Origin of the sequence: Tepidimonas ignava, assembly GCF_004342625.1 — a bacterium.
Classification (GTDB): Bacteria; Pseudomonadota; Gammaproteobacteria; order Burkholderiales; family Burkholderiaceae_C; genus Tepidimonas; species Tepidimonas ignava.
In genome coordinates this window covers 164,493-208,069 of the sequence record NZ_SMAH01000004.1, presented here as the reverse complement: position 1 = coordinate 208,069, position 43,577 = coordinate 164,493, and the positions used below count along the sequence as shown (strand labels likewise).

Below are 43,577 nucleotides of genomic sequence, written 5' to 3'. Positions count from 1 at the left end.
CGGCGCATCAGACATCAGATCTGGGGGAAATTGTACTCGCAAACAGACAATAACACAAGAAAAATCATGATGTTATGAATATTTCAGGGGCGACTACATCGACGGCGCTGCGGGTGATGATACCATCAAAGGTGGAGATGGTGACGATATCCTGCTCGGTGGCTCTGGTAACGATAAAATCTACGGTGATGCGGGCTCGGACTATATTGACGGCGGGCTCGGTGCTGATATGTTGTATGTCGGGATATACGGATGGGATGGCGAGGTGGTTGCTAACCTTGCCCGAGGTGGTGGCGGGGCTGACAGCATATACGGCGCCGCCGGTCCGGATCGATTATTTGGTGATGATGGTGAAGATTATATAGATGGCTGGCGTGGCGATGACGTCCTTGACGGCGGGGCTGGCAAGGATAGTCTTTATGGAGGCACGGGGGCGAACATTATTTACGGGGGCGATGGTGATGACCACATTGATGACGAGGGTTACGGGAGCTACATTGAGGGCGGGTCGGGTAATGATCGCGTAGCAGTTTATCTGGGCTCGCAAGTGTTTGGTGGTGGTGGTGATGATTCAATATATTTAGAACGATCGTACTCGGCGTACAATGGTAATATTTTGGTAACGGGTATTGAGCCGGGCGAAGGGAAAGATTATGTGGTAATCTATGATCAGCGAGGGCCCGTAGTGATTAACTTGAGGGAGGATGTCCAGGTTTCTGATAAGATAAGCATTGGCATTGTTGACGGCGAAGTCCCGAGGGTGGTTGTCAATGATTTCAAATTTGGTGTTGATGCTTTTAGCATAGATCTATTTCAATCTTATGGATCATCTTCGTATTATTATGGTTGGTCGGATGTTCCGAGCCAGAATGATTGGTGGACCGGTGCAGTGATCATAAGTTACATCCAGTTTTTGAGCTCGCCATCGCAGGCTTACCTCACACCGGCTCAGACCCCCCGGACAAAAGACGACTACGGTAAGGGCATTTTCGTCATTACGGGTGGTTCGGTCGCCCAGTCCGATACCGCCACTGTTGCGGCGTTTCTTGATGCGTACGGCAACAATGCAACCTACGGCAACAAGGCAGTGCATTATTTCTTCGTCAACGTTGGGACGCAGGATATGGCGCTGTATCGCTTTCAGGACGATACCGGCGCCGACAACCGTGTCGTCGCTGACGAGTTGCAGCCGGTGGCGATTTTTGCGGGCGTGCGCACCGAATCGCTCACGGAGCTTGACTTGATCAAAAGCTTGTACTAGAGGCAAGGCGCTACTGTGCAGGGCTTACAATTGACCTATGTTTGGAGCCCTGCGCCTTGTTCTTGCCGCCATGGTGGCGCTTAGCCACGTTGGTGTCAGCATGCGCGGCTACCACCTCGGCGTACCGGCCGTGGTGGTTTTTTTGTTGCTGAGCGGTTACGTGGTGGCCGCCATGCTGCACACCCATCCGGGCGGTTGGTCATCGCCACGCCTGTTTTATGCCGAGCGCGCCGTTAGGCTGCTACCGCCGTACTACGTGGCGTGGCTGCTGGGGTTGGCCGCTTTTTACACGGCCGGAATGTCGAGTCCCTTCGTCAGTGGGTGGCAGCAGCCCGCGTTGTGGTTGGCGTCGCTGCTTGTGGTGCCGCTCAATTTCGCCGCCGTCGCGCCGGTGTTGGACACGTTCACGCCTGTGCCGCCCGCATGGTCGTTGGGGTTGGAGCTGCAGTTCTACCTCCTGGCGCCGTGGCTGCTGGCCAGCACCCGCCGCATGCTTGGGGCCCTGGTTTTGACCTGGGTTGTGGGGGCTACGGCGCAGCTTGGCCTGTTGCCCAGCGATGCCTGGGGTTACCGCTTGTTGCCGGGGAACTTGTGGATATTCCTGCTGGGGTCGTGTCTGTTTCACGCGCTGCAGCGCTCCAACGGGTGTTGTGCCCGTGCCTTGCGGCTTGTGTGGTTGGTCACGCTGGCGTTGTGGCTGTGGACCGCTGCTGTAGGTCGGTGGGGGCAGCCCTTTGTCGCGGAGGTATTGGGTGGGGTGGTGTTGGGGCTGCCCGCCGTGGCTGTGTTGGCGCGCCTGCCCCGGCGGGCATGGGATGATCGCATGGCGGATTGGGCCTATCCCGTCTTCCTGGTCCACTTCGCTGTCATTGCCACCGCCTGGCCAACGCTGCAACAACTTCCACACGCCACGGGCTGGGTGGTTTACTTGGCCTTGGTGTGGGTGCTCGCGTGGTGGCTGGATCGCGTAGCCCAACGCCCCGTGGCGCGCTGGCGGCGCCACCTCCGCGCGCGTCAGTCGGCCATCCTTGGCCAGCCAGCAACGCCGTAGGCGCTGCGGGTGCCTGGCCCCCGTCACCCTCAGGCGCCGGTGTTGGTCGCCACGCCAGCCAGGCCTGTGTGTGCGTAGAACAGGGTTGGTTGCTTGCCGCGTGTCAGCCGGCGAGCACGCCATGGCGCTGCAAATCCCGCTGCACCATCATGCGGCACAACGCTTCCAGCGGCGTCGTGGCTTGCCAGCCTAAGTGTTCCTTGGCCCGCGTGGCGTCACCGATCAGCAAGTCCACCTCGGCGGGCCGGAAAAACGCCGGATTCACCCTCACCAACACCTTGCCGCTGCTTGCCTCGCGCCCCACCTCATCAACGCCCGTGCCCTCAAACGCCAACTGGTAGCCCGCGGCGGCAAAGGCCAGTCGAACAAAATCACGCACGGTGTGGCAAGTTCCGGTGGCCAGCACGTAACTATCCGGCTGTGGGGCCTGCAACATCTTCCACATGCCTACCACATACTCGGCCGCGTAGCCCCAGTCGCGCTTGGCATCCAAGTTGCCAAGCTCCAGGCAGTCCAGCTTGCCGGCACGGATGCGCGCCACACCGTCGGTGATTTTGCGCGTCACAAACTCCAGGCCGCGCAGCGGGCTTTCATGGTTGAACAAAATGCCGCTGCAGGCAAAAATATCGTAACTCTCGCGGTAATTGATTGTGGCCCAGTGTGCAAATAATTTAGAAACGCCGTACGGGCTGCGTGGATAAAAAGGTGTGCTCTCGCTTTGGGGTATCTGTTGTACTTTACCAAACATTTCGGAGGTGCTGGCCTGATAAAAGCGTGTCTTGGGGTTGATGACTCGTATCGCTTCCAGCAGATTCAGCGCCCCCATTCCGTTGATCTGCGCAGTTAGCAGGGGCTGTCCGAATGACGTGCCGACAAAACTTTGGGCGGCCAGGTTGTAGATTTCGTCCGGCTGCGCCTGCTCGACCAGACGCAGCGCGGAACTTAGATCCAGCAGGTCAAACTCCGTCAGCGTCAGGTGCGGATGCTGCTCGATGCCCAGCTCCTGCAGCCGCCACAAACTGCTGGAGGCGCTGCGGCGCATCGCGCCCCACACCCGGTAGCCCTGGTTCAGCAACCACTGGGCCAGGTAGGCGCCATCCTGTCCGGTGATGCCTGTTACAATTGCCCGTTTCATTTTGGGATATCCAATGTTGGTGTCAATCGGTAAAACGCCGATGCTAGCACAGGCCTGCTGGGGGGCCGTTCGGCGCGAGCACGTCGTTGGCGGCTGCGCAGCGGGTGCGCGGCCAGCCGGCGTCGTGGGCGGGGTGTGACGTGGCGCGCGGCTGGGCTGCGATCGGTTTGGCCGGGCCTGCCTTGCGGCGGATGCAGGTAAGCTGGCGCTTTGCTCGCTTGCTGGTGGCGCAAGGGCTGCTGCAGGGCTACCGGCAGTTCCGTCTGGGCGCCTGGTGGGCGGTGCTGCCCAACTACGTTCAGCTGGGTGTGCTGGCAGTCGTCATGGGGGGGGTGCTGTCGCACAAGCTGCCGGCTGCGGCTTCAGGGCAGGGCACGGTGCCCTACATCCTGTACTTTTTGCCCGGTGTGGTGCTGTGGCAGGCGTTTCAAAACACGGTATTGCAGGCCAGCGAGGTGCTGGTTGCGCAGCGGCTCATCATCAAAAAAAACCAAGTCGATATCCCGACCTTGGGTCTGTACGTGCCCATTGTGCAGTGGGTGCACATGGCGCTGGCCGTGGCGTTGGTGTGGGTGGCGGCGGCCGTGTTGTACGGGCCGCCGGGCTTGGGTACAGTGCTGCTGACGTTGGGGCTGGGCGCGGTGTGCATCGTTTTCGGCTACGTATCGGGCTTGGCCTGGGGGTTGCTTGCAGTGGCCCTGCCGGACATCCGGCAGGCACTGCCACCGCTGCTCAACGTGGGCTTTTGGCTTACGCCCATTGTTTACCCGGCGTCGCTGGTGCCTGCGGCGTGGCAGGGCGCGTTGGCGCAATGGCACCCGTGGTACGCGCTGATGGCGCCCGTGCAGTCTGCGTGGTCTGGTGTGCCGCCGCTGCCGGTGCCGCCATGGGCGGCGCCCATGCCCTGGCTGATGGCGGTGCTGCATGTGTGGTTGGTGCTGCGTGTGCTGCGCCATGGCCGCCGTCAGGTGTTGGATGCACTGTAAACCGCAATGACCACCCAGCCGCACAAGCAGCCCGTTTTGGCCCTGCACGGGGTGCGCAAAACCTTTGCCACCCAGCCGTCCGTGCGGGGGCAACTGGCGCGCTTACTGGGTTTCTCGGCGGGGCGGGGCGGCCCTGCCGCGGGCGACAAGGTGGTGCTCGACGGCGTGTCGTTGCAGGTTCACCCGGGCGAGGCGGTTGGCATCATTGGCCGCAACGGCAGCGGCAAGTCGACGTTGCTCAAGCTCATTGCCGGCGTGCTGGTGCCCGATGCTGGCGTTGTGCACGCGCCCGAGCGCGTCTGTGCCATCCTGGAGCTGGGGGCTGGGTTTGACCCCCATGCCACAGGGCGGGAGAACTTGCGTATGCAAGCCGCGCTGTGGGGGATGGACGAGCAGACCCTCCGTGTCAACTGGCAGCGGATTGTGGACTTTGCTGAACTCGGCCCAGCCATCGACGAGCCTGTGCGTGCGTACTCCAGTGGCATGTTGCTGCGCCTGGCCTTTGCCATCGCCATCCACACACCCGCCCCGCTGCTCATCATCGACGAAGCGCTGGCCGTGGGCGACCTGGCCTTTCAGGCCAAATGCCTGGCTGCGCTGCGCGAGCGGCTCAGCCAAGGGGATGCCCTGCTGTTTGTCTCGCACGACCTCAACAGCGTCAAAAGCTTGTGCCAGCGGGCCATTGTGTTGCAGCGGGGCCGCGTTTTGATCGACGCCGACCCCAAAACCGCGGCCGATGCCTACGTGGCTTCGCTGCTGCAGGGGGGCGGGGCCGTTGCGCCGGGGGACGGTGGTGTCAGTCCGGCGCACAGCGCGGCTGTGCAGATGAAGCAACTCTGCCTCAACGGGCAGCCCGTGCGTGAGTGCGTGCTCGTCAGCGGACAAACCCTGCGGCTCGACGTTGATTTGCAGTCGCAGCAAGCCGTGCACGGGCTCACGCTGGGGTTGATGGTGCACACCGCCATGGGGCTGGATCTGTTTGGCACCCACACCGCCATGCGCGGCCAGCCGTTGAACTTTCAGCCCGGCCAAACTCTTAGGGTAAGCATGGAGGTGGACTTGCTGCTGGGTGCAGGGGAATACACCCTCACTTTGGCGGTGCACGACGCGCATGACTTCACCCAAAGGGTTTTCTTATGGGCCTTTCACTGCGTGCGCATCACCGTCGTCGAGCCCGCCGCCAGCGCCGTGGGCGCCGTGCGCCTGCCTTGTCGGGTGCACGTTAGGGCAATTCACACTCCCAATTCCGAGAGCACGCTTCCATGTCCTTGACCCGACTGTTGTACGCGTTGTACGGCCGCTTGGTGCGCGTGCCGGTACTTGGCCCCATCTTCAAGCGATGGGTGGACCGCAACCGCCACTGGGTTTACCGCTTACGCGATGCGCTGCTGCGCATGGACGGCCGCATCCGCAGCTCCAACACCAAGGGCAGGCTCGACGCGATACAAGACCAACTGGACACCTTGGCGGTGATGGTCAGCGGCCTCAAGGCCGCAGTGGCCCAAACCCAAGCATGGGAACACAACACCACGGCGCTGCTTGACCAACACCGCCATGCCCTCAACCTGAAGGTGGACGCGGCCGTGGAGGCGCTCACTTCGCGCGTCGAGCGCGCGGAACGTCAACTGGCGCAAACCATCCTGACAACCCGGCAACCGGGGCTTAGCCCGCAAGTTCTCGACCCTGCCAAGCTGGCGCAGCACATGGCGCGCCCGCAAGGCCTCTGGCTGGAGGTGGGCTGCGGCGCCAAGCCCGACCCCGACCGCATCAACGTGGACATGAGGCCCTTGCCTGGCGTGGACATCGTCGCCCCGGCGCATGTGTTGCCGCTACCCGATGCCTGCGTGCAGCGCTTGCGTGCGGCCCACCTCGTGGAACACTTCACCTTGCACGATTTGCGTACCCGAGTGCTGCCTGAATGGCGTCGCGTGCTGGCCCCCGGCGCAACACTGGAGCTCATCACGCCCGACTTGCAGGCCATGCTCCAAGCGCACCTGGCCGGCGCCATGACCGAAGCCGACCTGGTGCACGTGCTCTACGGCGGTCAGGACTACGAGGGCGACTTCCACTACCACGCCTACAGCCCCGAATCCCTCATGGCGGAACTGGCCGCCAGCGGATTCAGCGCTGTGGAGTGCGTCGCCCGAGGCCGGCGCAACGGCCTGTGCTTCGAATGTGAGGTTCACGCCCGGCGCGCCCCCTAGTCCGCCCGCACCATACCCCTGGACCAAGTGCCATGTCCATGCCACGCTTTAGCGTCATCATCAACACGTACAACCGTGCCGCCAGCTTGGTGCGCACGCTGGATGCCCTGCAGCGGCTGCGCTACCCACGCTACGAAATCATCGTGGTTGCTGGCCCCTGCACCGACGACACGTTGGAGCGCCTGCGTCCTTGGTTGCCCCACATCCGCTTGGGCCACTGCGCCGAAACCAACCTCAGCCGCTCGCGCAACATAGGCCTGGCCATGGCCGCGGGCGAGTACGTAGCCTTCACCGACGACGACGGGCTGCCCGAAGCCAACTGGCTCGATACCCTGGCGCAAGCCTTTGCCGCCGACGAGCGTCTGGGTGCCGTGGGCGGCTACGTGCGCGACCACACCGGCGTGGCTTACCAGACACGGCACATCCGCTGCAACCGGTTGGGGGAGGCACGCTTCTTTGACCACCCACCCGACACCGAAGACCCGGACTGGTTCCCTAGCCTGATTGGCGTCAACAGCGCCTTTAGGCGTCAAGCGGTGCAACAAGTAGGCGGTTTTGATGAGGAGTACGCCTACTTTTTGGACGAGACAGACTTGTGCCTGCGCCTGCTGCAAGCCGGCTGGCGCATCGCCACCGTGCCTGGCGCCGAAGTCCATCACGCGTACGCTCCCAGCCACCTGCGAAGCCCCCAACGTGTGCCCACCACCTTGCTGCCCACCGCGCGCAGCAAGGTGTACTACGCCCTGCGCCACAACGCCGTGCAAAACCCCGTCCCGCTGGCGCAGCGCCAGCGGGACGACCTGCTGGCCAGTGTGGCTCACCTGCAGGCGGCGGGCAAAATCGGCGCGGAGCACGCCCAGCGCTTGCGGCACGACGTGGTGCAAGGCGCGCGTGAAGCCACATACGACGCCTTCGCCCACCCCTGCGGCAAGACCATCACGCTGCCCGACCCCGATCCCGCAGCCTTCACTGCCCACGCGCCGCTGTGGCAACGCCAGGGGCACGCTGCCGCGCTGCGTGTGGCGCTCATCAGCCGTAACTACCCGCCACAGCCACTGGGCGGCATAGGCCGGTACACCCACACCCTGGCGCGAGCGCTGGCCGAACTCGGGCACGAAGTCCACGTCATCGCCCAAAGCCCCGACCCCGAGCCGCGCACCGACTTCGAAAACGGTGTCTGGGTGCACCGCATCACGCCCTGCGCGCACGTGCCCGCGCCCCTGGCGGACCGTCCTGAGCCCCCGGCCACCCTGCGGCAGTGGACCCACGCCGTGTACCAATGCGCGCGGACGCTGGCCCAGCGGCTGGACGTACGCACTTTCGTTGCGGCGCTGTGGGACGTCGAAGGCTACGAACTCGCCGCCCAACCCGGCTGGCAGCTTTACACCTACCTCGTCACCAGCTACCAGCTCAGCCTGCCCCTGCGGACCGACTGGCAAGCCAACCCACATTACCTCCAACACCACGTGCAGCCTGCCATCCAGGCCGAAGCGTGGTTGCTGCAGCACAGCACGGCGCTGTTGGCCAGCACGCATGCCATCGCCAACGACGTGCGCACGCACTACCCGCAGGCGGCCCAGCAACTCGCGCCCTTGCACCACCTGCCCTTTGGCATCGACGACGATCCTGCCCCCACCACAGCCAACCCAGGTGGCGGCGAACCCGGCGTCGCCCAGCCCGGGCTGACCGTGCTGTACGTCGGGCGCTTTGAACACCGCAAAGGCATCGACCTCATGCTGCAAGCGGTGGCGGAACTCGCGCCCCAGTACCCCCACGTCCAATGGCGCCTGGTGGGCAACCACACGTTACCCGGCCCGGGCGGCCAGCCCTGGCCAGCGTACTTCGCTCAGCAGCACCACGGCCAGCCCTGGCTGCAGCGCGTGCACGTGGTGGGCGAGGTGGACGACACCGCGCTGCTGGACGAATACCGCCGCTGCGACATTTTTGTAGCCCCAAGCCGCTACGAATCGTTTGGCCTCATCTACCTGGAAGCCATGCGTGCGGGCAAAGCGGTCATCGCGGGCGCCAACGGCGGCGGCGCCGAAATCGTCACCAACGACGTCGGCGTGTGCATACCCACCCCGGACGCCCAACCACTCATCGGCGCACTGCGCACACTTATCGACCAACCTGCCCTGCGCTGCCGGCTCGGCCAGCAGGGCCGCCAGCGCTACCTGGACCACTACACCGCGGCGGCCTTTGCCCGGCGTGTGCAAGCGCTGCTGGGCCCAGTGCCGGAGCGTGCCGTTGCATCCGTGCAACAAGTGCCGCACGCCGGCGCTGAACGAAGCCTGTCTCAGAGCCCGCCTGTTGCGCTGCCGGATCTTACCGATATACTAGAGGCAAGCTCCTGAGAGCCGGGCATGCTGTGTGCGCGGCAACCAGTGGCCTAGCTTAACCTCACCTGTGGAGATCGTTCGATGTCGACATTCATCACGTCCGCTCAACGTACCAAGCTCATCGAGCTGTACATCGGCTACTTCAACCGTGCGCCCGAAGCCGCCGGCCTCAACTATTGGGCGGGCGAGCTGCTCACACTGCTGGGGCAGGGCAAGACCGAACAACAAGCCTTTGATAGCATCGCCAACCGCTTCTACGACGCGGGCGTGCAGTTTGGCGTCTTCTCCAACGCCATGACGGTGGAGCAATTCATTACCACGGCGTACCAAAACGTGCTCGGCCGCAGCTCGGTGGACAGCGACGGCATGACGTACTGGACGCAAAAGCTCACCAGCGGTGAAGTCTCGCGCGGCCAATTCATCCAGCAACTCATCACCGAAGCCAAAGCCGTAGCGGCCGCTGACCCGCAGTGGGCGTGGGTTGGCACATACCTGGCCAACCGCACCGCCGTGGGCGACTGGTTTGCCAACAACAGCGCGGGCCTGACCGGCCAAGATGCCATCAACGCCGGCACCGCCATCATCGCCAACAGCGTGACCCCCGCCAGTGCGCAAGCCGGCCAAACCGCTGCTGAAGCGGTCACGGCGGCGCAGGCTGCTCAGGCGGCGCAGCAAGGGCAAACGTTCATGCTCACTACGGGTTCGGACACCGGTGCTGCCTTTACCGGTGGCGCAGGCAATGACACCTTCATCGGCAACCAGGTCGCTGCAGGCGTCACCTGGACGGTAGGCGATGCGATTGACGGCGGCGGCGGTACGGATACCTTCACGGTAACGCAAACGGGCGCTATTACGATCCCGACAGGTGCCACGGTCAAGAATATCGAGAATGCGGAATTCCTGAGCGGCAGCACGGTGACGCTCAACACCACCACCTGGACCGGCCTGCAACAACTCAAATCGAACGCCACGGGCGGCACCACCTTGACCGCGGCAGCCGACGTCAACATCACCGCCACCGAAAACAGCGTGTCTGCTGTCGACGGCAATGTCACCATCAACGGCGGCAAGGATATCGCACTGACGGTCACCGGAACGACCAATGACAATGAAGCTCTGAACACGACTACCTACGCCGGCGCGGAAATCGTGGTGGGCGGCACGACCGAGCCCACGGGCGCGGTGACCATCAATAGCAAGTTCACTGGCGCGAACACGAACGACGCGCCTGACATCTTCGTCAAGGGCGGCACGACCGTCAACATCGCCCAGACGCTGGGCAACGCCGTCAACACCACCAACACCTTCGGCGAAGTGCTCGTGGTGGGCGGCGCCAACACGACCGCAGTGACCGTGACCCAAGAGGCTGCTGCGACGGCTTCGACCACCGTGGCGGGCAAGACCAACAGTGCCGTCAACGTCGTTGACAAGAATGCCTCCTCGACCACGGCGGCTGGTACCATCACCACCGTCACCCTCAACAACTACGGCAACTCCGCCATCAACTCCGGCGCGCTGTCGACCGTCAATCTGTCCGGCACGGGCGGCACCTTGGGCATCACCCCGGGCGCGCTGACCACTCCGGCCGTCACCACCCTGAACCTGAACGTCAAGAACCTGAGCGCGCCGTCGGACAACAGCATCACTGTCAACACTTACAAGACGCTCAACATCACGGGTACCGAGAAGGCATCTACGATCACCAACGTGACCGGTGCGGCCGTGGAGACCCTCAACATCGCCGGGGATGCCAAGGTTGTCCTGAGCAACAACACCTTTACGGCCCTCAAGTCTGTCGTGTCCACCAACACGGCTGGCGTGACCTTGGGCACAACCGCGCTGGGTGCCGGCGTCTCCTTCACCGGCGGCGATGGTGACGACAGCATCATCCTGTCCAACGCCTTCACCAAAGCCATTACGATGGGCAAGGGCAACGACACCGTCACCTACGGCGGTGCGGCTGGCACCGGTGGCTCGGTCAACGCCGGCGACGGCACCGACACCATCGTCATGACGGTGGGGCAGGCCGATGCCGCCGACAACGACGCCACATTCAACTCGACGTTCTCGGGCTTCGAGGTGCTGCAGCTGGATGCCTCCAGCATGGGCGGCACCAAGACCGTCAACCTGGTCGGCATCAACGGCGTCAACAAAGTCGTCACCGGCGCGGCTTCGCATGCGCTGACCCTCGACAACTTCGCCAACAATGGCACCCTCAAGCTCACGAGCAACGTTGGTGCCGGTAGTTACGTGGCCAACGTCACGAACGCGGCGTTCAACCCGAACGACACGTTCAACATCGAGCTGAGCAAGACCAGCGCACTGACTGCTGGCTCGGTGACCGTCGCCGGCGTGGAGAACATCAACATCAACGTGGCCGATGCCGACCCCAGTGGCAGCGCCGCCGTCGTGCACACCATGACGCTTGTGGCCACCAGCGCCAAGAAAGTGGTCGTCACCGGCAACAACGGCCTGACCCTGACCAACACCGGCAACACCGCCATCACCGAGTTCGACGCCTCTGGCGTTGTGGCCAACGGTACGGCGGGTCTGGACACTGCGGCCAACCTCGCGGTGACCTTTACTTCGGCCAACAACACTGCAACTGCCAACGTGACCATCATCGGCGGTGACGGTAACGACGTGCTGACGGGCGGCGCTGCCAAAGATAATATCAACGGTGGCAAGGGTAACGACGTCATCACCGGCGGTCTGGGTCAGGACACCATCCAACTTGGTCAAGGCCGTGACGTGGTCAAGATCGCTTCGAACAGTGACAGTAATGTGGCGACGTCCGACTCGCATACAGGCACCTTTGACATCATCACCGGCTTCAACCTGCTGGGTGCGATCACCACGGCAACTAACCTATCCAGTGTTGCCAATTTCCAGAGCGCAACGGCGGGCGGTGCCAATGCCAATATGTTGGTGATTGACTTCGAGCAGGATGATGGTGGTCCCGGTAATGGAACCGACCTTCCTGTTGTTATTAAAGTGAATGGCACTGGTTCGGGTCAGGCCGCAGGTGTCACTTACACGGTCACCAACGGTATCCTTACGCTATCGGGTACTGGGGCCTCGGCGGTTGATACCCTGGGTGAGTGGCTGGCCGAAGCAGCCGCTGTTGCGGCCACCAATGGCGAGGTTCTCGCCTTCGTCTTTGGCGGTGACACTTATGTGTTTGGCCAAAACGGTGCACAGGATATCCTGGTACAACTGGTTGGTGTACAGGCGTCTGCATTGGCATTAGCTGCTGCGAGCGCGACCTATGCCGCAGGCACGCTGCTGATTGGCGACAGCCTGTAATCTCCCCCGGCGAAAAGGCCGTAGCCCACCGGCTTGAGCTGAAAGCCATTGAAACCCTGTCCTTCTCACGAGGGGCAGGGTTTTTCTTTGCCCTCACCGAATCTCCACCCGCACCCCCTGGGTCAGCCTCGCCCCCGGCACTTCCTGCCCTGCCTTGAGCAGCGCCTTGATCGCCTCCTTGTTGGGCTTGGGCGGCGGCGGTGGCGGTGTCATCATCAGCTCCGGCGGAATCAGCGCCTCATCCACGATCTCCACGGCTGGCGGATTCTTCCTGATCGCGATCGCAAACCACGGACTCTCGATCTTCGAGATGCCGCAAGCCTGCATGTTGGCAAGCAGATACTGCCGCACCCGCTCGGCGCGTGATTCGATCGCCTTGCGCCGTGCCGCCATCTGCGCCTCGGCCGCCCTGATCTGCTCGGCCAGGGCCTCCAGATTGCGCACGAAGGCGGCGACGTTGGTGGCTTTGACCTCCACCTCGCCCTTCAAGGCTTCGAGCGTGTCCTGCACCACTTCCTCGGGCAGATCGAGGTCGGCAAGCGTCTCAAGCGCGCGGCGGTAGTCGGCGGCGAGTTCATAAAGCGCGGGCAGGCTCATCGCATCAGCCCTCCCGCCCAAAGATGCGCTGCCGGATCATCTCGCGCTCGCGCTTGTCCTCCTCGGAGTAGGTGGACAGCCCCCGCAGCTTGGCGATGGCCTCCACCATGCTCTCTTGCAGGATCGCGATGGCGGCTTTGGTGGTGGCAACCTGAATCTCGCGCGCCAGCGCGTGCACAAGCTGCTGGTGATCCACCTGCGCGACAGCCTCCTTGATCGCCTGCACGATCGCGCCGCTCGTGATCTCATGCGCCATCGCCTGCGCGATGGCGGACTGCACCGAATACCCCTTGAGCGCGGCGTTTACCGCGTCGTGCACCGAGTCACGGACGGCCTCGGCGATGCTCGATTCATCAATGCGGATATTCATGATCCCTCCTCAGAACGGCACGTCGTCCTGCATATCCTCAAACCCGCTGCCCTGCGCAGGCTGAGCAGCAGGGGCTTGGGCGGCGCGGCTATCCTTGTCCTTGAGGCTGGCAAGCCTTGCCGCAAGCTTCTGGGGCTCCAGCCCCGCGGCCTTCTCGCTGGCGGTCTGGCGCGTCTGCGGGTCAAACACCCCCACGATGTTGAGCCGCGAGCCCTCTTTGCCAGTCTGGGTCGTGTAGAGCTCGCGCTGCAGCAGCAACCCGATGCGCTTGTGTTTCAGCGCCGGATAGCCGTCTGCCACGGCCTCCACCTCCTCGCCGAGCTCCCGATCCCAGCGCCAGTAGCGCACCTTGCCGGGCTTGAGGCCGGACTCCACGCCCGCGCAGACGAGCAAGGCATCCAGAAGGTCATGCCCGAAGTAGCGCTTGCCATCGGCCGACAGCGTCCAAAGCGTCAGCGGATACTTCGGCTTGCGGCCATCGTCGGCGACAAAGCCCAGCTCCACCCCCCAGGCCCCCTTGGAGGACTGGATGGCGCGGGCGTAGTCGATCGTGCCGGTGTAGGCTCCGGTGTGGGCGATGTAGCGCTCGCCGCCATCGGCGGCTTCCAGATGCTCGGTGCTGTAGGCGTAGCTAGGAATGCTCATGCGGGTCTCTCCTTGTGAATCGAAGTCAAGGGCAGGGGCCGGAATTCCATTCCGACCCTTTGGATGTCATGCGCGGCTTGCCTCATGGGGCAAGGCCAGGGCGTTCTGATCGGGCTCGCCCTTGACCTCATCCATCCCCTGCGTGTAGGGCTTGGCGTCGGCCACCACCACCAGCACCGTGCTGCCGGCGCTGCTGTAGAGCTCGTGGATGTGGGGCGAAGCCTGCGACATCTTGATGACGGCCTTAACACCATCCTTGATCGTGATCTGCTCAAGCTCGCCTGCCACCACCACGCGCCCATCGGCGGCAATGGCCTTGACCGCCTCGTGCACCTGTGCGAGCACCCGGCGGCGCAGGCGCTCGATCACCTCATCCTGCTGCGCCTGCGACATCGCCGCCCAGGGCTTGGGGCAAAGACGCATCTCATCGATCAGCGCCCTGAGCAAATCCAGCCCCACGGTGGCGGCGGTTTGATTGGTCGTCGAGATGTTCATGCTGCGGCCTCCTCGGTGACGGTTTCAGACTGCAACGCGGCCTTCCTCTCGGACAAGGCCGCCTTGATGGCGTCGCGGCTTTCTGGCGGCGTCTCATGCCAGATGGCTTTGAGCTCATCGAGCGTGGAGGCGCGCGCGATGCGAGCAAGGGTCGATTCGGCATCCCAGGCAGGCTGCCCAGAGCGCAGCCACTCGATGAGCATCCTGCCCGTCTCGGCCGACAGCGGCGCGGGATCCTTGCCATCGAAGAGCCCCGTGCGGTCTTTGCTGACGGTGGACAGGTGCCCATCGAGCGAGAGCTCCAAGACGGTGGTGAACTCGTACTCGAAGCCATCGCGCTGGACAGGGGCCATGCCCACCTTGCGCGGCACGGCCTTGCCGCCCACGTCCTGGATGACGTACTCGGTCTTGCTTCTGAGCGTTGCGATGATGTGGATCGGCGCGCGCAGGATGGCGTCCAAGAGCTTGTTGTGGCGCGGGGTGACCTCGGCCCAGGCGGCGTAGGAGTTGCCGGACTTGGACGAGCGCGTGATCTTGTCGTGGATGTCGAGGATGCCGCCTTCGCCCATCCACTCATGGGTGATGGAGTCGATGATGAGAAGCTCGTAGCCGGCCTTGACCGCAGCGGCGATGGCCTCCACGAAGCGCTCGGGCGCAAAAGGAGGCCCCATCTCCATCACGTCGAAGCGGAAGCGGTCGGCGTACAGAGACGCGGAGCCGCTTTCGGTGTCGATGACGGCGATCTTGTCGGCCATGCCGCTGGCCACGGCCAGGGCCGAGTACGTCTTGCCGGAGCCGGAGGGTCCGGCGATAGCCAGGCGAAGCCGCGCATGGCGTCGGGTGGCGGGGGTGAACATGGGGGGGGCTCCTTACAGCGTGATGCGCGCCAGATGCCAGGCGCGGCGGATGGAATAGCCGTGGCGCAGGTACCACAGGAAGTCGCGGAGGAACTTGCGCATCACGCGACCCTCCCGATGGCCTCGGCTTTGAGACGACAAGGCGGCGAGGTTTGCGTGGCAAGGGCGATCTCGATGGCGTCGCACACATGGCGCGCCAGCACGTGCAGCACGCGGGCATCCGGCCCGCGGCCCAGGGTGATGCGAAAGGTCAGCAGGGTCATGCTCGTCTCCTTGGTGGGTGACGAGCGTAATTTAGCCGTATGTAAACCAAAAAGTCAAGCAGCAGCTAAACGTTCCGCGCCTGTTTAGAGTTTTTCGCCGCGGAAGACCACCACGCCGCAGATGGTGGCGTTGCCGTTGATGCGGATGATGGGCTCGGGCCAGGCGGGATTGAGCGCTTTGAGGTAGCGCTCGTTGCCCTCGACGATGAGCTTTTTGAAGGTGGCCTCGGCCGCATCGTCCAGCCGCACCACCACCAGCGACCCATGCACGGCGGGGCGGTCTGGGTCGACGAAGATCAAGTCGCCGTCCTGGAAGGACGGGCGGCCATGCGGGTTGAACATGGACTCGCCCCGCACGCGCAGCACGAAGGTGCGCGGGCCGCATTTGACGGGGCAGGGCAGCCACTCCTCGGCATCCGCAGGCGTGAGACTGCCGGCGATCTCGGCCCAGTGGCCGGCCTGCACCCAGGAGATGAGCGGCACCAGTCCCGCGATGTCGGGGCCGGGCTCGACATTGGAATCGGCGGGCCGATCCAGGTAGCCAGGCGGCATGCCGTAGTCGCGCTCGAGCCGGCGCGCGGCGCGCTCGCCGAAGGAGGCCTTGCCGTGCATGAGCTGCGACAAGTAGCTCTTCTCATGCTGCGGCAGCGTGCGGCCCTGGAACCAGCGGCGCAGCTGCTGGCGGCGGATGCTTTGGATGTCCATGACGCATTTTCTTTAGGCGCGGATAAACAATCAAATACTTGACTCTGGGTTTAGTGGTCAGTAAACTGGCCGCATGCGACTCAAGGAGTACCTCGACACCCTGCCACGCGGCGAGCGCAAGCGCCTTGCCCAGAAGCTTGGCGTGTCGCTGTCCTATCTGTGCCAGATGGCCTCTGGCGTTGCGCACATCTCTCCACTGCGCAGCGTGCAGATCGAGAAGGCGACAAGCGGCGTTGTGCCAAGGCAGCACACGCGGGCGGACTGGCGCGAGCTGTGGCCGGAGCTGTCTGAGCTCGATTCAGGCACACCCGTCACGCAAGTCAAGGAGGAGCCATGAGACCTGCACGCTCAACCGACCCCTGGACAAGCCACGAGGCGGCCGATCGCACCGCCGAGTTTGCGCCCACCCAGCGCAACCGCATTCTGGGGATGCTGCGGCTCTACGGGCCGCTGACGCCCGAGGAGATCAGCAATCTGCTGGGCTTTGAGCCCTACGCCATCAGAAAGCGCCTGCCGGAGCTGCAAAAGGCCGGGCTGGCGATGCCAACGGGCGAGGTCAAGCCCACCCGAAGCGGACGGCATCAGCGGGTGTGGAGGGCGATCTGATGCAAGCCGGCACGTTTGCCCTCATCCCCATCGAAGTGATCCAAGACCGGCGGTTGACCTACGAGCAGGTGCGCGTGCTCATGGCGCTGTTTTGCTTGCGAGGTGGCGGGTTTGGCGTCACGCCGGCCTCGGCTCACGACATCGCCAGCCTGGTCGGCATGCCAATGGACGACGTCACGCGCATTCTGCGCGACCTGGCCGGGCTGGGATGTTTGCGCAAGTATGGTTTCGCCCTCGACGAAGTGGAGGCGAAATGAGTATCGATTTGATGGCAAAAGCTTGGCAACTCAATTTGCCTGCCACACAAAAGCTGGCGCTTTTGGCCATGTGCGATTGGGCAGATCGGACTGGATGCAGTTTGCATCCGAGTGTTGCAGCCGTCGCAAGGCGGTTGTCGGTATCGGAGCGCCATGCCCAGCGAATCTTGCACCAACTAATAGAGGACGGATGGTTGCAAGTCGTCAGCAATGAAAACGGTGGAGCGCCAGGTAGTACCAGGCACTACCGGATCAATGTTCGCAAGCTCACCGACAACGCCAAGACGAGTTTTACGGGTGACATTGATGTCACGGGTGACATTGATGTCACGGGTGACATTGATGTCACGGGTGACATGGATGTCGCCAGACGGGTGACATGTGTGTCCGAGACGGGTGACATGGATGTCACCCAAACCGTCAATAAACCGTCAGTAGAACCGTCATATACCCCCCCCTACCCCCCCAAGGGGGAGGGCGGGGCCGAGGCGGCCTCATCGGGCAGTGGCAGGGCTCGATCCTGTGGCGGCCCATCCACGCGTGCCGGCCAAGAGGCCGAGCCCGAGGGATTTGCGCAGTTCTGGGCGGCCTACCCGAGAAAGGTCGCGCGCCAGGATGCCCTGCGCGCCTTTGCCAAGCTCAAGCCCGATGCCGAGCTGCTCAAGCGCCTGCTGGCCGCGCTTGAGCGCCACAAGGCCAGCCGCCAGTGGAGCCGCGACGGCGGCCAGTACATCCCCTATCCGGCCACCTGGCTCAACGGCAGGCGCTGGGAGGACGGGCAGGACGAGGAGCAGGACGAGCCGCGCTACGGCGGGCCGCCGCCAGGCCAGAAGGTCGGGCGCTGGACGCCCACCGGCACGGACCTTTCCACCGCCGACTGGCACGCGTGGGACTGGAGCAAGGGCGTGCCGCGCTACATCGACGGCGTGTGGGCTGTGTGGCCCGATGAGTACGAGCGCGACGGGAGGATCGTGTGAACGCCGCCGACATTGCGCAGGCGCTCTCGGAGCGCGCCGAAGACGTGGCCGCCTACCTGCTGCCCAAGGGCAAGCGGGCCGGGCGCGAGTGGAGGGCCGGCTCCATCAGCGGCGAGCCGGGGCAGTCGCTGGCGGTGGCCATCCACGGCAACAAGCGCGGCATTTGGCGCGACTTCGCCACCGACCAGGGCGGCGACCTGCTCGATCTGTGGATGGCCGTGCGGGCCTGCTCGGTGGCGCAGGCCATGCGCGAGGCGGCGCAGTGGCTTGGCTTGCGCGAGACGATTCCGGCTGGCGCGCCGAAGCGCGAGTACCGCCGCCCGCCAAAGCCCGCCTGCACGGCCGCCGCCGCCGAGGTGCTTTCGTGGCTGGCCTCGCGCGGCATCAAGGAGCAGACCGCGCGCGACTTTCGCATCGCGCAGCGCCAGGAAGCCGGCAAGACCTACGCCATCTTCCCCTACCTGAGGGATGGCGAGTTCATCAACGCGAAGTTCCGCAACATCGCTGAGAAGCGCGACATGCGCCAGATGAAGGAGGCAGAGCCCTGCCTCTTTGGCTGGCACCTCATCGACCCCAAGTGCCGCCGCATCGTCATCACCGAAGGCGAGCTCGATGCCATGACGCTGCACCAGGCGGGCATCGCGGCGCTGTCGGTCAACGCCGGCGCAGGCAGCTTTGCGTGGCTGGAGAGCGACTGGGAGCGGCTGGAGCGCTTCAGCGACATCGTGATCGCCTTCGATGCCGATGAGGCCGGACGCAAGGGCGCGCGGGAGCTGGCCCGAAGGCTGGGCGAGGCGCGCGCGAGGCTGTGCGAGTTCGCCCCCTACAAGGACGCCAACGAGGCGCTGCAAGCCGGCGAAAGCCCCGAGTTCTTCGCCCGAGCCATCAGCGAGGCCAAACCCATCGAGCCCGATGGCATTAGGCCGTTCGACGCGTTCCTCGAGCGCGTGCAGGCCATGTTCTGGCCCGCGCCTGGCGAGGAAGCGGCGGGCTACCCGCTTGCGATCGGCCACAAGACGCAGGACTGGCTCGTCTTCCGCCCCGGGGAAGTGTCGGTGTGGACCGGCATCAACGGGCATGGCAAGAGCCAGTTTCTGGCGCAGCTATCCGTGCAGCACGCAGCGCTGGGGGCGCGCTGGTGCGTCTACTCCGGCGAGATGCCGCCGGCGGTGCAGCTCAAGCGCCTCATCAAGATCGCCACCGGCCAGGACCGGCCGCATCCTGAGCACATCGCGCAGGCCGCGCGCTGGATCGGGCAGAGCATGTGGGTCATCGACCGGGTGGGCTCGGTGGAGCTCTCATGGCTCATCAAGGTCTTCGAGTACGCCAACCGACGGTACGGCTGCGACTGCTTCCTGATCGACAGCCTGATGATGCTCTCCGACGTGCCCGAAGACGGCAGCGGAGCCTTCTCGGCGCAAAAGCGCGCCATCCAGACGATAGCGGACTTTGCCAAGCGAAGCGGCAGCCACGTGCACGTGGTGGCCCACCCGAGGAAGGGCCGCGATGAGACGATGGCCCCGGGCAAGCTCGACGTGGGGGGCTCCAGCCGCATCACCGATGGCGCAGACAACGTGCTCTCCGTCTGGAACGCCAAGCACGACCCGACCAAGCCCGACTACAACCCGGCGCTGCCCGACGGCCACATCGCGCTGCACAAGCAGCGCCACGGCGACGTCCAAGACCGCAAGGCGCTGCTGTGGTCGATTGCGGGCTGCCGCCAGTTCAGCGCCGACTCGCTGCGCGCGCCGCGCGTCTTCGTGCCCGAGCCTGCGCGCGCGCCGCAGCCTGCGCAGGAGGACTGGCTGTGAGCTGCCCGGCCTGCGCGGCTGCGCGCGCCCATCCTGCCTGCGGCGCTTACCTCATGCGCTGCCCGTGGTGCATGGCGCGGCTCATTGCCAGCGCCCGGCCCCTGCGCCGCCTTCAGGAGGCCCACATCGAGGCTTGCCGGCGGATGCACCGCCGCGACTGGCAGCAGGTCTGGGACGGGGTGCTTGAGCGGCTCCAGCGCAACGAGCTGATCGAGCCTGCGCCACAAACATGCCCGCAAACTGGCCTAAAAGGCCCTAGGAGCGATTTTGTGGAGGGGGCAGGTAGGGTGGTAGCCGCCCACCCCAAAAAACGCCTTGCAGCCCCTCAGAACCCGCAACAGGAGGAACTCAAGTGGGAGCCTTGAGCCGCGACAAAGGCAAACGAGGCGAGCGCGAAGTCGCCGCCATCATCAGCGACCTGCTGGGGGTCAGCGCCAGCCGCCGCGTGCGCCAGCACGACGGCGACAGCGACATCCTGGGGGTGCCGGGCTGGACGATCGAGGTCAAGCGCTGGAGCCTGCTGGTGCCGCACGAGGTCAACCGCGCCTGGGCGCAGGCGGTGGAGCAGGCGCAGCGCGATGGCGGCATTCCGGCGCTGTTCTTCCGCGCCAACTACCATCCGTGGCGCGTGATGTGGCCGATCTCCGTGCTGCTGACGATGCAGTCCGCGCACATGTGGGTCGAGCCCCAGTGGGCGGCGCAGACCACCCCAGAGGCCTGGGCGGCGGTGGCGCGCGAGCTTCTGTGGAGGCAGGCGCATGAGCCGCGCAGCTGAGCGCCCCAAGGCCGAGCCCGAGCCCGGCGACGTGCTGCTGCGCCCAGGCGGCGCGGCCGTCTTCGTGGAGGAGGAAGACGCCGAGTGGGGCCGCGTGCGGCACTACCGGACGGTGGACACGCTGGGGCTGATGCTCAAGGCCGGCACGATCTCGCAGGGCATGCACGATGCGGGCCGGCAGTTCCAGGAGGACTTCCTGCGGGCCTTTCGCTCGGGATATGCCAGCCCGCGCCTCGATGGGCTGCCCGCGGGCACGCGCTTGAGCGATGGCATCGCGCAAAGAAGCGCAGCGGCGGCGCTTGCCGTGCGCGAGGCGCTGGATGCCGCTGGCGGCGCAACGTCGCCCGCGGGGTCGGGCCTCTGGCACGTGGTGGGCCTTGGCATGTCGGTGCGCGAGTGGGTGCAAAGAGCCGCCTGGAGCGGCTACTTGCTGACCCAGCACACCGGCATGGGCGCGCTCATCGCGGGCCTGGCCATGCTGTGCCGGCACTACGGCTACAGGCCTTGACAGGGGCGTTTCACGCAAGTATGCTTTGGACAGTACCATCCCTTACTGCGCCCGCAGGGCTGAAGCCCGAGCGGGCGCTTTGCTTTGGAGGCCTGCCATGCAGGTGCTGATTCATCGTCCCGTCTGGCTTGAGCAGCGCCACCTGCCGGCTGGGTTGCGCCTGGAGCTGCCCGAGGAGGCAGCGCGCGCGCTCATCGCGATGGGCTCGGCCGTGGCGCTGGGGCAAGCCCAGAGCGAAGCCAAGCCCGAGCCGCAGGCGCGGCAGACGAGACGCAAGGCGGCATGATCCGCCTCACCGCCACGCTGGACGCCAAGGCGCTCTCGGCGCAAGTCTCCCGCCGCCTGCCGCAGGCGCTGGCGCGGGCGCTGACCAAGACGGCGCTGGATGCGCGCGATGCGGTCAGGCAGGAGCTTCCCCAGCGCTTTACGCTGCGCCGGCCGTGGGTCGTCCAGGGCATCCAGGCCAGGCCCGCCGATGCCAAGGGCCTCAAGGCCGCAGTCGGCAGCCGCGATGCGTTCATGGTCTGGCAGGAAGTGGGCGGGCTGCGCGTGGGCAAGAACGCCATCCCCCTGGGGCCGATTGCCAACATCGCCCGCTCCCAGGTGGTGCCCAAGCGCCTGTGGCCTGGGCGGATGCTCAAAGAGCGCGGCGTCTTCATCCGAAAAGGCATGGTGCTCAAGCGCCAGGGGCGGGACGTGCAGCCGTTGTGGATGCTCAAGCGCGCGCAGCCGGTGAAGGCGCGCATGGGCATGCGCGAGACGGTGAGCAGGGTGGTTGAGCGGCGATTCGCCGAGCAGTTGAGGCGGGCGTGGCAGCGATAGCTTCGCTCCCATCGAGTAAGCTTTATGGTATGCTGCAAGACGTCTTGATGACGTACGTCCAGTGGCGTATCAACCAATGATCGAGCGTAAGGCCGCGCAAATCCTGTCCGTCTACTGGGACGGTAAACTGCCCGTGGATGTGCATGCCATCGCATCTCGCATGGGTATTGATGTGCGTTGCGGTGCCATCGATGAGTCTGGGCGCATTGAGGTGCGTGAGGGTAGACCATGTATTACTGTGAATTGCGATGAAGCCCGCGTGCGACAGCGTTTTACTGTGGCCCACGAGCTCGGGCATTGGTCGCTCGGTCATCTCCAGCATGGGCAGCGATTGTTTCGTGATGCGCCAGATTCATTTACTTTGGCCGCGGGCGGACAAGAACGCGAGGCAAATGCTTTTGCTGCCGCCATTTTGATGCCCGCTGATGCATTGCGTTATGTGATGCAGAATGGTGTGGCGGATTCTTTGGAATCGTTAGCGCGACTCTTTGAGGTCTCGCGGGCGGCAATGCATTGGCGTGTCCAAAACCTCGGGCTGTTTGCTAATTTATGACCGAACCGCAGCAAATTGACTTGTCGCTAGACCGCGCTGGGACAACTGACGGGAGCGCAGTCTTCGACGTGCGGGAGCGTCTTTACCGTCAGCGATATGAACAAAGGCGATGGCTTTTCTGGGCGACAGTCAGTGGTTGCGCATTGATGTTATGCGGCTTCGGCGCATTTGTCTGGTCGGTGATGAGCTGGGCGTGGAGGCATCCAGACAAGTCGCTCGATTGGCATCTGCTGATGCTCGGCACAGCCATGATCGTGCCGCCAACCTTGCTCCTCTGGATGCTGATGAAATCCGTGTTTCGCGCCGACGGTCGGCTTGAAGAAAACAAGGCTGACGAAACCAGTGGGCTGGTGTGGTCAGATCTAGGTCGGGAGGCGCTGGCAGTTCTGCGCGCTTGGGTCGACAAGAGGTCTTGATTTCTAAGGTGTCGGCCAAGTACGCTTTCTCCGAGCTGGCGACCAAGGAAGACTTGCAGCAGCTGTACGAAAGCCTCACCAAAGACCTCACGATCCGCGTTGGGGTGATGCTGGCGGCTGCGGTGGGCATGATCGTGGGCATCTTGAGACTGCCGGTCTAAAACGCGCTAAAACGCCCTCTGACGCGTTTTTCGGGCGCGAGGCTACCCCCCTTGGTGACTGCGTAAAAACGCTTCTGGCGGCTTTTTAGCGGCCTTGGCGGTTCCTTTCTGGCGAGGTTGAGCGCGGGGCGGCGCGGCCCGCCGCATTTCGCTACCGTCAGGCGAGCAAAAAGTTCGCAGTTCGCAGTTCGCACCCATGAGCGTTTCGATCCGGGAGTTCGCCCGCCAGCGCGGGGTTTCCGATACCGCCGTGCGCAAGGCCATCGATCGCGGCGAGATCGCGCAGGAGCCCGACGGCAGCATCGATCCGGCGAGAAACGCCGGCTGGCAGCCGCGCGCGCAGGCGCGCAGCCTGCCCAAGGCCGAGGCGGCTGCGCCTGAGCCATCAAGCGCCATCCCCGACTACAGCAAAAGCCGCGCCATCCGCGAGGCCTACGCCGCGCGGCTTGCCAAGCTGGAGTTCGAAGAGCGCGCAGGCAAGCTCGTCTCAGCCGATGAGGCAAGGATCGAGCAGTTTCGCATCGCGCGCGCCTTGCGCGACCGGCTGCTGCAGCTGCCCGCCAAGCTTGCGCCGCAGCTGGTGGCGCTCATCGCCGACGATCCGGACGTGGTGGCGGTGGAGACGATGCTTGAGACCGAGCTGCGCGAGCTGCTGTCGGAGTTCGTGCAGGACCTTTGACCCTTTTGTGCTCCCTCCTTGCGTGCGTTAGCCAGCCGGTCTTCGCGCCGGCTGGCGTTCTTTTTGCCGCAGGGCGGGTCTTTGACAAGCGCATGATCAGCCCAAAGCTTGCCGACCGAATCGAGCTGCGCCCCGTGGAGGCGTTGATCCCTTACGCCAGAAACGCCCGCACGCACTCGCCGGAACAGATCGACAGGATCGCCGCCTCGATTGCGGAGTTTGGCTTTACCAACCCGATCCTTGTCGATGGTGAGAACGGCATCATCGCCGGCCACGGGCGCTTGGCCGCGGCAAGAAAGCTTGGCTTGGCGCAAGTGCCGGTCATTGAGCTGGCGCATCTTTCGCCTGCGCAAAAGCGCGCCTACATCCTGGCGGACAACCGCCTGGCGCTGGATGCTGGCTGGGATGAGGCGATGCTGGCCGTGGAACTGGCCGAGCTGCGGGATGCGGGCTTCGAGCTGGAGCTCACTGGCTTTGCCGAGGACGAGATCGAGCGGTATCTGGCCGAGTTCGACGAAGAAGAGGGGGAAGAGGAAGAGGCTAGCGAAGAGGGCGCGGATGAAGCCGACCTCGATGAGGAAGTCTCTCCTCCCAGGATCGTCACGAGCCGCCCCGGCGACATCTGGCGGCTGGGGCGGCATCGCCTGATCTGCGCCGACTCATCCGACGTCGAGGCGATTGCCCGGCTGATGGCCGGCGAGAAGGCCCACTTGCTCTTCACGAGCCCCCCTTATGCCAACCAGAGGAACTACACCACGGGCGGCATCGAGGACTGGGATGCGATCATGCGCGGGGTGTTTGCCGCGGCGATGGCCGCCATGCGCGAGGATGGGCAGATGCTCGTCAACCTGGGCCTGGTGCACCGCGACGGCTCGGTGATTCCTTACTGGGATGAGTGGCTGAAGTGGATGCCGCGGCAAGGCTGGCGCTTCTTTGGCTGGTATGTGTGGGATCAGGGGGTGACGGTGCCGGGCGACTGGGCGGGAAGACTTGCCCCACGGCATGAATTCATCTTCCACTTCAACCGCGAGGCCAGAAAGCCCAACAAGATCGTGCCGTGTAAGATGGCGGGCACCTATTCGCACCTGTCCGCGATCAATGGCGGCGGCGGCCTGCGGGACAAAAACGGCAGGCCCAACGACTGGACGCACGCCGACCGACCGATCCAGGATTACCGCATTCCGGATTCGGTGATCACGGTGACGCGTCAGCGCGGGCCGATCGACCCCGAACGTGAGATCGACCACCCGGCGGTGTTCCCGATCGGTCTGCCGACGTTCGTCATGGAGGCCTACAGCAACCCTGGCGAGATCGTGTTCGAGCCGTTTTCTGGCTCCGGCACCACGATCCTCGCGGGCGAGGCCTGCGGCCGCCGCGTGCGGGCCTCGGAACTCGCGCCCGAATACGTCGATGTGGCCGTGATCCGCTGGCTCAAGACCCACCCGGAGCAGATGCCGGTGCTGGAGGCGACTGGTCAGACGTGGGAGGAGGTCAAGGCCGAGCGGGAGCCCGAGGGCGTCGTGGCGGCAAGCTATGGCGACTCGAAGAAGCGCCTGTCCGACGTCTTCAACGACCGCATGGCCAAGCTCGGCGATGCTGCGCCGTATAAGCCGTGGGGGAGAAACGCGGCATGAACTGGCTCGCCGAGCGAATCGAGCACTGGCCCATCGAGCGCCTCATTCCCTACGCCAGGAACGCCCGCACGCACTCGCAGGAACAGATCGCAGCCATTGCCGCCTCGATTGCGGAATTCGGCTTCACCAACCCGATCCTGGCCGGCTCCGATGGCGTGATCGTGGCGGGGCACGGGCGGCTTGCTGCCGCAAGGAAGCTTGGCCTGCAGCAGGTGCCGGTGGTGGTGCTCGACCATCTCACCCCCACGCAGCGGCGGGCGCTCGTGCTGGCGGACAACCGCCTGGCCGAGATGGCGGGGTGGGACGGCGAACTGCTCAAGATCGAGCTCGACGAGCTGCAGGCAGAAGGCTTCGACCTTGACCTCATCGGCTTTGACGAGCAGGCCCTGGCCGATCTCCTGGGCGAAGAAGAGCCGAATCGGCAAGGCCAGACCGATGATGACGCGGTGCCTGAAGCGCCCGAAGAGCCCGTCACCCAGCCGGGCGATGTTTGGATCCTGGGCGAGCACCGGCTCGTGTGCGGCGATGCCACGCGGGCTGAGAGCTACCAGGCCTTGATGGGGGATGAGAAGGCGGCGCTCGTCTTCACCGACCCGCCCTACAACGTCGCCTACGCCGCGGACGATCATCAGGGCTTGAAGCGCCGGCCGATCGCCAACGACGACTTGGGCGAAGGCTTTGCGCCCTTCCTGCGCGAGGCGCTGGCGCTCATGATGGCGCATCTGGATGGCGCGTGCTACATCGCGATGAGCTCCAGCGAAATCCACACGCTGCGGCAAGTCTTCGATGAACTGGGCGGGCACTGGTCGACCTTCATCATCTGGGCCAAGGACACGTTCACCTTGGGGAGATCGGACTACCAGCGCCAGTATGAGCCGATCCTCTATGGCTGGCCCAAGGGGGCTGCCCGCCACTGGTGCGGCGACCGCGACCAGGGCGATGTGTGGCCGATCAAGCGCCCGCGCGCCAACGACCTGCACCCGACGATGAAGCCGGTGGAGCTCGTGGAGCGAGCGATGCGCAATTCCAGCCGGCCGGGCGACATCGTGCTCGACCCCTTTGGCGGCTCGGGCACGACCTTGATCGCGGCGGAGAAGACGGGACGGCGCGCGCGGCTCATTGAGCTGGAGCCCAAGTATTGCGACGTGATCGTGCGGCGCTGGGAAGAATGGGCAGGAGAGAAAGCCCGCCGGGTGGCGGCGGGCGGGGCCTGAAGCCTGCAGTGGCGCGCTCACTCGCCGAGCAGCCGTCAGGACTCCAGCAGCAAGTCGCCGCTGGTCTCATCGGCGATGCCAGCCGCGTTAGGCCGCATTGGGGGATACATCCTGCGGCTCATCGGCCGCCAGCCGGTGCCACACCCAGCGCCAGCCGGTGCCCCGGATGGGCACAGCGCCATCGTCGGCGTCGCCGGGCAGCCGGTTAAAGCCGTAGCGCAGCTCTCGCCTCCAGCCAGGGTCGCAGCAGCGTTGGGCGCTTGCTGGGTCGAGCCATTCGTGCAGGCCGGATCGGCACTTCATGGCTGGCGCTCCTTGTCCAGAGCATCGACGATGCGCACCAGATTGGCGATGCGATCGGCTTCAAAGCCAAAGCCGCGGCGGCGCAGGATCTGCTCGACGCTGGGCGCGCGCATGCTGGCGATGGCCTGCGCGGCTTGAAGCAGGCGGCCAAGCTGCTCGATCTGGCGCTCGATGATCTGGCGCTCCCGCTGGATGCTTTCGGCATCCTCCTCGGTATAGAAGCCATGCTCGTTGCGCGTGACGGTCTCGACCCTCTCATCGATGCATTCGAGCGCGGCGTTGATGAGGTCGGGCAGCAGCTGGGCGGCGGTTTCAGTCATGGGCGGCCTCCTTGGGGTCGCGGGCGATGGGCTCTGAGGCGGTCAGGCGGTAGCGTTTCTGGCGGCTGCCTGGCATCTTCTCGGCCAGGATGCGGTAGCCCTGCTTGGGCAGGCCGTGGCAGAGCAGGGATCGCAAGGAGTGCGGCTGCCAGCCGGTGGCTTCGCAGATCTGCGCGATGGTGGCACCCTCGGGGCGTTTCAACATCTCGATCACCAGCGCCTGCTTGCTGTGCTCGCGGCCACGCTTCGGTGCGGCGTCTGGTTGATCCTGCTGCCAGCTGGCTTCGGCGGCGGCGACCGCTGCTTCCAGTTCCGGATCGCTGGCCAGCGGCGGCGTGGCAACGCTGGTGGCCACCGTCGGCGGCAGGACATCTTCCGGCTGCGCCTCGCCCTTGATGATGGCGATGGCTGCCGAGGTCAGGCGCCACTGGCCGCCTTGCTGCTCGATCAACCCCCGCTGCGCGAGGCTGGCGATCATCTTGAGCTTGGCGCCGCCCTTGAGGTCGAGCAGCGGCTCGATCAGGCCACCGGCGTCGCAATGCGCGCGGGTGATGAGATCGAGTTGGCGTTCGGTGATTGGGGTGGTTTGTGCAGACATGGTGTTTCTCCTGGTCGTTGGATGGATCGGCGCGAGTCAGTCTTCCCACAGGTGCTCGCCATCGAGGCTGATCCACAGGCGCGCATCGCGCACGGTGGCCATCTCGCGCACCGGCAGGCCGGTTTTGAGGTTGGTGCCGGTCTTGCCGGTGAAGTCGTAACGCTGTCCGTCGTACATCACGGTCGCTGGGCCTTGATCGTTGAACTCGACGCGGATCAGGCGGGTGCCGAGGGCGTTGCCGTTGGTGTCGGTGACCTGGGGTTGGCGGATGCGCAGGGTCATGGTCTGCTCCTTGGTGCGTGGTGATTGGGTGAGGTGATGAACGCGCTGTTCGCGTGAGAAGCCAAGCGCTTTTTGCTTGGCTTCGCGTTTCTCGTCAGGCCTTGCGCAACACCGCGATGCCGGCATTGGCGATGCCCAGCGCGGCGGACTGAAACGCGGCGGTGGCGATCCAGGGCGCGGCTCTTGCGTCATCAAAGAACCTTTCCAGCTCTGCTCTTGCGGCGGCGCGCATTGCCTGGCAGATCGCTTCGAGCTGGGCGTCATCGCAGGCGCGGATTTCCTGGCGGCAGGTTCTGACCAGGATGGTCAGCGCGGCCTCGGCGAGCTTGTTGCCGAGTTCTTCTTCGATGTTTGCGGCGTGTTTGGCGTCCATTTGGCTTCTCCTTGCGTGGTGGTTGATCAATCGTGTGGATCGCATGACGGCATAACGATCGGGAGAAGCCAAGCGCTTTGGCGTTGAATTTTTCGAGCGAATCTGGCCGGTTGCGTTAGGAATTGCCTTTGGACGGATCAAGCCTTGCGCGCGCGGCGTGGAAGCGGGCGCTTGCGCCCGATCCGCCGCTGTCGGTGGCCTCCTGGGCCGACCGCCACCGCATCCTGTCCTCGATGGCCTCCGCCGAGCCGGGGCGCTGGTCGACGGCCAGAACCCCTTACCTGCGCGAAGTGATGGAGGCGCTCTCGCCCTCTAGCCCCATCGAGCGCGTGGTGCTGATGGCCGGCGCCCAAGTCGGCAAGACCGAGTGCGGGCTCAACTGGGTGGGCTTTGTCATCCATCACGCGCCCGGGCCGATGCTGCTGGTGGAGCCATCTCTTGAGACCACCAAGCGCGTAAGCCGCCAGCGGCTTGACGCGCTCATTGAAGCGACGCCCGAGCTGGCCGAGCGCGTCAAAGACCCGAGAAGCCGCGATTCGGGCAACACGCTCTTGATGAAGGAGTTCCCGGGCGGGGTCTTGATCCTGACCGGGGCCAATTCCGCCGTGGGCCTGCGCTCGATGCCGGTGCGCTACCTCATGCTCGATGAGGTCGATGCCTACCCGGGCGACGTGGAAGGCGAGGGCGATCCGGTGGAGCTTGCGATCCAGCGCACGGTGACCTTCCGGCGCAGGAAGATCTACCTGTGCTCCACGCCCACCCTCAAGGGGCTCTCGCGCATCGAGCGCGCGTACCTGGAGTCCGACCGGCGGGTCTTTGAGGTGCCCTGCGACGGCTGCGGGCGCTACTTGGCCCTTGCCTGGCGCGACATCGTCTGGCCCGAAGGCAGACCTGAGGAAGCGGCCTGGCGCTGCCCCTACTGCGAGACGCATCACTCCGAGTGGAGAAAGCCCGCCCTTTTGGCGGCCGGCCGCTGGCGCGCGACCGCTTCTGGCGATGGCAGGACGGCGGGCTTTCACCTCTCCAGCCTCTACAGCCCGTGGCTGGCTTGGGGCGAGATCGCGCGCGACTTTGTGGCGGCCAAGGACGATCCGGCCCGGCTTAAGGTCTGGGTCAACACCAAGCTTGCCGAAACCTGGGAAGACCGGCTGGGCGAAAGCCTCGACCCGGCAGGGCTCATGAGCCGGCGCGAGGACTTTGGGCTTGAGCCGATCCCGCGGGAGGTGGCGATCCTGACCGCCGGGGTGGACGTGCAGACCGACCGGCTGGAAGTGGAGCTTGTGGGCTGGGGGCGCGATGAGGAGAGCTGGAGCCTGGACTACCGGGTGATCTGGGGCGATCCTTCTGCGCCCAAGGTCTGGGCCGATCTGGATGAGTATCTCGCCCGGCGCTACCCGCACGCCACGCTGCCGCAGGGGCTCTTCGTGGAGGCGGCCTGCATCGACACCGGGGGGCACCACACGCTGGCCGCCTACGACTACTGCCGTGGCAAGGAGCGCCGCCGCATCTTCGCCATCAAGGGCGCAGCCGGCCCCCGACCCATCTGGCCGCGCCGCCCCGGCAAGGCCAACAAGGGGCGCATCCACCTCTTCACGGTGGGGGTCGATGCGGCCAAGGAGACGATCTACGCGCGCCTGCCCAAGGCCCCGCCTGGCCCTGGGGCGATGCATTTCCCGCGCTCGCGCGATCTGGCGTGGTTCGAGCAGCTCACCGCCGAGCATTGCGTCACCCGCTACGTCAAGGGGCACCCCAAGCGCGAGTGGGTCAAGGACGCCGGGCGCCGGAACGAAGCGCTGGACTGCCGCGTGTACGCCTACGCCGCGCTGCACGCCTTGATCGCGATGGGGCTGCGGCTTAATGAGCGGGCTGATGCGATCCCCAAGGAGCCTGTGGCCAAGACGGACAAGCCCGTGGTGAGCCCGGCGGCTGCGCCGCAGGCCAGCCGGCGGCGGGCGATCAAGTCGACGTATCTGTGAGGACATGGAGCTTTCGGAACTGAAGCGCCTGCGCGATGAGCTCGTGGCGGCGCGCTACTCAGGGGTGCTGACCGTCAAGGCCGGCGAGCAGTGGGTGACCTACAAGTCCGAGGCCGAGCTGCGCGCGGCGCTTGAGGCCCTCAACCGCGACATCGCCGCCGCTGAGGGTCGAGCCCGCTCGCGCCGGCTGCTGGCCTGGTGCTCGAAGGGGCTGTGATGGACTGGACGGGATTTCGCCGCCGCCTTGGCATGCTGATCGGCGGCTTTGAGGGCGGCTTGTCTGCCCGCCGCCTGAAAGGCTTTGTCGCCAGCCGCGCGCACGTCAATACGCTGATCCAGGCCGCAGGCGCTGACATGACGGCCCGCGCGCGGTATCTGATCCGCAACAACGGGTATGCGGCCAACGCCGTGGAGTGCTTCGCCGGCAACGCGGTGGGCTCAGGGCTGAAGCCTTCAAGCCAGATCGCCGACGCCGCGCTGAAAGCGCAAGTGCATCAGCTCTGGCGGCGCTGGGTCGATGAAGCCGACAGCGAGTGGCTCACCGACTTGTACGGGCTGCAGCGGCGCGCCGCGCGCGAGCTCTTCATCGCCGGCGAGGTCTTCATCCGCATCCGCAGCCGCTACCCCGAAGATGGCCTTGCGGTGCCGCTGCAGCTGCAGTTGCTGCCCGCCGAGATGCTGCCGATGGACAATCGCCAGCTTCCCAACGGCAACATCCTGCGCCAGGGCATCGAGTTCGACCGCATCGGCCGGCGCGTGGCTTACCACTTCCTGCGCCGCCACCCGGGGGATGTGACCGAGCCGGGACTGGCGGGCGAGACCACCCGCGTGCCGGCTGAGGACGTCATCCACGTCGTCGATCCGGTCGATGCCGGGCAGCTGCGGGGCGTGTCGCGCTTTGCGCCGGCGCTGGTCAAGCTCTTTCTTCTGGACCAGTACGACGATGCGGAGCTCGATCGCAAGAAGGTGGCGGCGATGTTTGCGGGCTTTGTGCGCCGGCCAGCCGCCGACTTCGACAGCCGCCTGGAGCGCGACGAGCAAGGCGAGGGCTTGATGCCCTTGGAGCCGGGGCAGCTGCAGATCCTGGGCGAAGGCGAAGACATCACCTTCAGCCAGCCGGCCGATGTCGGAGGCAACTACGAGGCGTTTCAGTATCGCACGCTGCTTCAGGTCGCGGCTGCCTTAGGCCTGCCCTACGCGGCCTTGAGCGGCGATATGGTGAAAGCCAACTACTCCAACACCCGCGCCGCGCTCATCGAGTTTCGCCGCCGCATCGAAGCCTTCCAGTATTCGGTGTTGGTCTATCAGCTCTGCCGCCCGGTGTGGCGGCGCTGGATCGCAGCAGCCGCCCTCTCGGGGGCGCTTGAGCTGCCGAATTTCCGCGCCCGCCGCCGCGAGTATGAGGCGGTGGAATGGCTCACCCCGCGCTGGGAGTGGGTCGATCCGCTGAAAGACATCCAGGCCGAGATCGCCGCGATCGAGGCGGGCTTGAAGAGCCGCACGCAGTCGATCGCCGAGCGCGGCTATGACGCCGAGGCGCTTGATGCCGAGATCGCCCAGGAGCGGCGCAGGGCCGAGGAACTGGGGCTTGTCTTTGGGCGCGTGTCGCCGCCCGCGCAACCGCAAGAGGATTCCCATGACTGATCTACCCCACCTGGCGGCGCGTCTGTACGGCGCGCCGCTTTTGATCGCGCGGCCCAAGCTCGAGACGATCCTTGCGGCCATCGGCCCGCGCCTGCTGGGGCTTGGCCCCCTGCCGGCCGCAACCGAGGCGGCTGCCGCGCCAGAGCCGCACATCACCGAGGACGGCATTGCCGTGCTGCCGATCCTGGGCACGCTGGTGCATCGATCGGCGTATCTCGGCGCGGCCTCTGGGCTTCAGAGCTACCTCGAGATCGAGACGCAGGCCGAAGCGCTCTTTGCCGATCCGCGCGCGCGGGCGGTGGTGCTGGAGATCGACTCCGCCGGGGGCGAAGCCGCCGGCGTCTTTGAGACGGCAGCGCGCCTGCGCGCGCTCTCTGTTGAGAGCGGCAAGTTCCTGTGGGCGGTGGCAACGCCTGCGGCGCTCTCAGCAGCCTACGCCCTGGCGGCGGCGGCCGACGCGATCTGGGTGACCGAGACCGCCGAAGTGGGCTCCATCGGCGTGGTGGCCGTGCATGCGGATCAGTCGGCCAAGGACGCCAAGGAGGGGATTGCCTACACCTTCCTCCACGCCGGCGAGCGCAAGCTCGACGGCAACCCGCACCGGCCATTGTCGGAGGAGGCGCGCGCTGCGATCCAGGCCGATGTGGAGGCGCTCTACGAGCGCTTCGTCGATTGGGTCGCGAAGCGCCGCGGGCTGCGGCCTGAAGCCGTGCGCGCGCAGCAAGCGGCCATCTACCGCGGCCAGGCGGCCATCCAAGCGGGCCTGGCCGATGCGATCGGCGGCCTGCGCGAGGCCATCGCGGCGCTCTCAGGCCGTCTTGAGGTTTTGTCAACCCCGGCCAAAGGCCGAATCTTTCCAGGAGGTCATATGCAAACTCCCGTGACCGCCCCGGCTGCGGCTGGGGCAGCCCTCGATGCCGCCGAGCTTGAGCGGCAGATGGCCGAGCGCGCCGCCGCGCTTCTTGAAATCGCCGAGCAAGCGCGCGCGCTGGGCGTGGCCATCGATGCCGCCGCCGCCCTGCGCGAGGGCTTGAGCCCTGAGGCGCTGGCTCGCCGCGCGCTGGCGGAAGCCGCCCGGCGTGACGCAAGCCACGACATCGTCTCCGTCCAACCCGCGGCTGCCGCGCCCAAGTCCTCGCTTGTGGAAGCGGCGCGCCGCTTTGCCCAAGGAGCCTGACCCATGCCGACCCTGACCGCTTCGCCCACGCTTGGCGACCTCTTGAAGCACGAATACGACAAGGACTACTGCCGCGAGGCTGTGCTGCTTGCGCCGGGCGATGCGCTGCCCGCGGGCACGGTGCTGGGCCGCATCGCCTCAAGCGGCCAGTACAAGCCTGCCACCGCCACGGGCTCGGATGGCGCGCAGATCGCCTGCGCGGTGCTGCTCGTGGAGGTGGCGGCTTCTGCGCAGCCGCGCCCGGCGCTCATTCTCGCGCGCGGCCCGGCCATCGTGTCGGCCGCCGCCTTGAGCTTCGATGCGTCGGTGGATGCCGAGGCAGAGCGCGCCGAGAAGCTGGCGCAACTTTCCGCCCACGGCATCGTGGCGCGGCCCACCGTTTGATCAAGGAGGTTCCCCATGACCGTCGTCGTCAACCCGTTCGTTGGCCAGGGCTTCACCCTGGCCGAGATGACCGAGGCGATCCAGCTCCTGCCCGCGCCCAAAGGCCGCATCGGCGAGCTGGGGCTCTTCCGGCCCGAGCCGATTGCGCAGCGCAACGTCATCCTCGAATCCGTGGAGGGCGAGCTGCGTCTTTTGCCGGCGGTGACGCCGGGGGCGCCTGCGACCGTGGCCGGGCGCGACAGCCGCAAGCTGCGCTCTTTCGTCGTGCCGCACATTCCGCACGACGATGTGCTCTTGCCCGAGGAGGTGCAGGGCATCCGCGCCTTTGGCAAGCAGGAGGCCGACCCTGTGGCGCAGGTCTTGACCCGCAAGCTTGCCCGCATGCGCGCCAAGCATGCGCAGACCTTGGAGTACATGCGCGCCAAAGCCCTCTCCGGCGTCTTGAAGGACGGCGCGGGCAACACGCTGTACGACTGGCACGCCGAGTTTGGCATCGACAAGGCTTCGGTGGACTTCAAGCTCGGCGACGCGAGCGGCGATGTCATGAAGGCCGCCATCCAGGTCGCGCGCCACATCGAGGAGCACCTCTCGGGCGAGACGATGAGCGGCATCTATGCGCTGGTCTCCCCCGAATTCTTCGACCGGCTGATTGCGCACAAGTCGGTCAAGGAGGCTTATGCCTTCTACGCCGCCACCAACCCCCTGCGCGACGACGTGCGCCGCGGCTTTCGTTTCGGTCCGATCGTCTTCGAGGAGTATGCCGGGGCGGCCACGCTGGCCAATGGCCAGACCGACCGCTTCATCGCGCAGGGCGAAGGCATCGCCTTCCCGCTGGGCACCTCCAACACCTTCGCGACCTACTTCGCGCCCGCAAATCTCCTTGAGACGGTCAACACGCTGGGCGAGGAGCTCTACGCGCGGCAGGTGCCTCGCGCCGACGGCCGCGGCATCGACATCCTGACCGAGAGCAATCCGCTGCCGATTGTGAAGCGCCCGGCGCTTACGGTGCGTCTGTTCTCGTCCAACTGATGGCTCGCCTGGCTGCTCATGCGCAGCGCGCGGCGCTGGCGGCCTTTGGCCAGCCGGCGCGCCTGACCATCGATGGGCAAGCCTTCGATCTGCGCGCCATCTTCGTGGCGGCGCACGAGCTGGTGGAGATCATGGGCGATGCGCCAGTGTCCACCACGCGGCCGGTGCTGTCGGTGCTGGCCTCTTCCCTGCCCGTGCAGCCCGCCGAGGGCGATGAGGCCGAGGTGGCGGGGCGGCGCTACCGCATCGTCGATGTCCGGCCCGATGGCTTGGGCATGGTCAAGCTCATCTTGCAGGAGGCGTGATGCGCTGGCTTGCGCTGCTGCTTGGCTTGGCCTGCGCCGTCGCGCAGGCCGAGATGGTCACAGGCGAGGTGATGCGCGTCATCGATGGCGACACCGTGACGCTGCGTGCGCCGCAAGGCGAGCTCAGAGTGCGCCTGGCGCAGATTGACGCGCCGGAGCTTGGCCAGCCCTATGGGCTCAAGGCGCGCGACGCGCTGGCGGGGATGATCCTTGGCCGTCGCGTGATCGCTGATTGTTCCGACGTGGATCGCTACGGGCGCGCGATCTGCGCCTTGCAGGCCGATGGGCAGGACGTGTCGGCGGCGATGGTCTGCGACGGCTACGCCTGGGTCTTTGGCCGCTACGCCGCGAATCGGTCGCTCTACAGCCTGCAGGAGGCGGCGCGTCGCCGGGGCCTGGGGCTGTGGGCCGATCCCGGGCCGGTTGCGCCTTGGGATTGGCGCAAGGGAGCGCGCTAGATGCACCCGCGCCAGCAGATTCGCGCTGCCGTGCGTGATGTGATCGCCGCAGCGCTGCCTGAGCTTGCCAACCGCATCCACGTGCACCGGGCCGTGCCGCTGGCCCGAGGCCGGCTGCCGGCGATTCTGATCTACGCGCGCGAGGAGCGGCTCGATGACGCCTATCAGGCCGACCCGGGCGCAAGGCGGCGCATCCTGACGCTGGCCATCGAGATCGTCGCCGCCGGCGAAGCAGCGCACGAGGAGGCCGACGCCCTGTGCGCGCAGATCGAGGCGGCGCTGGAGGCCGATGAGACGCTGTCGCATCGCGCAGAAGGCCTGCGCATCCTGCGCGCCGAGATCGAGCAGGACGGCGAGGGAGAGACGCCGCTGCTGGCCTGCCGGATTGTGGTGGAGGTCGCCTACTGGACGCTCTGGCAGCCGCCCTCGCCTGGCAGCCGCCCAAGCCTTGTGCTCTATTCGATCGCGCCCGAGATCGGGCGCGCGTTTGAAGACCGCTACCAGCCCATCGATGCTTAAGGACCGCAACCTCTACCAGGACATGGCCGAGGCCGAGCGCGGCCTGGAGAACCTGGCCGTGCTGGGGCAGGTCGTGGCGCTGGATGCCCCGCGCGCGCGCGTCAAGGTCAAGGCCGGCCCCATGACCACCGGCTGGCTGCCCTGGCTTGCGCCCAAGGCCGGGCCGGATCGCGCCTGGCATGCGCCGGAGCCCGGCGAGCAGGTGCTCGTGATCGCGCCTGGGGGCGACCTGGAGCAGGGCGTGGTGGTGGGCTCGATCTACCGGCAGGCCTATCCGCCGCCGGCGGCCAGCGCCGACATCACGCGCGCCCTGTGGCAAGACGGCGCGGTCATGGAATACGACCGCGCGCAGCACCGCTGGCGCTTGTCGGTGCCGCCAGGCGGCCAGATTGTGCTTGAGATCGGCCGCACGCGGCTTGAGCTCACGGATGAGGGCGCGCGGCTGAGCTCGCCGCGCATCGATCTGAACTGAGAAGGACGCCATGCCAGCCATCACGCGTCTTGGCGATCGATGCAGCGGGCACGGGTGCTTTCCGCCGCGGCCCAGCGTGTCTGGGGCCTCAAGCGTCTTTGTCAATGGCCGCGCGGCGCACCGGGCAGGCGATGCCTGGGCTGTCCACTGCTGCGGGCCGTCCTGCCATGCAAGCGTGCTGGCCCAAGGCAGCTCGACGGTCTTCGCAGAAGGCCAGCCCATCGGGCGCGTGGGCGACCCAGTGGCCTGCGGCTCGACGGTGGCCGCGGGCTCGCCCGATGTCTTTGCGGGGTGATCCTCATGCAAGGCATGAACTCAGCCACCGGCCAGAGCCTGGCCGGGCTTGAGCACTTGAAGCAGTCGATCCGCGACATCCTGACCACCCGCATCGGAGAGCGCGTGATGCGCCGCGGCTACGGCAGCCGCGTGCCCGAGCTCGTGGACCGCCCAATCACGCCGGCGCTGGCCGCAGACCTCTACGCGGCGGCAGCCGAAGCCCTGGATGCCTGGGAGCCAAGGCTCAAGCTTGAGCGCGTGCGCGTGATCTCGGCCAGCGCAGGGCGCATCGCGCTTTTGCTCGAAGGGCTCTACCGGCCCGAGGGCGCGCAGGTCAAACTGGAGGTCACGCTGTGAGCCTGCAGGATTTGCCTGAGCCGGCCGTCATCGAGCCGCTTGGCTACGAGCCGATCCTGGCTGCGCTGGTGGCGGCGTTTCGCCAGCGCTACCCCGAGTACTCGGCGCTGGTGGAGTCCGACCCGGCCATCAAGCTGCTGGAGGTGGCCGCTTACCGCGAGATGATCCTGCGCCAGCGCATCAACGAGGCGGCCAAAAGCCAGCTCTTGGCCTTTGCCGCTGGGGCCGACCTCGATCACCTGGCGGCCTTCTACGGCGTGGAGCGATTGCCTGAGGAGCAGGATGAGGCGCTGCGCCAGCGCTGCAGAGCCCGCATCCAGGGCTTTGCCAACGCCGGGGGAGCTGCGCACTACCGCTACTGGGCGCTCTCAGCCAGCCCCGGCGTGCAGGACGTGGGGGTGGTCTCGCCGATGCCGGGGCTGGTGCGCGTTGCGGTGCTGGTCCGTGAGGGCGCGGATGCGCAGGCTGTCCTGGAGGCCGTCAGCGCGCAGCTGGCGCGCGAGGACGTGCGGGTGCTCACAGACACGGTGGAGGTGGTCGATGCGCAGATCAAGCGCGTGACGGTGCGCGCCACGCTGTGGCGGCTGCCGGGCACGCTGCCGCAGGCCATCGGGGCCATCGCAGAGCAGCTGCGGGCAACCATCCGCCAGCGCGCGCGCTTAGGGTGGGACGCGACGCGCTCGTGGCTGATGGCGCAGCTGCACCAGCCCGGCATCCACCGCGTCGAGCTCATCGCTCCTGCCGAGGACGCGCGCTGCGCGGCGCACGAGGCCGTGCGGCTCGAAGAAGTCGAGCTCATCGATGGAGGGGTCGATGAGTAATCACCTGCTGCCTGCCAACGCCACGGCGCTGGAGATCGCGCTCTCAGAGGCGATCGACATCGCGCATCTGGAGGCTGGCGCTGAGGCGATCCGCCGCTTCAAGGCCGAGCCGCCCGATTCGGCGCTGCCCTCTTTGGTGTGGGAGTATGCGCTGGAGGAGCTCTTGCCCTACCTGCCCGAGCCCAGGCTTGCGATCCGCGAAGGGGTGCTGTGGCAGCGCTTAAGAGGCACGCCGCGCTCGCTGGCGGTGGCGCTGTCCTGGATCGGCGCAGAGGCCGTCTTCGTCGAGCAGGAAGCCCCAGGCGGCGCGCACTGGGCCGAGTTCCAGATCGACCCGGGCAGGTGGCTAGAGTGGGAGGAGATCGGCCGCTTCATCGCGGTGGCCAGGCTCTCCGCGCCGGCCCGCTCGCGTCTTGCGCGCCTCTACCACGGCCACGACCGGCGACGCCTGATCCTGGGCCAAAGCGCCCTGGACGAGGCGCTCTTGTCGGACTACAGCGGCACCTTCTGGCGCGATGGCGCTACGCGCGTGTCTTTCGGCCGCCGTCACGACGCGGGGCAGACCCTCTGGGCGCTGGCCGCCAGCGGCCTCTTGCGCGATGCCGCGCATGGGCGCTTTGCGCGCTATGCGGACCGCTGCCTTTTGGATGAGATGGCCTTGGGCTGCCGGCCTGCGCCCAACCCGAGGATCGAGCATGCGCGCGCGCATGAGCGCGCGCAAGCGCTTGGCCTCCTGGGGCGGGCGCAGCAGCGGCCCGAGCGCACGTATTGCAAAGCGCAGGTCGCGCTCTCCGAGCAGTGGCCGCTGGGCGAGACCAACGCCTGCCTGCCCGCGCGGGCCTGGCAAGCGGCCGATGCGCCGATGCGCTTAGGCGATGCGATCTCCGAGGGCATCGGCGCGGGGCGTTGGGTCGAGATCACCGAGCGGCTGGAGCGCAGCGTTCAGGCGGCGCTGGCGATGCCGCAGGTCATCCTGGGCCGCTCTGAGAAGCGGCTCGTCTCGCAGGCCGCGCGCGCCGACCGGCATCTGCGCCTGTCGGACATGGCGCTCTCGGATGAATTGCCCAGCGGCTGGCAGCTTTCGCGCCAGGCCCATCGCGCCGCCGGCGCGGGCTGGATGTGGCCGGGCGGCTGGGCCTTGGGCGCGGGCCGCTGGCATGGCCTGGCCCATCCGCTTGGGACGCTGGGCGAGGCGGCCTCTGGCGTGGAAGTCATCCGCCCGCGCAGCGCCTCGATCAGCCTGCCTGCGATGAGCGAGGCCAGAGCCGGCTGCCACGCGCGATCGGCCCACTGGCGCGGCCAGCGCTGGGCGGGCCGCTGGCAGGCCAAATCCTGGAGGCAGGCAAGGGAATGCCTGCAGTCGCAACACACCACCACCACGGAGTAACCGATGGCCATTCTCACCCACTCCGGCCGCGCGGCGCTGGCGGCCTCTGTCAAGAACGAAGTCCTGCACCTGGCCCTGGGGCGCGGGCAGCCCTGGTGGGACTCCACCGCCCAGATCACGGCGGCGTTCGATGCGCAGGGGCGCATCGCGCTGCCGCATGCGCCCATTGCCCAGATCGCGGTCAAGTCTGCCAACGGGCAAACCACCTACGCCGCCGACCAAGACTACGCGGCCGATGCCCAGCAGGGGCTCATCACCCGGCTGGACACAGGCCAGATCGCGCCTGGGGCCAGCGTGCGGCTGGAGATCGCCTATGGCCGCCCGACCGAGAACGTCGCGGCCACGGCGCTTCTCGATGAGGTCTGCCGCCGCACGGTCGATGAGGTCTATTTCGTCGAGCCTGACCCCAATGGGGAGATTGCGCTGGCCACCGGGCGCTATCGGGTGAGCCAAGCCCCCACGCAGCATCTCTTTCTGCGCACCAAGTTCGACTTTGGCGATGCGGCCGGCAGCACCATCCGCGAGCAGGCCGTCTTCGTCGGCACGCAGGTTCAGGCGGGCCTGCCGCCGGGACAGCGGCTCTTCACCCCCGCCGAGATCGCATCGCCCGGCACGCTGCTCTTGCTCGAGCACGCGCCGCCCATCGTGCGGCAGGCCTCCACCCGCGAGACCTTCGAGTTCGTGCTGACCTTCTGAAGGAGCAGGCAAGATGCTTGAGCGCTACTACAACCGCTTCGATCCCGCCAAGCGCTACACGGAGCTTCTGTTTCGCGCGGGCGACGGGCTGCAGTCGGCCGAATTGAACGAGCTGCAAGCCATCTTGAAGCACCGCGTCAAGTCGATCGCTGACGCCGTGCTCAAGGACGGCGACCTCATCGAAGGCGGCGCGATCTTGATCGACCCGCAGACGGGCCAGACCACCTGCGCCGCCGCGCGCCTCTATCTCGCCGGCTCAGTGCATGAGGTGCCGGCTGCGACCTTTGCGCTGCCCACCACGGGGCGCGTGACGATTGGCGCGCGGCTGCGCCGCCGCACCATCACCGAGCTTGACGACCCGTCCTTGCGCGACCCGGCGGTGGGCACGCGCAACTATCAGGAGCCCGGCGCAGGCCGCCTGGAAGAAACCGTCGTCTGGGGCTGGGTTGGGGATGCTGCATCTGATGGGCAAACAGGCGAGTTCTACCCCATCGCCACGGTGATCGAGGGCGTGCTGCAGAACAAGGAACGCCCGCCGGCCTTCGATGGCGTGACGCAAGTCGTGGCCCGCTACGACTTCGAGGCCAACGGGCACTACATCGTCGATGGATTCGAGACCCGCTTCCTTGAGCGCCGCTCGGATGGCAAGCTCGTCTTTCAGGTCAAGGCCGGCACCGCCAATGTCCTGGGCTACAAGGTCGAGCGCGCGCACGATGAGCGGCTCGTCCTGGATTTCGATCCCGATCTGGCCACCGTCTTGGCCGAGCCGCGCGTCTTCACGCCCGACGCGCAGGGCAAGATGCGCGTGACCACGGGCTATGCGCCCATTGCGCGCGTGGTGCGGGTGCAGGGCACCAAGAGGAAGACCGTCACGGTGGCCCACGGCGTCTTCTCGGGGGCCACCGACACCCTGCCCGATGCGGCGGTGGTGCAGGTGCTGGAGGTCAAGCAGGGCGCAACCGTCTATCAGGCTGGAAGCGACTACACGGTGGCGGGCAACGCGCTCAACTGGTCGCCGGCCGGCGCCGAGCCCGCCCCGGGCTCCAGCTACACCGTCACCTACGACTACATCGCGCAGCTTACCCCCACCGAGATCGACGAGGAGGGCTTCACCGTCGAGGGGCTGGTGGCGGGCACCTTGGTGCAGACCGACTACGAGTGGAGGATGCCGCGCATGGATGCGCTGTGCCTCTCCCGCGATGGGCTGATCCAGCGCATCAAGGGGGTGTCGGTCGAGCGCAGCCCTATGGCCCCATCGGTGCCGCCGGATCTCTTGCGCCTGTGCGATCTCGCTTTCACGTGGCGCAACACGAGCCCGGTGCGGGTGCTGGCCTCCGGCGTGCGCGCGGTGCCCACGGCCGAGCTTGAGGCCATGCGCTCGGACATCGGCCGGCTCTTCGATCTCGTGGCCCGCGAGCGGCTGTCCAACGACATCACCTTGCGCGAGCCGGCGGCCAAGAAAGGGGTCTTTGCCGATCCGTTCCGCGATGACGACCTGAGAGACGCGGGCGCGTCGCAAAACGCCGTCTGCGTGCTTGGGCAGCTCATGGCCCCGATCGCGGCGACCCCCTTGGGGCCGTATCTGACGGCGATCCAGACCCTGCCGCACGCCTACCGCGCGGTGCTGGAGCAGACCGCGCGCACCGGCAGCATGAAGGTCAATCCTTACGCGGCGGCGCTGCCGGCCCCGGCTGCCGTGACGCTCACGCCCGCGCAGGACTTCTGGGTTGACTTCCAAAACAACACGGCGGCGGCCATCACCGAAACGATCACGCGCGGCTCGGGCATTCTGGTCAGTGTGACGACCAGCTCGAGCACGGAGGTGGTCTCGCGCGTCGAGTCGGCCGTCCCGACCCTGCGCCAGATTTCTGTGGCGGTGCGCGCGGCCGGCTTCGGCCCCAACGAGGCGGTCTCCGCCATGCGCTTCGACGGCATCGACCTGCCGCTTGGCGGCGCGGCGGCCGATGGCAATGGCGTGGTGAACACCAGCTTCCAGATCCCCGCAGGCCTGCCGGCTGGCATCAAGCGCTTCGAGATCGAGGGCGCGGGCGGCAGCTTCGGCGAGGCCACGTTCGAGGGGCGCGGCACGCTGGTGACGCAGACCACCCGCACCCGCACGACGACCACCATCTGGCGGTGGGATCCGCTGGCCCAGACCTTCACGCTGCCCGAGTCGCAGCAGCTCGGCGCTGTTGAGCTGTGGTTCACGGTGCGTGGCACGCGGCCGGTGACGGTGCAGATCCGCGAGACGGTGGCAGGCTTCCCTGCGCGCGGCATCCTGGCCGAGGGCCGGATTGCGGCGGCTAACATTTCCACGACTGGGGCGACCCGCATCGCCTTTGGCGCCCCGGTCATGCTGCAGGCCGGTGTTGAGTACGCCCTGGTCGTGCTCACTGATGACACAGAGACCGCGCTGTCGGTCGCCGAGCTGGGCAAGTGGGACAGCGCCAACGGCCGCTGGGTCACCGCCCAGCCGTATCAGGTCGGCGTGCTGCTCTCCTCCTCGAACGCTTCCACCTGGACGGCGCACCAGGACAAAGACCTCGCTTTCCGGCTGCTGGGGGTGTCGACGACGCAAAGCAGCCGCGCGGTGACGCTGGCCACTCAAGTCCAGGTCACCGATGCCACCGACCTGATGGTGCTGGGCGCAGTGGAGCTGCCGGCCAGCGGCTGCGCGGCGGTGGCGCGCGTGACCCTCGAAGGCGGCCGGGTGCTCACCGCCCCGCCCAACACGACGATCCGGCTGGAGGCCCCCTACACGGGCAAGGTGGACGTGGCGCTGGACATCACCGGCACGGCAACCGCCACGCCCGTGGTCTATCCCGGCTGGCAGCTCGTCGCGGGGACGCTGGCCGCCAACGCGACCTACGTCTCGCGCGCGATTCCGGCGGCGGCCAGCTTCAAGGCGCGGGTGATCGCCGAGGTGTTCGCGCCGGGATCAAGCAGCGTCACGGCGAAAGCCGAGTCGGGCACCGCCGGGCAGTTTGCGAGCCTTCCGGTGGTCAAGGCTGAGCCCATCGGCGATGGCTGGGTGGAGATCGAGTGGTCGGCGGCTTCGCTCTCGGGCGTGGGGGCGGACAAGACCACGCGCGTGCGGCTGGAGATCGCGAACTCCGCAGCCCATCGCGCGGCGGTGCGAGCCTTGCGCGCGGTGATCGTCTGACGGAGGCGGCCATGATCGATGAGCGCACCCAGCACTACGGCTTGCCGCTGCCGCACCCTGAGAACCTCTTGGAGGAGGACGTCGGGCGCATCCGGCTGGCCTTTGAGCAGGTCGATGGGCTCATCCACGCCCACGCCACAGCGCGGCAGCAAAGCGATGCGCAGATGCTTGAGTGGCAGCGCCGACAGCGGCTGCGCCTCTTTCACCACATGGATTTCTGAGGAGATCAGTCATGGCACGAGACCCCTTGCTGCGCGACGCCGTGCAGGCGATCAAGCAGAAGATCATCAACGGCGCAGCCACGGCCACGCCAGAGGAACTGGCCTATCTCGGCACCGCAATCGACCGCATCGGCGGCCGCGCCACGGTGCTGGAAGTCGAGGAGATGGGCGACATCAAGATCGAGGAGA

53 protein-coding genes and 3 pseudogenes (1 of these 56 only partly in view) are annotated in these 43,577 nt (G+C 66.2%); 43 read left to right on the top strand and 13 right to left on the bottom strand.

The annotated features are described in order from the left end of the window. Window positions 1-97: 97 nt before the first annotated feature. The 3 genes and pseudogenes from EDC36_RS13525 to EDC36_RS04860 all read left to right on the top strand — a co-directional run. A pseudogene (locus EDC36_RS13525) lies at window positions 98-223 on the top strand (calcium-binding protein); the annotation flags it as partial. Between the two features lie 6 nt (window positions 224-229). Next, the gene (locus tag EDC36_RS04865) at window positions 230-1,261 is read left to right on the top strand and encodes a calcium-binding protein (protein WP_132962118.1); all 1,032 of its coding nucleotides are present in this window, start codon (window positions 230-232) and stop codon (window positions 1,259-1,261) included. 37 nt (window positions 1,262-1,298) lie between these two features. After that, window positions 1,299-2,312: an acyltransferase family protein gene (locus tag EDC36_RS04860; RefSeq protein ID WP_132962117.1), complete on the top strand. Its 1,014-nt coding sequence runs from the start codon at window positions 1,299-1,301 to the stop codon at window positions 2,310-2,312. A gap of 103 nt (window positions 2,313-2,415) precedes the next feature. Here EDC36_RS04860 and gmd read toward each other — a convergent pair whose 3' ends face one another. Next, entirely contained in the window at window positions 2,416-3,447 is a 1,032-nt protein-coding gene (gmd, locus tag EDC36_RS04855; protein ID WP_132962116.1) for a GDP-mannose 4,6-dehydratase, read from the bottom strand. A 191-nt stretch (window positions 3,448-3,638) separates the two neighbouring features. Here gmd and EDC36_RS04850 point away from each other — a divergent pair, with 191 nt between their 5' ends. From EDC36_RS04850 to EDC36_RS13155, 6 genes and pseudogenes are all read left to right on the top strand, one after another. Next, the gene (locus EDC36_RS04850) at window positions 3,639-4,433 is read left to right on the top strand and encodes an ABC transporter permease (protein WP_132962115.1); all 795 of its coding nucleotides are present in this window, start codon (window positions 3,639-3,641) and stop codon (window positions 4,431-4,433) included. 105 nt (window positions 4,434-4,538) lie between these two features. Then, a pseudogene (locus tag EDC36_RS13520) lies at window positions 4,539-4,976 on the top strand (ABC transporter ATP-binding protein); the annotation flags it as partial. A gap of 282 nt (window positions 4,977-5,258) precedes the next feature. Further along, the gene (locus tag EDC36_RS13515; protein ID WP_390617109.1) at window positions 5,259-5,705 is read left to right on the top strand and encodes a Wzt carbohydrate-binding domain-containing protein; all 447 of its coding nucleotides are present in this window, start codon (window positions 5,259-5,261) and stop codon (window positions 5,703-5,705) included. Next, the gene (locus tag EDC36_RS04840) at window positions 5,696-6,637 is read left to right on the top strand and encodes a class I SAM-dependent methyltransferase (RefSeq protein ID WP_132962113.1); all 942 of its coding nucleotides are present in this window, start codon (window positions 5,696-5,698) and stop codon (window positions 6,635-6,637) included. The genes EDC36_RS13515 and EDC36_RS04840 overlap by 10 nt, the downstream gene beginning before the upstream one ends. A gap of 32 nt (window positions 6,638-6,669) precedes the next feature. Then, window positions 6,670-8,991, top strand: coding sequence for a glycosyltransferase (locus tag EDC36_RS04835; RefSeq protein WP_132962112.1), 2,322 nt, complete (start codon window positions 6,670-6,672; stop codon window positions 8,989-8,991). A gap of 66 nt (window positions 8,992-9,057) precedes the next feature. Beyond that, entirely contained in the window at window positions 9,058-12,282 is a 3,225-nt protein-coding gene (locus EDC36_RS13155) for a DUF4214 domain-containing protein (RefSeq protein ID WP_165902814.1), read from the top strand. Between the two features lie 93 nt (window positions 12,283-12,375). Here the strand turns inward: EDC36_RS13155 and EDC36_RS04825 are convergent, their stop codons facing one another. The 7 genes from EDC36_RS04825 to EDC36_RS04800 form a co-directional block, all read right to left on the bottom strand. Next, window positions 12,376-12,879 carry a siphovirus Gp157 family protein gene (locus tag EDC36_RS04825; RefSeq protein ID WP_132962111.1) on the bottom strand — a complete coding sequence of 168 codons (504 nt, stop codon included), beginning with the start codon at window positions 12,877-12,879 and terminating at the stop codon, window positions 12,376-12,378. A gap of 4 nt (window positions 12,880-12,883) precedes the next feature. Next, window positions 12,884-13,249 carry a hypothetical protein gene (locus EDC36_RS04820; protein WP_132962110.1) on the bottom strand — a complete coding sequence of 122 codons (366 nt, stop codon included), beginning with the start codon at window positions 13,247-13,249 and terminating at the stop codon, window positions 12,884-12,886. A 9-nt stretch (window positions 13,250-13,258) separates the two neighbouring features. Beyond that, the gene (locus EDC36_RS04815; RefSeq protein ID WP_132962109.1) at window positions 13,259-13,894 is read right to left on the bottom strand and encodes a hypothetical protein; all 636 of its coding nucleotides are present in this window, start codon (window positions 13,892-13,894) and stop codon (window positions 13,259-13,261) included. Between the two features lie 66 nt (window positions 13,895-13,960). Then, window positions 13,961-14,389, bottom strand: a complete 429-nt coding sequence (locus EDC36_RS04810; protein WP_132962108.1) for a hypothetical protein — start codon at window positions 14,387-14,389, stop codon at window positions 13,961-13,963. Next, window positions 14,386-15,246, bottom strand: a complete 861-nt coding sequence (locus EDC36_RS04805; RefSeq protein ID WP_132962107.1) for an ATP-binding protein — start codon at window positions 15,244-15,246, stop codon at window positions 14,386-14,388. The genes EDC36_RS04810 and EDC36_RS04805 overlap by 4 nt, the downstream gene beginning before the upstream one ends. 101 nt (window positions 15,247-15,347) lie before the next feature. Then, window positions 15,348-15,509 (bottom strand): hypothetical protein, encoded by a 162-nt coding sequence (locus EDC36_RS13150; protein ID WP_165902813.1) that lies wholly within the window; start codon window positions 15,507-15,509, stop codon window positions 15,348-15,350. Window positions 15,510-15,593: 84 nt separating this feature from the next. After that, the gene (locus EDC36_RS04800; RefSeq protein WP_132962106.1) at window positions 15,594-16,214 is read right to left on the bottom strand and encodes a LexA family protein; all 621 of its coding nucleotides are present in this window, start codon (window positions 16,212-16,214) and stop codon (window positions 15,594-15,596) included. Window positions 16,215-16,287: 73 nt separating this feature from the next. Here EDC36_RS04800 and EDC36_RS04795 point away from each other — a divergent pair, with 73 nt between their 5' ends. From EDC36_RS04795 to EDC36_RS04730, 16 genes and pseudogenes are all read left to right on the top strand, one after another. Beyond that, the gene (locus EDC36_RS04795; protein ID WP_132962105.1) at window positions 16,288-16,551 is read left to right on the top strand and encodes a transcriptional regulator; all 264 of its coding nucleotides are present in this window, start codon (window positions 16,288-16,290) and stop codon (window positions 16,549-16,551) included. Next, the gene (locus EDC36_RS04790) at window positions 16,548-16,820 is read left to right on the top strand and encodes a helix-turn-helix domain-containing protein (protein ID WP_132962104.1); all 273 of its coding nucleotides are present in this window, start codon (window positions 16,548-16,550) and stop codon (window positions 16,818-16,820) included. The genes EDC36_RS04795 and EDC36_RS04790 overlap by 4 nt, the downstream gene beginning before the upstream one ends. Then, on the top strand, window positions 16,820-17,077 hold the full coding sequence (locus tag EDC36_RS04785) for a hypothetical protein (protein WP_132962103.1): 258 nt from the start codon (window positions 16,820-16,822) through the stop codon (window positions 17,075-17,077). Before EDC36_RS04790 ends, EDC36_RS04785 begins: the two co-directional genes overlap by 1 nt. Beyond that, window positions 17,029-17,262: pseudogene (locus EDC36_RS13510) on the top strand (helix-turn-helix domain-containing protein); the annotation flags it as partial. The gene EDC36_RS04785 and the pseudogene EDC36_RS13510, both read left to right, overlap by 49 nt. A 216-nt stretch (window positions 17,263-17,478) precedes the next feature. Next, the gene (locus EDC36_RS04780) at window positions 17,479-18,054 is read left to right on the top strand and encodes a hypothetical protein (RefSeq protein WP_132962102.1); all 576 of its coding nucleotides are present in this window, start codon (window positions 17,479-17,481) and stop codon (window positions 18,052-18,054) included. After that, window positions 18,051-19,865, top strand: a complete 1,815-nt coding sequence (locus EDC36_RS04775; protein ID WP_132962101.1) for a toprim domain-containing protein — start codon at window positions 18,051-18,053, stop codon at window positions 19,863-19,865. The genes EDC36_RS04780 and EDC36_RS04775 overlap by 4 nt, the downstream gene beginning before the upstream one ends. Window positions 19,866-20,217: 352 nt before the next feature. After that, window positions 20,218-20,640, top strand: a complete 423-nt coding sequence (locus EDC36_RS04770) for a putative PDDEXK endonuclease (protein WP_132962100.1) — start codon at window positions 20,218-20,220, stop codon at window positions 20,638-20,640. Then, a complete protein-coding gene (locus EDC36_RS04765; protein ID WP_132962099.1) occupies window positions 20,624-21,148 on the top strand; it encodes a hypothetical protein in 525 nt (174 codons plus the stop codon). Before EDC36_RS04770 ends, EDC36_RS04765 begins: the two co-directional genes overlap by 17 nt. Window positions 21,149-21,245: 97 nt before the next feature. Then, entirely contained in the window at window positions 21,246-21,434 is a 189-nt protein-coding gene (locus EDC36_RS04760) for a hypothetical protein (RefSeq protein ID WP_132962098.1), read from the top strand. Beyond that, entirely contained in the window at window positions 21,431-21,970 is a 540-nt protein-coding gene (locus tag EDC36_RS04755) for a hypothetical protein (protein WP_132962097.1), read from the top strand. The genes EDC36_RS04760 and EDC36_RS04755 overlap by 4 nt, the downstream gene beginning before the upstream one ends. 76 nt (window positions 21,971-22,046) lie before the next feature. Continuing rightward, window positions 22,047-22,523 (top strand): ImmA/IrrE family metallo-endopeptidase, encoded by a 477-nt coding sequence (locus tag EDC36_RS04750; RefSeq protein ID WP_132962096.1) that lies wholly within the window; start codon window positions 22,047-22,049, stop codon window positions 22,521-22,523. Then, the gene (locus EDC36_RS04745) at window positions 22,520-22,939 is read left to right on the top strand and encodes a hypothetical protein (protein WP_132962095.1); all 420 of its coding nucleotides are present in this window, start codon (window positions 22,520-22,522) and stop codon (window positions 22,937-22,939) included. Before EDC36_RS04750 ends, EDC36_RS04745 begins: the two co-directional genes overlap by 4 nt. A gap of 8 nt (window positions 22,940-22,947) precedes the next feature. Beyond that, window positions 22,948-23,100, top strand: coding sequence for a hypothetical protein (locus tag EDC36_RS13145; protein ID WP_165902812.1), 153 nt, complete (start codon window positions 22,948-22,950; stop codon window positions 23,098-23,100). Window positions 23,101-23,296: 196 nt separating this feature from the next. Further along, on the top strand, window positions 23,297-23,779 hold the full coding sequence (locus EDC36_RS04740) for a hypothetical protein (protein WP_132962094.1): 483 nt from the start codon (window positions 23,297-23,299) through the stop codon (window positions 23,777-23,779). 92 nt (window positions 23,780-23,871) lie between these two features. Next, entirely contained in the window at window positions 23,872-25,413 is a 1,542-nt protein-coding gene (locus EDC36_RS04735; protein ID WP_132962093.1) for a site-specific DNA-methyltransferase, read from the top strand. Further along, a complete protein-coding gene (locus tag EDC36_RS04730; protein ID WP_132962092.1) occupies window positions 25,410-26,627 on the top strand; it encodes a site-specific DNA-methyltransferase in 1,218 nt (405 codons plus the stop codon). The genes EDC36_RS04735 and EDC36_RS04730 overlap by 4 nt, the downstream gene beginning before the upstream one ends. An 87-nt stretch (window positions 26,628-26,714) precedes the next feature. Here EDC36_RS04730 and EDC36_RS04725 read toward each other — a convergent pair whose 3' ends face one another. The 5 genes from EDC36_RS04725 to EDC36_RS04705 all read right to left on the bottom strand — a co-directional run bounded on the left by EDC36_RS04725 (window position 26,715) and on the right by EDC36_RS04705 (window position 28,503). Continuing rightward, the gene (locus EDC36_RS04725) at window positions 26,715-26,930 is read right to left on the bottom strand and encodes a hypothetical protein (protein WP_132962091.1); all 216 of its coding nucleotides are present in this window, start codon (window positions 26,928-26,930) and stop codon (window positions 26,715-26,717) included. Then, entirely contained in the window at window positions 26,927-27,250 is a 324-nt protein-coding gene (locus EDC36_RS04720) for a hypothetical protein (protein WP_132962090.1), read from the bottom strand. Before EDC36_RS04720 ends, EDC36_RS04725 begins: the two co-directional genes overlap by 4 nt. Continuing rightward, on the bottom strand, window positions 27,243-27,848 hold the full coding sequence (locus tag EDC36_RS04715; protein WP_132962089.1) for a DUF3489 domain-containing protein: 606 nt from the start codon (window positions 27,846-27,848) through the stop codon (window positions 27,243-27,245). Before EDC36_RS04715 ends, EDC36_RS04720 begins: the two co-directional genes overlap by 8 nt. 36 nt (window positions 27,849-27,884) lie before the next feature. Then, complete coding sequence (locus tag EDC36_RS04710; protein WP_132962088.1) at window positions 27,885-28,130, bottom strand: hypothetical protein; 246 nt, start codon at window positions 28,128-28,130, stop codon at window positions 27,885-27,887. A 94-nt stretch (window positions 28,131-28,224) separates the two neighbouring features. Further along, entirely contained in the window at window positions 28,225-28,503 is a 279-nt protein-coding gene (locus tag EDC36_RS04705) for a hypothetical protein (RefSeq protein WP_132962087.1), read from the bottom strand. Between the two features lie 128 nt (window positions 28,504-28,631). Here EDC36_RS04705 and EDC36_RS04700 point away from each other — a divergent pair, with 128 nt between their 5' ends. The 18 genes in view from EDC36_RS04700 to EDC36_RS04615 are tightly spaced (at most 15 nt apart) and all read left to right on the top strand, a layout consistent with a single transcriptional unit that may run on beyond the window. Next, a complete protein-coding gene (locus tag EDC36_RS04700) occupies window positions 28,632-30,479 on the top strand; it encodes a phage terminase large subunit family protein (protein ID WP_207895042.1) in 1,848 nt (615 codons plus the stop codon). Window positions 30,480-30,483: 4 nt separating this feature from the next. Next, window positions 30,484-30,696, top strand: a complete 213-nt coding sequence (locus EDC36_RS04695) for a phage head-tail joining protein (RefSeq protein WP_132962086.1) — start codon at window positions 30,484-30,486, stop codon at window positions 30,694-30,696. Beyond that, entirely contained in the window at window positions 30,696-32,123 is a 1,428-nt protein-coding gene (locus EDC36_RS04690) for a phage portal protein (RefSeq protein ID WP_132962085.1), read from the top strand. The genes EDC36_RS04695 and EDC36_RS04690 overlap by 1 nt, the downstream gene beginning before the upstream one ends. Then, window positions 32,116-33,300 (top strand): S49 family peptidase, encoded by a 1,185-nt coding sequence (locus tag EDC36_RS04685; protein ID WP_132962084.1) that lies wholly within the window; start codon window positions 32,116-32,118, stop codon window positions 33,298-33,300. The genes EDC36_RS04690 and EDC36_RS04685 overlap by 8 nt, the downstream gene beginning before the upstream one ends. Before the next feature lie 3 nt (window positions 33,301-33,303). Beyond that, on the top strand, window positions 33,304-33,684 hold the full coding sequence (locus EDC36_RS04680; RefSeq protein ID WP_132962083.1) for a head decoration protein: 381 nt from the start codon (window positions 33,304-33,306) through the stop codon (window positions 33,682-33,684). Between the two features lie 15 nt (window positions 33,685-33,699). Further along, on the top strand, window positions 33,700-34,713 hold the full coding sequence (locus tag EDC36_RS04675; protein WP_132962082.1) for a major capsid protein: 1,014 nt from the start codon (window positions 33,700-33,702) through the stop codon (window positions 34,711-34,713). Beyond that, complete coding sequence (locus EDC36_RS04670; protein WP_132962081.1) at window positions 34,713-35,018, top strand: head-tail joining protein; 306 nt, start codon at window positions 34,713-34,715, stop codon at window positions 35,016-35,018. Before EDC36_RS04675 ends, EDC36_RS04670 begins: the two co-directional genes overlap by 1 nt. Beyond that, the gene (locus EDC36_RS04665) at window positions 35,018-35,476 is read left to right on the top strand and encodes a thermonuclease family protein (protein ID WP_132962080.1); all 459 of its coding nucleotides are present in this window, start codon (window positions 35,018-35,020) and stop codon (window positions 35,474-35,476) included. Before EDC36_RS04670 ends, EDC36_RS04665 begins: the two co-directional genes overlap by 1 nt. Next, a complete protein-coding gene (locus EDC36_RS04660) occupies window positions 35,477-35,995 on the top strand; it encodes a hypothetical protein (RefSeq protein ID WP_132962079.1) in 519 nt (172 codons plus the stop codon). Next, a complete protein-coding gene (locus EDC36_RS04655; protein ID WP_132962078.1) occupies window positions 35,988-36,467 on the top strand; it encodes a phage baseplate assembly protein V in 480 nt (159 codons plus the stop codon). Before EDC36_RS04660 ends, EDC36_RS04655 begins: the two co-directional genes overlap by 8 nt. A 10-nt stretch (window positions 36,468-36,477) precedes the next feature. Then, on the top strand, window positions 36,478-36,762 hold the full coding sequence (locus tag EDC36_RS04650; RefSeq protein WP_132962077.1) for a PAAR domain-containing protein: 285 nt from the start codon (window positions 36,478-36,480) through the stop codon (window positions 36,760-36,762). A 14-nt stretch (window positions 36,763-36,776) separates the two neighbouring features. Next, on the top strand, window positions 36,777-37,100 hold the full coding sequence (locus EDC36_RS04645) for a GPW/gp25 family protein (protein ID WP_201739345.1): 324 nt from the start codon (window positions 36,777-36,779) through the stop codon (window positions 37,098-37,100). Beyond that, window positions 37,097-37,921: a baseplate assembly protein gene (locus EDC36_RS04640; RefSeq protein WP_132962075.1), complete on the top strand. Its 825-nt coding sequence runs from the start codon at window positions 37,097-37,099 to the stop codon at window positions 37,919-37,921. Before EDC36_RS04645 ends, EDC36_RS04640 begins: the two co-directional genes overlap by 4 nt. Then, complete coding sequence (locus EDC36_RS04635; RefSeq protein ID WP_161595496.1) at window positions 37,914-39,308, top strand: phage tail protein; 1,395 nt, start codon at window positions 37,914-37,916, stop codon at window positions 39,306-39,308. The genes EDC36_RS04640 and EDC36_RS04635 overlap by 8 nt, the downstream gene beginning before the upstream one ends. Before the next feature lie 3 nt (window positions 39,309-39,311). Continuing rightward, window positions 39,312-40,004 (top strand): hypothetical protein, encoded by a 693-nt coding sequence (locus EDC36_RS04630; protein WP_132962073.1) that lies wholly within the window; start codon window positions 39,312-39,314, stop codon window positions 40,002-40,004. A 13-nt stretch (window positions 40,005-40,017) separates the two neighbouring features. Next, window positions 40,018-43,167 (top strand): DUF4815 domain-containing protein, encoded by a 3,150-nt coding sequence (locus tag EDC36_RS04625; protein ID WP_132962072.1) that lies wholly within the window; start codon window positions 40,018-40,020, stop codon window positions 43,165-43,167. A gap of 11 nt (window positions 43,168-43,178) precedes the next feature. After that, complete coding sequence (locus tag EDC36_RS04620) at window positions 43,179-43,388, top strand: hypothetical protein (RefSeq protein WP_132962071.1); 210 nt, start codon at window positions 43,179-43,181, stop codon at window positions 43,386-43,388. Between the two features lie 11 nt (window positions 43,389-43,399). Beyond that, on the top strand, window positions 43,400-43,577 hold the beginning of the coding sequence (locus tag EDC36_RS04615; RefSeq protein WP_132962070.1) for a hypothetical protein. It continues 416 nt past the right edge of the window; the window shows 178 of its 594 coding nt (coding positions 1-178); it begins with the start codon at window positions 43,400-43,402; its stop codon lies off the right edge, out of view.

Excerpts from the sequence above, each read along its gene's own strand:
- EDC36_RS04865 (WP_132962118.1), top strand. The coding sequence starts at position 230 with ATGTTGTATGTCGGGATATACGGATGGGATGGCGAGGTGGTTGCTAAC.
- EDC36_RS04860 (WP_132962117.1), top strand. The coding sequence starts at position 1,299 with ATGTTTGGAGCCCTGCGCCTTGTTCTTGCCGCCATGGTGGCGCTTAGC.
- gmd (WP_132962116.1), bottom strand. The coding sequence starts at position 3,447 with ATGAAACGGGCAATTGTAACAGGCATCACCGGACAGGATGGCGCCTAC.
- EDC36_RS04850 (WP_132962115.1), top strand. The coding sequence starts at position 3,639 with ATGCAGGTAAGCTGGCGCTTTGCTCGCTTGCTGGTGGCGCAAGGGCTG.
- EDC36_RS13515 (WP_390617109.1), top strand. The coding sequence starts at position 5,259 with ATGAAGCAACTCTGCCTCAACGGGCAGCCCGTGCGTGAGTGCGTGCTC.
- EDC36_RS04840 (WP_132962113.1), top strand. The coding sequence starts at position 5,696 with ATGTCCTTGACCCGACTGTTGTACGCGTTGTACGGCCGCTTGGTGCGC.
- EDC36_RS04835 (WP_132962112.1), top strand. The coding sequence starts at position 6,670 with ATGTCCATGCCACGCTTTAGCGTCATCATCAACACGTACAACCGTGCC.
- EDC36_RS13155 (WP_165902814.1), top strand. The coding sequence starts at position 9,058 with ATGTCGACATTCATCACGTCCGCTCAACGTACCAAGCTCATCGAGCTG.
- EDC36_RS04825 (WP_132962111.1), bottom strand. The coding sequence starts at position 12,879 with ATGAGCCTGCCCGCGCTTTATGAACTCGCCGCCGACTACCGCCGCGCG.
- EDC36_RS04820 (WP_132962110.1), bottom strand. The coding sequence starts at position 13,249 with ATGAATATCCGCATTGATGAATCGAGCATCGCCGAGGCCGTCCGTGAC.
- EDC36_RS04815 (WP_132962109.1), bottom strand. The coding sequence starts at position 13,894 with ATGAGCATTCCTAGCTACGCCTACAGCACCGAGCATCTGGAAGCCGCC.
- EDC36_RS04810 (WP_132962108.1), bottom strand. The coding sequence starts at position 14,389 with ATGAACATCTCGACGACCAATCAAACCGCCGCCACCGTGGGGCTGGAT.
- EDC36_RS04805 (WP_132962107.1), bottom strand. The coding sequence starts at position 15,246 with ATGTTCACCCCCGCCACCCGACGCCATGCGCGGCTTCGCCTGGCTATC.
- EDC36_RS13150 (WP_165902813.1), bottom strand. The coding sequence starts at position 15,509 with ATGACCCTGCTGACCTTTCGCATCACCCTGGGCCGCGGGCCGGATGCC.
- EDC36_RS04800 (WP_132962106.1), bottom strand. The coding sequence starts at position 16,214 with ATGGACATCCAAAGCATCCGCCGCCAGCAGCTGCGCCGCTGGTTCCAG.
- EDC36_RS04795 (WP_132962105.1), top strand. The coding sequence starts at position 16,288 with ATGCGACTCAAGGAGTACCTCGACACCCTGCCACGCGGCGAGCGCAAG.
- EDC36_RS04790 (WP_132962104.1), top strand. The coding sequence starts at position 16,548 with ATGAGACCTGCACGCTCAACCGACCCCTGGACAAGCCACGAGGCGGCC.
- EDC36_RS04785 (WP_132962103.1), top strand. The coding sequence starts at position 16,820 with ATGCAAGCCGGCACGTTTGCCCTCATCCCCATCGAAGTGATCCAAGAC.
- EDC36_RS04780 (WP_132962102.1), top strand. The coding sequence starts at position 17,479 with ATGGATGTCACCCAAACCGTCAATAAACCGTCAGTAGAACCGTCATAT.
- EDC36_RS04765 (WP_132962099.1), top strand. The coding sequence starts at position 20,624 with ATGAGCCGCGCAGCTGAGCGCCCCAAGGCCGAGCCCGAGCCCGGCGAC.
- EDC36_RS04760 (WP_132962098.1), top strand. The coding sequence starts at position 21,246 with ATGCAGGTGCTGATTCATCGTCCCGTCTGGCTTGAGCAGCGCCACCTG.
- EDC36_RS04755 (WP_132962097.1), top strand. The coding sequence starts at position 21,431 with ATGATCCGCCTCACCGCCACGCTGGACGCCAAGGCGCTCTCGGCGCAA.
- EDC36_RS04750 (WP_132962096.1), top strand. The coding sequence starts at position 22,047 with ATGATCGAGCGTAAGGCCGCGCAAATCCTGTCCGTCTACTGGGACGGT.
- EDC36_RS04745 (WP_132962095.1), top strand. The coding sequence starts at position 22,520 with ATGACCGAACCGCAGCAAATTGACTTGTCGCTAGACCGCGCTGGGACA.
- EDC36_RS04740 (WP_132962094.1), top strand. The coding sequence starts at position 23,297 with ATGAGCGTTTCGATCCGGGAGTTCGCCCGCCAGCGCGGGGTTTCCGAT.
- EDC36_RS04735 (WP_132962093.1), top strand. The coding sequence starts at position 23,872 with ATGATCAGCCCAAAGCTTGCCGACCGAATCGAGCTGCGCCCCGTGGAG.
- EDC36_RS04730 (WP_132962092.1), top strand. The coding sequence starts at position 25,410 with ATGAACTGGCTCGCCGAGCGAATCGAGCACTGGCCCATCGAGCGCCTC.
- EDC36_RS04725 (WP_132962091.1), bottom strand. The coding sequence starts at position 26,930 with ATGAAGTGCCGATCCGGCCTGCACGAATGGCTCGACCCAGCAAGCGCC.
- EDC36_RS04720 (WP_132962090.1), bottom strand. The coding sequence starts at position 27,250 with ATGACTGAAACCGCCGCCCAGCTGCTGCCCGACCTCATCAACGCCGCG.
- EDC36_RS04715 (WP_132962089.1), bottom strand. The coding sequence starts at position 27,848 with ATGTCTGCACAAACCACCCCAATCACCGAACGCCAACTCGATCTCATC.
- EDC36_RS04710 (WP_132962088.1), bottom strand. The coding sequence starts at position 28,130 with ATGACCCTGCGCATCCGCCAACCCCAGGTCACCGACACCAACGGCAAC.
- EDC36_RS04705 (WP_132962087.1), bottom strand. The coding sequence starts at position 28,503 with ATGGACGCCAAACACGCCGCAAACATCGAAGAAGAACTCGGCAACAAG.
- EDC36_RS04695 (WP_132962086.1), top strand. The coding sequence starts at position 30,484 with ATGGAGCTTTCGGAACTGAAGCGCCTGCGCGATGAGCTCGTGGCGGCG.
- EDC36_RS04690 (WP_132962085.1), top strand. The coding sequence starts at position 30,696 with ATGGACTGGACGGGATTTCGCCGCCGCCTTGGCATGCTGATCGGCGGC.
- EDC36_RS04685 (WP_132962084.1), top strand. The coding sequence starts at position 32,116 with ATGACTGATCTACCCCACCTGGCGGCGCGTCTGTACGGCGCGCCGCTT.
- EDC36_RS04680 (WP_132962083.1), top strand. The coding sequence starts at position 33,304 with ATGCCGACCCTGACCGCTTCGCCCACGCTTGGCGACCTCTTGAAGCAC.
- EDC36_RS04675 (WP_132962082.1), top strand. The coding sequence starts at position 33,700 with ATGACCGTCGTCGTCAACCCGTTCGTTGGCCAGGGCTTCACCCTGGCC.
- EDC36_RS04670 (WP_132962081.1), top strand. The coding sequence starts at position 34,713 with ATGGCTCGCCTGGCTGCTCATGCGCAGCGCGCGGCGCTGGCGGCCTTT.
- EDC36_RS04665 (WP_132962080.1), top strand. The coding sequence starts at position 35,018 with ATGCGCTGGCTTGCGCTGCTGCTTGGCTTGGCCTGCGCCGTCGCGCAG.
- EDC36_RS04660 (WP_132962079.1), top strand. The coding sequence starts at position 35,477 with ATGCACCCGCGCCAGCAGATTCGCGCTGCCGTGCGTGATGTGATCGCC.
- EDC36_RS04655 (WP_132962078.1), top strand. The coding sequence starts at position 35,988 with ATGCTTAAGGACCGCAACCTCTACCAGGACATGGCCGAGGCCGAGCGC.
- EDC36_RS04650 (WP_132962077.1), top strand. The coding sequence starts at position 36,478 with ATGCCAGCCATCACGCGTCTTGGCGATCGATGCAGCGGGCACGGGTGC.
- EDC36_RS04645 (WP_201739345.1), top strand. The coding sequence starts at position 36,777 with ATGAACTCAGCCACCGGCCAGAGCCTGGCCGGGCTTGAGCACTTGAAG.
- EDC36_RS04635 (WP_161595496.1), top strand. The coding sequence starts at position 37,914 with ATGAGTAATCACCTGCTGCCTGCCAACGCCACGGCGCTGGAGATCGCG.
- EDC36_RS04630 (WP_132962073.1), top strand. The coding sequence starts at position 39,312 with ATGGCCATTCTCACCCACTCCGGCCGCGCGGCGCTGGCGGCCTCTGTC.
- EDC36_RS04625 (WP_132962072.1), top strand. The coding sequence starts at position 40,018 with ATGCTTGAGCGCTACTACAACCGCTTCGATCCCGCCAAGCGCTACACG.
- EDC36_RS04620 (WP_132962071.1), top strand. The coding sequence starts at position 43,179 with ATGATCGATGAGCGCACCCAGCACTACGGCTTGCCGCTGCCGCACCCT.